The organism is Streptomyces sp. NPDC111802, from assembly GCF_055634335.1.
The window spans coordinates 1-55,900 of record NZ_JBVKCZ010000050.1; the positions used below are offsets into that span (position 1 = coordinate 1).

At 70.0% G+C, this 55,900-nt stretch carries 52 protein-coding genes and 1 tRNA gene; 30 read left to right on the top strand and 23 right to left on the bottom strand.

The genetic code is table 11. The annotated features are described in order from the left end of the window. Positions 1-132: 132 nt before the first annotated feature. A complete protein-coding gene (locus ACZ7NC_RS37670; RefSeq protein ID WP_471495337.1) occupies positions 133-1,794 on the bottom strand; it encodes a S1C family serine protease in 1,662 nt (553 codons plus the stop codon). 268 nt (positions 1,795-2,062) lie between these two features. Between ACZ7NC_RS37670 and ACZ7NC_RS37675 the strand changes: the two genes are divergently transcribed. From ACZ7NC_RS37675 to ACZ7NC_RS37685, 3 genes are all read left to right on the top strand, one after another. Beyond that, the gene (locus tag ACZ7NC_RS37675) at positions 2,063-2,890 is read left to right on the top strand and encodes a glycerophosphodiester phosphodiesterase (RefSeq protein WP_471495339.1); all 828 of its coding nucleotides are present in this window, start codon (positions 2,063-2,065) and stop codon (positions 2,888-2,890) included. 208 nt (positions 2,891-3,098) lie between these two features. Next, positions 3,099-3,737, top strand: a complete 639-nt coding sequence (locus ACZ7NC_RS37680; RefSeq protein ID WP_471495341.1) for an ATP-binding protein — start codon at positions 3,099-3,101, stop codon at positions 3,735-3,737. Between the two features lie 222 nt (positions 3,738-3,959). Beyond that, positions 3,960-4,925 carry a DUF5926 family protein gene (locus ACZ7NC_RS37685; protein ID WP_471495343.1) on the top strand — a complete coding sequence of 322 codons (966 nt, stop codon included), beginning with the start codon at positions 3,960-3,962 and terminating at the stop codon, positions 4,923-4,925. 243 nt (positions 4,926-5,168) lie between these two features. On the opposite strand, the gene ACZ7NC_RS37690 is transcribed toward ACZ7NC_RS37685, so the two are convergent. Further along, positions 5,169-5,825, bottom strand: coding sequence for a hypothetical protein (locus ACZ7NC_RS37690; RefSeq protein ID WP_471495345.1), 657 nt, complete (start codon positions 5,823-5,825; stop codon positions 5,169-5,171). 55 nt (positions 5,826-5,880) lie between these two features. Beyond that, positions 5,881-6,540 carry a bifunctional DNA primase/polymerase gene (locus ACZ7NC_RS37695; protein ID WP_471495347.1) on the bottom strand — a complete coding sequence of 220 codons (660 nt, stop codon included), beginning with the start codon at positions 6,538-6,540 and terminating at the stop codon, positions 5,881-5,883. Between the two features lie 503 nt (positions 6,541-7,043). Between ACZ7NC_RS37695 and ACZ7NC_RS37700 the strand changes: the two genes are divergently transcribed. The 4 genes from ACZ7NC_RS37700 to ACZ7NC_RS37715 all read left to right on the top strand — a co-directional run bounded on the left by ACZ7NC_RS37700 (position 7,044) and on the right by ACZ7NC_RS37715 (position 12,969). Then, complete coding sequence (locus tag ACZ7NC_RS37700; RefSeq protein ID WP_471495429.1) at positions 7,044-8,555, top strand: PP2C family protein-serine/threonine phosphatase; 1,512 nt, start codon at positions 7,044-7,046, stop codon at positions 8,553-8,555. 143 nt (positions 8,556-8,698) lie between these two features. Beyond that, positions 8,699-10,195, top strand: coding sequence for an aminopeptidase P family protein (locus ACZ7NC_RS37705; protein ID WP_471495349.1), 1,497 nt, complete (start codon positions 8,699-8,701; stop codon positions 10,193-10,195). Positions 10,196-10,291: 96 nt separating this feature from the next. Beyond that, complete coding sequence (gene pdxR / locus ACZ7NC_RS37710) at positions 10,292-11,671, top strand: MocR-like pyridoxine biosynthesis transcription factor PdxR (protein WP_471495351.1); 1,380 nt, start codon at positions 10,292-10,294, stop codon at positions 11,669-11,671. 68 nt (positions 11,672-11,739) lie between these two features. Next, positions 11,740-12,969 (top strand): MFS transporter, encoded by a 1,230-nt coding sequence (locus ACZ7NC_RS37715; RefSeq protein WP_471495353.1) that lies wholly within the window; start codon positions 11,740-11,742, stop codon positions 12,967-12,969. A 143-nt stretch (positions 12,970-13,112) separates the two neighbouring features. On the opposite strand, the gene ACZ7NC_RS37720 is transcribed toward ACZ7NC_RS37715, so the two are convergent. From ACZ7NC_RS37720 to ACZ7NC_RS37730, 3 genes are all read right to left on the bottom strand, one after another. After that, positions 13,113-13,946, bottom strand: a complete 834-nt coding sequence (locus ACZ7NC_RS37720) for a triphosphoribosyl-dephospho-CoA synthase (RefSeq protein ID WP_471495355.1) — start codon at positions 13,944-13,946, stop codon at positions 13,113-13,115. 11 nt (positions 13,947-13,957) lie between these two features. Next, positions 13,958-14,881 (bottom strand): intradiol ring-cleavage dioxygenase, encoded by a 924-nt coding sequence (locus ACZ7NC_RS37725; RefSeq protein WP_471495357.1) that lies wholly within the window; start codon positions 14,879-14,881, stop codon positions 13,958-13,960. Positions 14,882-14,987: 106 nt separating this feature from the next. Then, entirely contained in the window at positions 14,988-15,437 is a 450-nt protein-coding gene (locus ACZ7NC_RS37730; RefSeq protein WP_471495359.1) for an ATP-binding protein, read from the bottom strand. Positions 15,438-15,659: 222 nt separating this feature from the next. On the opposite strand from ACZ7NC_RS37730, the gene ACZ7NC_RS37735 reads away from it, so the two are divergent. The 9 genes from ACZ7NC_RS37735 to ACZ7NC_RS37775 all read left to right on the top strand — a co-directional run bounded on the left by ACZ7NC_RS37735 (position 15,660) and on the right by ACZ7NC_RS37775 (position 25,572). After that, entirely contained in the window at positions 15,660-16,499 is an 840-nt protein-coding gene (locus ACZ7NC_RS37735; RefSeq protein WP_471495361.1) for a hypothetical protein, read from the top strand. A 225-nt stretch (positions 16,500-16,724) separates the two neighbouring features. Next, positions 16,725-17,468 carry a YcnI family copper-binding membrane protein gene (locus ACZ7NC_RS37740; protein WP_471495363.1) on the top strand — a complete coding sequence of 248 codons (744 nt, stop codon included), beginning with the start codon at positions 16,725-16,727 and terminating at the stop codon, positions 17,466-17,468. Positions 17,469-17,543: 75 nt separating this feature from the next. Next, positions 17,544-18,209 carry an SCO family protein gene (locus ACZ7NC_RS37745; RefSeq protein WP_471495365.1) on the top strand — a complete coding sequence of 222 codons (666 nt, stop codon included), beginning with the start codon at positions 17,544-17,546 and terminating at the stop codon, positions 18,207-18,209. Next, a complete protein-coding gene (locus ACZ7NC_RS37750) occupies positions 18,206-18,661 on the top strand; it encodes a copper chaperone PCu(A)C (RefSeq protein WP_471495367.1) in 456 nt (151 codons plus the stop codon). Before ACZ7NC_RS37745 ends, ACZ7NC_RS37750 begins: the two co-directional genes overlap by 4 nt. Before the next feature lie 13 nt (positions 18,662-18,674). Next, positions 18,675-20,669 carry a copper resistance CopC/CopD family protein gene (locus tag ACZ7NC_RS37755; protein ID WP_471495369.1) on the top strand — a complete coding sequence of 665 codons (1,995 nt, stop codon included), beginning with the start codon at positions 18,675-18,677 and terminating at the stop codon, positions 20,667-20,669. Between the two features lie 8 nt (positions 20,670-20,677). Beyond that, entirely contained in the window at positions 20,678-21,973 is a 1,296-nt protein-coding gene (efeB, locus tag ACZ7NC_RS37760) for an iron uptake transporter deferrochelatase/peroxidase subunit (protein ID WP_471495371.1), read from the top strand. 51 nt (positions 21,974-22,024) lie between these two features. Next, complete coding sequence (pheA, locus tag ACZ7NC_RS37765; RefSeq protein ID WP_471495373.1) at positions 22,025-22,957, top strand: prephenate dehydratase; 933 nt, start codon at positions 22,025-22,027, stop codon at positions 22,955-22,957. Positions 22,958-23,479: 522 nt separating this feature from the next. Further along, on the top strand, positions 23,480-24,757 hold the full coding sequence (gene serS, locus ACZ7NC_RS37770; protein WP_471495375.1) for a serine--tRNA ligase: 1,278 nt from the start codon (positions 23,480-23,482) through the stop codon (positions 24,755-24,757). After that, complete coding sequence (locus tag ACZ7NC_RS37775; RefSeq protein ID WP_471495377.1) at positions 24,754-25,572, top strand: HAD family hydrolase; 819 nt, start codon at positions 24,754-24,756, stop codon at positions 25,570-25,572. The genes serS and ACZ7NC_RS37775 overlap by 4 nt, the downstream gene beginning before the upstream one ends. Positions 25,573-25,664: 92 nt before the next feature. Here ACZ7NC_RS37775 and ACZ7NC_RS37780 read toward each other — a convergent pair. The 6 genes from ACZ7NC_RS37780 to ACZ7NC_RS37805 all read right to left on the bottom strand — a co-directional run bounded on the left by ACZ7NC_RS37780 (position 25,665) and on the right by ACZ7NC_RS37805 (position 29,924). After that, a tRNA-OTHER gene (locus ACZ7NC_RS37780) sits at positions 25,665-25,766 on the bottom strand. Positions 25,767-26,031: 265 nt separating this feature from the next. After that, entirely contained in the window at positions 26,032-26,274 is a 243-nt protein-coding gene (locus tag ACZ7NC_RS37785) for an SGM_3592 family protein (protein WP_471495379.1), read from the bottom strand. A gap of 115 nt (positions 26,275-26,389) precedes the next feature. Continuing rightward, on the bottom strand, positions 26,390-27,109 hold the full coding sequence (locus ACZ7NC_RS37790) for an ABC transporter permease subunit (RefSeq protein ID WP_471495381.1): 720 nt from the start codon (positions 27,107-27,109) through the stop codon (positions 26,390-26,392). A gap of 10 nt (positions 27,110-27,119) precedes the next feature. Then, positions 27,120-28,031, bottom strand: a complete 912-nt coding sequence (locus tag ACZ7NC_RS37795) for an ABC transporter ATP-binding protein (RefSeq protein WP_471495383.1) — start codon at positions 28,029-28,031, stop codon at positions 27,120-27,122. Next, a complete protein-coding gene (locus tag ACZ7NC_RS37800; RefSeq protein ID WP_471495385.1) occupies positions 28,028-28,951 on the bottom strand; it encodes an ABC transporter permease subunit in 924 nt (307 codons plus the stop codon). The genes ACZ7NC_RS37795 and ACZ7NC_RS37800 overlap by 4 nt, the downstream gene beginning before the upstream one ends. Continuing rightward, complete coding sequence (locus tag ACZ7NC_RS37805; protein WP_471495431.1) at positions 28,941-29,924, bottom strand: ABC transporter ATP-binding protein; 984 nt, start codon at positions 29,922-29,924, stop codon at positions 28,941-28,943. Before ACZ7NC_RS37805 ends, ACZ7NC_RS37800 begins: the two co-directional genes overlap by 11 nt. A gap of 255 nt (positions 29,925-30,179) precedes the next feature. Here ACZ7NC_RS37805 and ACZ7NC_RS37810 point away from each other — a divergent pair, with 255 nt between their 5' ends. The 7 genes from ACZ7NC_RS37810 to ACZ7NC_RS37840 all read left to right on the top strand — a co-directional run bounded on the left by ACZ7NC_RS37810 (position 30,180) and on the right by ACZ7NC_RS37840 (position 36,908). Beyond that, a complete protein-coding gene (locus ACZ7NC_RS37810; protein WP_471495387.1) occupies positions 30,180-31,031 on the top strand; it encodes a M24 family metallopeptidase in 852 nt (283 codons plus the stop codon). An 8-nt stretch (positions 31,032-31,039) separates the two neighbouring features. Further along, positions 31,040-32,797 (top strand): SDR family oxidoreductase, encoded by a 1,758-nt coding sequence (locus ACZ7NC_RS37815; RefSeq protein WP_471495433.1) that lies wholly within the window; start codon positions 31,040-31,042, stop codon positions 32,795-32,797. Between the two features lie 54 nt (positions 32,798-32,851). Beyond that, a complete protein-coding gene (locus ACZ7NC_RS37820; protein ID WP_471495389.1) occupies positions 32,852-33,817 on the top strand; it encodes a MerR family transcriptional regulator in 966 nt (321 codons plus the stop codon). Positions 33,818-33,939: 122 nt separating this feature from the next. Next, complete coding sequence (locus ACZ7NC_RS37825; protein WP_471495391.1) at positions 33,940-34,488, top strand: RNA 2'-phosphotransferase; 549 nt, start codon at positions 33,940-33,942, stop codon at positions 34,486-34,488. Positions 34,489-34,513: 25 nt separating this feature from the next. Then, positions 34,514-34,960 carry a hypothetical protein gene (locus tag ACZ7NC_RS37830; protein ID WP_471495393.1) on the top strand — a complete coding sequence of 149 codons (447 nt, stop codon included), beginning with the start codon at positions 34,514-34,516 and terminating at the stop codon, positions 34,958-34,960. A gap of 41 nt (positions 34,961-35,001) precedes the next feature. Continuing rightward, positions 35,002-35,904 carry an LLM class flavin-dependent oxidoreductase gene (locus tag ACZ7NC_RS37835; RefSeq protein WP_471495395.1) on the top strand — a complete coding sequence of 301 codons (903 nt, stop codon included), beginning with the start codon at positions 35,002-35,004 and terminating at the stop codon, positions 35,902-35,904. A gap of 137 nt (positions 35,905-36,041) precedes the next feature. Further along, positions 36,042-36,908, top strand: coding sequence for a Cof-type HAD-IIB family hydrolase (locus tag ACZ7NC_RS37840; protein ID WP_471495397.1), 867 nt, complete (start codon positions 36,042-36,044; stop codon positions 36,906-36,908). 17 nt (positions 36,909-36,925) lie between these two features. Here ACZ7NC_RS37840 and ACZ7NC_RS37845 read toward each other — a convergent pair whose 3' ends face one another. From ACZ7NC_RS37845 to ACZ7NC_RS37860, 4 genes are all read right to left on the bottom strand, one after another. Next, the gene (locus ACZ7NC_RS37845; RefSeq protein WP_471495399.1) at positions 36,926-38,002 is read right to left on the bottom strand and encodes a M23 family metallopeptidase; all 1,077 of its coding nucleotides are present in this window, start codon (positions 38,000-38,002) and stop codon (positions 36,926-36,928) included. Between the two features lie 144 nt (positions 38,003-38,146). Then, positions 38,147-41,644: a thiol reductant ABC exporter subunit CydD gene (cydD, locus tag ACZ7NC_RS37850; RefSeq protein WP_471495401.1), complete on the bottom strand. Its 3,498-nt coding sequence runs from the start codon at positions 41,642-41,644 to the stop codon at positions 38,147-38,149. 72 nt (positions 41,645-41,716) lie between these two features. Then, entirely contained in the window at positions 41,717-42,736 is a 1,020-nt protein-coding gene (cydB, locus tag ACZ7NC_RS37855; protein WP_471495403.1) for a cytochrome d ubiquinol oxidase subunit II, read from the bottom strand. 20 nt (positions 42,737-42,756) lie between these two features. Continuing rightward, positions 42,757-44,265, bottom strand: a complete 1,509-nt coding sequence (locus ACZ7NC_RS37860) for a cytochrome ubiquinol oxidase subunit I (protein ID WP_471495405.1) — start codon at positions 44,263-44,265, stop codon at positions 42,757-42,759. Positions 44,266-44,409: 144 nt separating this feature from the next. Between ACZ7NC_RS37860 and ACZ7NC_RS37865 the strand changes: the two genes are divergently transcribed. Beyond that, a complete protein-coding gene (locus ACZ7NC_RS37865) occupies positions 44,410-44,811 on the top strand; it encodes a cyclophilin-like fold protein (protein ID WP_471495435.1) in 402 nt (133 codons plus the stop codon). Here ACZ7NC_RS37865 and hisC read toward each other — a convergent pair. Further along, positions 44,808-45,887: a histidinol-phosphate transaminase gene (gene hisC / locus ACZ7NC_RS37870; protein ID WP_471495407.1), complete on the bottom strand. Its 1,080-nt coding sequence runs from the start codon at positions 45,885-45,887 to the stop codon at positions 44,808-44,810. The genes ACZ7NC_RS37865 and hisC overlap by 4 nt on opposite strands. A 451-nt stretch (positions 45,888-46,338) precedes the next feature. Between hisC and ACZ7NC_RS37875 the strand changes: the two genes are divergently transcribed. The 3 genes from ACZ7NC_RS37875 to ACZ7NC_RS37885 all read left to right on the top strand — a co-directional run bounded on the left by ACZ7NC_RS37875 (position 46,339) and on the right by ACZ7NC_RS37885 (position 49,832). Further along, positions 46,339-47,451: a LacI family DNA-binding transcriptional regulator gene (locus tag ACZ7NC_RS37875; protein WP_471495409.1), complete on the top strand. Its 1,113-nt coding sequence runs from the start codon at positions 46,339-46,341 to the stop codon at positions 47,449-47,451. A 241-nt stretch (positions 47,452-47,692) separates the two neighbouring features. Next, positions 47,693-48,769: a metallophosphoesterase gene (locus ACZ7NC_RS37880; protein ID WP_471495411.1), complete on the top strand. Its 1,077-nt coding sequence runs from the start codon at positions 47,693-47,695 to the stop codon at positions 48,767-48,769. Positions 48,770-48,962: 193 nt separating this feature from the next. Beyond that, entirely contained in the window at positions 48,963-49,832 is an 870-nt protein-coding gene (locus tag ACZ7NC_RS37885; RefSeq protein ID WP_471495413.1) for a hypothetical protein, read from the top strand. Positions 49,833-49,959: 127 nt separating this feature from the next. Here ACZ7NC_RS37885 and ACZ7NC_RS37890 read toward each other — a convergent pair whose 3' ends face one another. Beyond that, positions 49,960-50,088, bottom strand: coding sequence for a hypothetical protein (locus ACZ7NC_RS37890; protein ID WP_471495437.1), 129 nt, complete (start codon positions 50,086-50,088; stop codon positions 49,960-49,962). A 653-nt stretch (positions 50,089-50,741) separates the two neighbouring features. Between ACZ7NC_RS37890 and ACZ7NC_RS37895 the strand changes: the two genes are divergently transcribed. The 3 genes from ACZ7NC_RS37895 (at position 50,742) to ACZ7NC_RS37905 (ending at position 52,343) form a co-directional block, all read left to right on the top strand. After that, positions 50,742-51,089: a hypothetical protein gene (locus ACZ7NC_RS37895; RefSeq protein ID WP_471495415.1), complete on the top strand. Its 348-nt coding sequence runs from the start codon at positions 50,742-50,744 to the stop codon at positions 51,087-51,089. A gap of 117 nt (positions 51,090-51,206) precedes the next feature. Continuing rightward, the gene (locus ACZ7NC_RS37900; protein ID WP_471495417.1) at positions 51,207-51,479 is read left to right on the top strand and encodes a hypothetical protein; all 273 of its coding nucleotides are present in this window, start codon (positions 51,207-51,209) and stop codon (positions 51,477-51,479) included. Between the two features lie 12 nt (positions 51,480-51,491). Further along, positions 51,492-52,343: an ABC transporter ATP-binding protein gene (locus ACZ7NC_RS37905; protein WP_471495419.1), complete on the top strand. Its 852-nt coding sequence runs from the start codon at positions 51,492-51,494 to the stop codon at positions 52,341-52,343. Between the two features lie 332 nt (positions 52,344-52,675). On the opposite strand, the gene ACZ7NC_RS37910 is transcribed toward ACZ7NC_RS37905, so the two are convergent. The 5 genes from ACZ7NC_RS37910 to ACZ7NC_RS37930 form a co-directional block, all read right to left on the bottom strand. Continuing rightward, entirely contained in the window at positions 52,676-52,864 is a 189-nt protein-coding gene (locus ACZ7NC_RS37910) for a hypothetical protein (RefSeq protein ID WP_471495421.1), read from the bottom strand. A gap of 518 nt (positions 52,865-53,382) precedes the next feature. Continuing rightward, on the bottom strand, positions 53,383-53,529 hold the full coding sequence (locus tag ACZ7NC_RS37915) for a hypothetical protein (RefSeq protein ID WP_471495439.1): 147 nt from the start codon (positions 53,527-53,529) through the stop codon (positions 53,383-53,385). A 107-nt stretch (positions 53,530-53,636) separates the two neighbouring features. Beyond that, on the bottom strand, positions 53,637-54,371 hold the full coding sequence (locus ACZ7NC_RS37920) for an ANTAR domain-containing protein (RefSeq protein WP_471495423.1): 735 nt from the start codon (positions 54,369-54,371) through the stop codon (positions 53,637-53,639). 12 nt (positions 54,372-54,383) lie between these two features. After that, the gene (locus ACZ7NC_RS37925) at positions 54,384-55,238 is read right to left on the bottom strand and encodes a GAF domain-containing protein (RefSeq protein ID WP_471495425.1); all 855 of its coding nucleotides are present in this window, start codon (positions 55,236-55,238) and stop codon (positions 54,384-54,386) included. 23 nt (positions 55,239-55,261) lie between these two features. Further along, on the bottom strand, positions 55,262-55,900 hold a 639-nt coding region (locus tag ACZ7NC_RS37930), incomplete at its 5' end, for a PAS domain-containing protein (RefSeq protein WP_471495427.1).

The window sequence follows — 55,900 nt, forward strand, 5'->3', positions numbered from 1 at the left end:
AAGTTGTGGCCTTCGGTGTGAGGACGGGGGGGGCGGCACTTCGCGTTCACCCGGGGAAGGGAGGGGGGGGGGGAAACGCTGGGGGAGACCTGGCCCGCGGGGAAGCCGGCCCCACGCGCGCGTGCCGTCGCGTCAGCTGTCGCCCGTGCGGGCACCCAGGGTGAGTTCGACGGTGCGGGACTTGCCGTCGCGCTCGTAGCTGATCGTGACCTTGTCGCCGGGCTGGTGGGTCCAGATCTCGCCGATCAGGGTCGGGCCGGAGTCGATCACCCTGTCGTCGAGCTTGGTGATGACGTCACCCGGCTTGAGGCCGGCCTTGGCGGCGGGGCCGCCCGCCTCGACCGCGTCGGAGCCGCTGGCGCCCTGCTCGGTGATCTTGGCGCCGTCGCTGGTGTCCTCCAGGGAGACGGAGGCGCCGATCTTGGCGTAGACCGGCTTGCCGGTCTTGATCAGCTGTTGGGCGACGTACTTGGCCTGGTTGATCGGGATGGCGAAGCCGAGGCCGATCGAACCGGACTGGCTGGTGCCGCCCAGGCCGTTGGCGGCGGACTGGATCGCGGAGTTGATGCCGATGACATTGCCCTGCGCGTCCAGCAGCGGGCCGCCGGAGTTGCCGGGGTTGATCGAGGCGTCCGTCTGGAGGGCGCTCATGTAGGAGGCGTTGCTGCCGGTGCCGTCGCTGGAGGCCACCGGGCGGTTCTTGGCGCTGATGATGCCCGTCGTGACCGTGTTGGACAGACCGAAGGGGGCGCCGATCGCGATCGTGGAGTCGCCGACGGCGACCTTGTCGGAGTCGCCCAGCGTGAGCGGATTGAGGTCGGACGGGGCGCTCTTGAGCTTGACGACCGCCACGTCGTAGCCCTGCGCGTGGCCGACGACCTCGGCGTCGTACTTCTTGCCGTTCGGGAACGTCGCCGTGAGCTTGCCGCCGTCGACCGCGTCGGCGACGACGTGGTTGTTGGTGACGATGTGGCCCTCGGTGTCGAAGACGAACCCGGTGCCGGTGCCGCCCTCGCCGCTGCTGCTCTCCGCCTGGATCGTGACGGTGCTGGGCAGCGCCTTGCCGGCCACTCCCGCCACGGTGCCCGGGTCGCGCTTGACGGAGCCGCCGCTGTCGGAGGCGGAGACGGTCGTCGAGGAGGTGTTGTCGTCGTTCTTGGCCAGGGTGTAGCCGAGGCCGCCGCCCAGGCCGCCCGCGACCAGCGCGGCGATCAGGACCGCGGCGAGCAGGCCACCGCGCCCACGGCCGGGCTTCGGCGCCGGCTGCTGGTACGTGGCACCCCACTCGGAGCCACCGCCCCCACCACCCATACCGGCACCCGCATCGCCTATCCCATGCCCGGCCATTCCGGCACCACCCGGGGCGGCGCCGCCGTCGGCGTACGGCCGAGTGGCGGGCGGCGGGGGCGGCCAGGAGGCGTCGGGTGCCGAACCCTGGGAGGCGGGCGGCTCGGCGCCGCTCGACGCCGGTGGCTGAACACCGTTCGAGGCGTACGGCTGCGACCCGTCGGCTTGCTGCTGCGACCCGTGCGTCGGCTGCTGTGGCCCGTGCGCCGGCTGCTGCGACCCGTCGGTCGGCTGCTGCGCGTCGGCTGCCGCCTGGGCTCCGTACGGCTGTGTGCCGTTCGAGGTCGACGGGGCGGCGTTCGGGACGGGCGGGAGCGGAGTGGTCGGGGCGGCGTCGGCCTGGGGAGCCGGGCGCTCCTGGGGGGCCGGAGCAGCAGGAGCATCCGCCGGCACGGGGGGTGCGGACGGGGCCGGGGGTACCGCGGCGCCCTCGTTCTCGGTGCTCACAGCTTCTCTCCTATAGATCCACGGCTGGGGTTGTCGGTCGCACTCGGTCACGCCCGTCCACGTTTGTTCATGGCCGGTGCGCTTCAGCTGTGCATGTCTTTTGTATGCCGTCAGCTTTTCCCACGGGCCGTCAGAGCACCATAAGCCGTTGCTGTGGGTCCGCGGCCACTCTTTATATAGGTCATGTATGACTAAACGGACGCAATCCCAACGCTCTGGTGACTGCTCCGGTCGCACGCCTACCCCGGTCCGGTGGCACCATGACGCGGTGACCCACGCACGGCAGCAGCAGATCCAAGTCGTCGCCCACCGCGGAGCCTCCGAAGACGCTCCAGAGCACACCCTGGCCGCGTACAAGAAGGCGATCGAGGACGGTGCGGACGCCCTCGAATGCGATGTACGCCTCACCGCGGACGGCCATCTCGTCTGCGTACACGACCGTCGCGTCAACCGTACGTCCAACGGCCGCGGCGCGGTCTCCGCCCTGGAGCTCGCCGAGCTCGCCGCGCTGGACTTCGGGTCCCGCAAGAACCGTGACTCGTGGAAGAACCGGACCGAGGAGCCCGACTGGGAGTTCCGGCCGGAGGACCCCGAGGACACCTCCGTACTGACCCTGGAGCGGCTGCTGGAGCTGGTCGCGGACGCAGGACGGAGGGTGGAGATGGCGATCGAGACCAAGCATCCGACGCGCTGGGCGGGACAGGTCGAGGAGCGGCTGCTGCTCCTGCTGAAGCGCTTCGGGCTCGACGCCCCCGCCTCGGCAGCCGAGTCCCCGGTGCGTGTGATGAGCTTCTCGGCCCGCTCGCTGCATCGCGTGCGCGCCGCCTCGCCGACGCTGCCGACGGTCTCCCTGATGCAGTTCGTCTCACCGCGGCTGCGGGACGGGCGGCTGCCGGCGGGCGTCGGTATCGCCGGTCCCTCGATCCGGATCGTACGCAATCACCCCGCGTACGTGGAGCGTCTGAAGGGGGCCGGTCACCAGGTGCACGTATGGACCGTGAACGAGCCCGAGGACGTCGACCTCTGCGTCGACCTGGGCGTCGACGCCATCATCACCAACCGCCCGCGCGCGGTGCTGCGTCAGCTCGGCCGCTGACACGCACGCGCGCGCGGCCGAGGCTGCACCCCGCCCCCGAGTAAGCGTCGTACAGGGAAACCCCTAAAACCGCTTGAATCCCTGCACAACCTCTTGACCCGGCAGTCCCTTCAGCCCCATCCTCCACTCTCGGCCACACCGAAGAATTCCAGCCATGTCGATTACGGGGAGTGCTCCGGCGCGTTCGGTCCGTATTCGATCGTGGCGAATGCGTCACCGGACAGTGATTGGCCGGTTTCCGGTACAGGCCAATGGGGCATCCACTCCGTGGCGTGGGGCAAAGGAGGTCTCGGGGGTGGCGTTGGTGGTGGCACAGGAGGTGCCCACGTCGTCGAGCATGGCCGTTCCCCATGGTCCTGCGGGCGTGGGGAAAGCGAGACACCGTATGCGTTCGCAGTTGCGCAGGGGTGGCGTGGCGGAATCGGTCATCGACGATGCCGTATTGATTCTTTCCGAACTCTTGAGCAACGCGTGCAAACACGGCAGGCCGCTGGGTGACGCGCTGTCCGGGGACGGCGACGTCCGCGCCGCGTGGCGCGTGGACACGGGCGGCAAGCTCATCGTGGAGGTGACGGACGGAGGCGGACCCACCCGCCCTGCTCCGGCCACGCCCTCGGTCACCGCACACGGCGGCCGTGGGCTGAACATCATCACCGCCCTCGCCGACGACTGGGGCGTACGGGACGACGCCCGGGGCGAGGTGACGGTCTGGGTCGTGGTCCACGACGACGTGCACGATCCGGATATCGGGCACCCTCGGGACGACTTCGCTACGCGCGTTGCGGCTCCGTCGGTGAGCGCGATATCCGGCCTCGACTTCGCGGACGCCTTCGACGACCTGGACTGAAGAGCGGACCCGGATCGAGGTATCGGTTCGACCGAGACACCGGTCCGGCCGAGGCCCCGGTTTCGGCGAAGACACCGGTTTCGGCGACGGCCGAGCACTCGCCCCGGGCCGCCCTTACTCCCGGCACGACCTGACGGGTTGTCCACAGCCTCCCGTCGGTCATGGCCTGAACGGCTAGGCTCGCGCCCGTACCAGACGAGCCGTAACCGGGAGACATCCACCATGGCCAAGAAGCGAGTCCAGACCAAGGCCAAGCGCCCGCAGATCGTGGACGGAGAGATCCCGGTTGTCGGCGCGCGCGAGCCCTGCCCGTGTGGCAGCGGCCGGCGCTACAAGGCCTGTCACGGCCGGGCCGCCGCGCAGGCGGTGACCGAGCTGGTGCAGCGCCCGTTCGAGGGACTGCCCGGTGAGTGCGACTGGGTGGCCCTGCGCGAGCTGGTGCCGGCCGCCACCGCCGAACTGCCCCTGAAGGGCGGCCTCCCCGAGGGCGTCCCGTCGGTCACGCTGGCCACGGTGCTGCCGATGGCCTGGCCCGCCCTGCGCCGCGACGACGGCTCGGTGCTGCTCGGCCTGCAGAACGACACGGCGTCGGGCGACATCAGCCGCGACCTCGCGGACACCCTCCAGCAGGCCCTCACCGCACGGCCCGGCACCCCGGTCCAGGGTCGCCGCGCTCCCGCCGACGGTCCGCGGCTGCAGGATCTGCTCGATCCCGAAGGCGCGTTCGAGCCAGTTGTTCACCCGGGCTTCGAGTTCTGGGTCCCGGACGCGGAGAACGCCACTCCGGAGGTGGCCGCATCCCTAGAGCGGGCCAACGCCGCGGCCATCCCGACCGTGAAGCTGACCGGCGTGGACGCCGCCTACTGGTGCGAGACGCCGGACAAGAACCACCTGCGCTGGGTCATGCCGCACCCCGAGGAGCAGCTTCTGGACGCCCTCGCGCGGCTGCACGCGGCGGGCCGGTCGAACCTCGGCGAGGGCACCCGCCTCGTGGGTTCCTTCCGCGCTCACGGCCTCACGGTGCCGGTCTGGGACCTGCCGAGCGGTGTCGGCGCGGAGGACGTGGAGAAGCCGGCGGCCGAGTTCGCCGAGCGCCTCGCCGCGGCCCTGGCCACGGACGCTCCGCTCACCCCCGACGAGCGTCGCGCGCGTGGCGGCCTGACCAACCGGCAGGTCACGCTCAGCTGACGCACAGCGCGGAGATCGGGTTCGGCTGAACGGCCGTTCAGCCGAACGGGCCCGCGCGGGAGAGGTGAATCCGATCACAACTCCCCTGCGGAGCAAGGGAATCCGTGACTTGAAAGCCCGGATCGAATTTGCGAACTGCCGATCTCTTGTTACCGTTCCATTAGCCCGGTTGCTGGTGCATCCCCCGTCGCCAGCAACCGGGTCTTTCCATGTGCGCGCTCCTTTACGGAATGACGTCGAACGTCAACTGCCCGAGGGCGCTTCCGAATTGTCCGGGGCGGCGTTGCTCGCAGAGCGCAGCAGCAGCGCCCCGCCCCCGGCCCGCTCCGCGATCTCCGTGACCGCCGTGTAGGCGTCCAGCCCCGCGCGCGTGCGCTCCCGGGGCGTCTCGCACGTCCCCGGCTCGTCCTCGGCCCCCACCGCACAGCGCATCTGCACCGTGCGTCCACCGGGCCCCATGAGGCTCAGTACGGAGTCCAGCGCACCACCGGTCGCATTGCGGAAGTAGGTGCGCGCCCAGGTGTCCTCACCCTGCGTGAGGACACAGGTCTGCGCCTCGACACCCTCGGGCGAGGTGAGTTCGGGACCGCAGCGCACGGCGGTGGCAAGGCCGAGGTCGAGCAGCGCCGCGGAGTCGCTGGGCGTGACCGAGGGCGCCTTGGCGTCGCCGCGCGGGGACGGACGTACGGCGGCGTCCTTCGGGGCGTGCGGGGTGGACCGTTCGGACGTCCGCACGGCGGCGCGGCCCGCCTCGACGACCTGGCCGGCGGCCGCCCAGGCCAATGGCAGGGCGACCGCGGCCGCCGCGACGGACGCGAGGGCGATCAGACGGACTCTTCGCTGGTTGGGCCCGCGGCGATGCGACGACGGTGCCCTTTTTCCCCTGGAATGACGCGGCATATCCGGAAGATAACGACCATGCGTGCGTGCGCCGTTCCGCGCGCGCCGGACACCCCTACAACTCGGGTGCGCTCACACCCGTACGAGTGAGGGCCTCGACCACTGCGTCGACCACGGCCTCCACATCGGGCACCCACGGCGAGGCCGAGCCGGGCAGCGGGGCGCGCTGCCAGCTGATCGCGCCCTGGCCCGTCTCGGACGGAGGCAGGGCGATGTAGCCGCCCTCGCCGTGGAAGCGGAGGGAGCCGGGGACGAAGTCCTTGGCGTACAGCAGTTCGCCCAGCTGTTCCATGGAGTACGGCTTCACCAGGATCGCCCAGCGGGCGGGCGAGGCGACGACCGGGCCGAGGCGCATACCCATGCGGTCGAGTGCGGTCAGGGCGTGCGCGGCCGGCAGGGCGGGCAGGCTGACCGCGCAGGGGGCCTTGCCGCCGGTGGCGAGGATGATCGGCGCCGCGGGGCGGTTGCCCCACCACCAGCGCACCATGCGCTCGTCGGTGGTGGCCGCGAGGAGGCCGGGGTCGAAGGGGTGGGCACCGGGAACCGTGCACTCCGGGTCGGGGCAGCCGCAGCGGGAGTGCCCCTGCGGGTGCGTCGTCACTCCCGGGAGTACTGGCCACTGCCATTCCGTCGCAAAGGTCAGGGCCGCGCTGATCAGCTCAGGCTTCCCGTCACCGCGCAGGAGCCTGCGTCGCCTTCCGAGGATCTCGCGCATGAGCGCTCGTTCCTTTCCGTTGCACCGCTGGCAACACCGTGGACCACATCACACCATGTGTCGATCACTTCACTGTGCGTACCTGTTGGCGCATCACACCCCTGCCTTGAGCAAGGGGAACCCCTATGGGCCGAGCGTTGGCTGCTTCCGCGGCAGCCTCGCCCATACCGCGTCTACCAAAAGCATGGGCGTGGCGTGGGGTGGCGAAGTCTGGCGTTTTGCCGTCGCGCGTATTTCTCTTCGCCTCCGCCACGGGAGGATGGGGCACGATCGTCAGTGGCTAAGACGCCCGGGTCCGTCACCAGGTTCCGGGTGGTTCTCAACCACCCCTGGCCTTCACCGAGTACGTACCCATCACGACCGCTGTGACGCTTCGTGGAGCGAAACCAGTCGACCGCAATACGCCGTTCCCTGAGGCAGTTTTAAGCCAACTTTGCCTTTGCGCAAGAGGTCTACGAGGAGTGCTCCGGTTGCCCATGGACACCAGGAATCCCAGCAGGACAATGCTGGACATCCCCTTACGAGTGCGTGTACATGTGGAGACACTGCTAGCGGCGCAGAATGACATGGGGGTTTGCGATGCTTTTGAGCAATACGCACCGGTCGGAAAGCCGGACGCCATGAACGCCCCTCACCCTCCGAAAGTGGCCGGAATCGATTCGACGGTTCCCTCGCCCGCACACACTGTCGCGCCCGCGCCCGTAACCTCCGGCAGTTCCACGGTCGCCCCGCCGAACGCACCGGGCGCGCTGCTTCAGGACCGTCTCGCCGGCTGGGTCTCGGACCTGACGACGCTCCACGAACTCACCGAGCGCCTGGCCCGTACGAGCGCACTCGCCGAGGCCCTGGAGGAACTGCTGCGCGCCGGATCCGCCCTGGTCGGCGCCCGCCGCGGCCTCGTCGTACTGGAGCCGGCGGACGGGCTCGGCCCCGACACGACCATCGGCCTCGGCCTGGCGCGCGCCGACCTCGGACACATCGAGACCGTCCCGCGCAGCGCGATGTCGTACGGCAGGATCCTGGACGGGCTGCCCGGCGGCGACGGCGAGATCGCCCAGCCCGACCTGCTCTCCGAGGACGGACTCGACCCCCGCCACCGCGAGGTCGCCGCCCGCCTCGGCTACGCCGCCAGCTACGCCTTCCCCCTGACCACCGAGGACGCCGGCCGCCTCGGCGCCGCCGTATGGCTGTACGACGAGCCCGCCGAACCGTCCGAGCGCCAGCGCCACCTCATCGGGCTGTACACCCGCTACGCCACCGAGCACCTGGCCCGGCTCCTCGAAGTCGAGCGCACGCGCGCGTGCATGCGGACGATGGCCGAGGAGCTGCTCCCCTCCCGACTGCCCCGCATGGCCGGCGTCCAGCTGGCCGTCCGGCATCGCACCGGCCCGCGCGGGGGCGGCGACTGGTACGACGCGCTGCCGCTGCCGGACGCCGCGCTCGGCCTCGCGGTCGGCTCGGTGACCGGGTCCGGGCCCAGCGCGGTCGCCGCGATGGGACGGCTCAGGGCGAGTCTGCGGGCGTACGCCGTCATGGAGGGCGAGGACCCGGTCGCGGTCCTGTCCGACCTGGAGCTGCTGCTCAGGCTCACCGAGCCCGCGCGCTCGGCCACCGCCCTGTTCGCCTACTGCGAGCCCGCCCTGCGCAAGATCACGCTGGCCGGCGCAGGGCACACCCCGCCGCTGCTGATCGGCGACCGGCGCACCGAGTTCGTGGAGACCTCCGTCTCCGCCCCGCTGGGCATGCTGGCGTGCTGGGAGGCGCCGAGCGTGGAGCTGACGGCAGAAGCCGGAGAGACGGTTCTGCTGTACACCGACGGGCTGCTGCACCGCACCGGCGACCCCACCGACCGCGCCTTCGCGCGGCTGCACGCCGCGGCGGCAGGGGTGCCCAGGGCGGTCCGGCACGACCCGGACGCCGTCGTCGACCACGTCCTGCGGACCGTGCTGCCGGGCGGGGTGGATCAGGCGGACAGCGACGAGGACGTCGTACTTCTGGCCGCTCGCTTCGAGTAGCGGCTCGTGGCCCTCGGTGACCACCCATAACAGGCGCGTTGCCTGCGGCATAGCAGAGGCGGCCGCTGGTCCTTCGCCCCTGGGCCCTCGCGTGCACGACCATACGATGGACGGGGTCGAATGCCGTATCGAGGAGGATGACCGTGGCCGACGAGCTCACCCCGGCTGTGCCAGATCTTGCTGCTGCCGCAGCGGGCCCGGAGACCCCGGAGACCGAGTCTGAAGAGCCGATCAAGCAGCGCAAGAACGGCCTGTACCCGGGCGTTTCCGACGAGCTCGCCGAGAACATGAAGTCCGGCTGGGCCGACACGGAGCTGCGTGACCTGGAGCCGATCCCCCAGGCCGCCGAGACCGCCGCGCGGCGCGCCGCGCTGTCGGCGCGGTTCCCCGGTGAGCGTCTGGTGATCCCCGCGGGCAACCTGAAGACCCGTTCGAACGACACCGAGTACCCCTTCCGGGCGTCGGTCGAGTACACGTACCTCACCGGCAACCAGACCGAGGACGGCGTGCTCGTCATGGAGCCCGTCGCCGACGGTCACAAGGCGACGATCTACCTCCTGCCGCGCTCCGACCGCGAGAACGGCGAGTTCTGGCTCTCCGGCCAGGGCGAGCTGTGGGTCGGCCGCCGGCACTCGCTCACCGAGGCGGGGAAGCTGTACGGCATCCCGGCCTCCGATGTGCGCGAGCTCACCGACAAGCTGCGCGAGGCCACCGGCCCGGTCCGGGTCGTCCGTGGCTTCGACGCCGGCATCGAGGCCGCGCTGACGGACAAGGTCACCGCCGAGCGGGACGATGAGCTGCGCGTCTTCCTCTCCGAGGCACGGCTGGTCAAGGACAAGTTCGAGATCGGCGAGCTGCAGAAGGCCGTCGACTCGACCGTGCGCGGCTTCGAGGACGTCGTGAAGGTCCTCGACAAGGCCGAGGCGACCTCCGAGCGCTACATCGAGGGCACGTTCTTCCTCCGCGCGCGCGTGGAGGGCAACGACGTCGGCTACGGCTCCATCTGCGCCGCCGGACCGCACGCGTGCACGCTGCACTGGGTGCGCAACGACGGGCCCGTGCGCTCCGGTGACCTGCTGCTGCTCGACGCGGGCGTCGAGACGCACACGTACTACACGGCCGACGTCACGCGCACGCTGCCGATCAACGGCCGCTACAGCGAGATCCAGAAGAAGATCTACGACGCCGTGTACGAGGCCCAGGAGGCCGGCATCGCGGCCGTGCAGCCGGGCGCGAAGTACCGGGACTTCCATGACGCCTCGCAGCGGGTGCTCGCCGAGAAGCTGGTCGAGTGGGGGCTCGTCGAAGGGCCGGTCGAGCGGGTGCTGGAGCTGGGCCTTCAGCGGCGGTGGACGCTGCACGGCACCGGGCACATGCTCGGCATGGACGTGCACGACTGCGCCGCCGCGCGCGTGGAGTCGTACGTCGACGGCACGCTGGAGGCGGGCATGGTGCTGACCGTCGAGCCGGGGCTGTACTTCCAGGCCGACGACCTGACCGTGCCGGAGGAGTACCGGGGTATCGGTGTGCGGATCGAGGACGACATTCTGGTGACGGCCGACGGCAACCGGAATCTGAGCGCCGCGCTGCCTCGGCGGTCGGACGAGGTCGAGAGCTGGATGGCATCTCTGAAGAGCTGACTTGGGGATTGATGGCCGGGTACCAACAGGGTGTCCGGCCATCTTTGCCGTCTGCGGGTCGTGGGGGCTGGTCGCGCCCACGCGGCGGAGCCGCATATGTCACAGCCCCGCGCCCCTGAGGGGGTTGGTGTGGACCTGCACATAGAGCTCGCCGCCGCCGACGGACGTCGTGCGGGGCTCGAGAGGGCCCTGCGTGATGCCGTACGGGACGGGCGGCTCGCTCCTGGGGCCCGGTTGCCCGCCACCCGGCGGCTCGCCGATGAGCTGGGGATCTCTCGGAACACCGTCAAGGCGGCCTACGACCAACTCGTCGCCGAGGGATATCTGACCGCTCGGCAGGGATCGGGAACCCAGGTCGCGGCGCTGCCACCGGTCGACGCCGAACCGCCGGAGGCCGCCGCACGCGCGCGTGCGCCGCGTTTCGATCTGCGGCCCGGGAGCCCGGACGTAGGGGCGTTTCCGGCGGCGGCCTGGTTGCGGGCGTTGCGCAGGGCGATCGCCACGGCGCCCTCGATGGCGTACGACTACGGCGATCCGCGCGGGCGGATCGAGCTGCGGACCGCGCTGTCGGGCTATCTGGGGCGGGCGCGTGGGGTGATCGCGCCGCCCGAGCGGATCGTGATCACCTCCGGGTATGTGCAGGGACTGGCGCTGCTCACGCGCGTGCTGGAGGGCGGCGTCGTCGCCATGGAGGATCCCGGGCTGCCGTTCCATCGGGACGTGGTGCGGCGGGGCGGGGGTGTCGTCGTGCCCGTGCGGGTGGACGAACGGGGTGCGTGCGCGGGGGAGTTGGGGGATTGGGACGCCGTTGTCGTCACGCCCGCGCATCAGTACCCGACCGGTGTGACCCTGCACCCGGAGCGAAGGCGGGCGCTCACCGACTGGGCACGCGCGCGTGGCGGGCTGATCGTCGAGGACGACTACGACGGGGAGTTCCGCTACGACCGCCAGCCCGTCGGCGCGCTGCAAGGGATGGCGCCGGGCCAGGTGGCGTACCTGGGCACCGCCTCGAAGACGCTCGGCCCCGCGCTGCGGCTCGGCTGGATGGTGTTGCCGCCGCATCTGGTGGACGCCGTCGCCGACGCCAAGCTGCACAGCGACCATCACACCGAGTCCATCGGTCAGTTGGCGCTCGCCGAGCTGATCGACAGCCATGCGTACGACCGTCATGTGCGGGCCTGCCGCCTGCGGTACCGCAGGCGCCGGGACCGGCTGCTGGAACGGCTCGGAGCGCATCGGCGCGTGCGGGGGATCGCGGCCGGGCTGCACGCGCTGGTGGAGGTCGACGACGAGGCACGGGTGCTGGCGCGTGCGGAGGCGGAGGGGCTCGCGGTGGGGCGGCTGGGTGAGCACTGGCATACGCCGGGCCGGGCCGAGGGGCGGCCGCAGGGGCTGGTCGTGGGGTACGGGACGCCTCGGGAGCGGGTGTATCCGGAGGCCTTGGAAGTGCTGGGAAAGGTGCTGGAAGGGGCCTGAATTGGGCCACTGAGACGCATCGGTATTGGGCCTGTCGATGGGTCCACCGGATCCTTAACGTCGTTGGCATGACCACCCGTCTCCTCCCGCCCGCGGGACCGCAACGCGTCCTGGCCTCGGCCCAGTTGGCCAACTCGATCGGCGACGGCGCCTACTACGTGACGTCGGCGCTGTACTTCACCCATGTCGTCGGCATCGCGCCCGCGCGCGTGGGGCTCGGACTGACCGTCGCCTGGGCCGTCGGCTCGCTGGCGGGGGTGCCGCTCGGGCGGCTCGCCGACCGGCGCGGGCCGCGGGGCACCGCGGTGCTGCTCGCGCTGGCGACGGCGCTGGCGGTGGCGTCCTTCCTGGTCGTCCGCGGCTTTGTGCCGTTCGTCGTGGCCGCGTGCGCGTACGCGACCGCCCAGTCGGGGCTGGCGGCGGCCCGGCAGGCGCTTCTGGCGGGGCTGGTGTCCGCCGGGGACCGGACGGGGCTGCTGGCGCATCTTCAGTCCACGCTCAACGCCGGGCTGGCGGTGGGGGCGGGGCTGGGTGGGCTGGCGCTGAGCGCCGGGACTCGGGAGGCGTATCTCGCGGTGTTCGCCTTGGACGCGGTGAGCTTCGTCGTGTGTGCGGGGGTGCTGGTGCGGCTGCCGACCGTGGAGCCCGTTCCCGGGCGCGGCCGGGATTCCCTCGGTGTGCTGCGGGACCGCCCGTACGCCCTGGTCACCTTCCTCAACACCGTCCTGCTGCTGCGGATGCCGCTGCTCAGTCTCGGGCTGCCGCTGTGGATCGCCGAGCGGACGGACGCGCCGGCCTGGCTGGTCTCCGCGCTGTTCGTGCTCAACACCGGGGCGGTGATGGCGTTCCAGGTGCGCATGGCGCGCGGCGTCACCGGGCTTGCGTCGGCCACGCGCGCGGTGCGGCGGTCGGGCTGGGTGATGCTGGCGGCGTGCGCGGTGTTCGCGCTGTCGGCGGGGGCCTCGCCGCGGGTGGCCGCCGGGGTGCTGGTCGCGGGGGCGGTGCTGCAGGTCGTCGCCGAGATGGGGCAGTCCGCGGGGTCCTGGCAGTTGTCGTTCGAGCTGGCGCCGGCGGATCGGGTGGGCGAGTACCAGGGGTTCTTCGGAACGGGCGTGACCGTGGCGCGCACACTGGGGCCGCTCGTCCTGACCTCGCTTCTGGTGGGGTGGGGGACGCCGGGGTGGCTGCTGCTGGGGGCGGTGACGCTGGCCGCGTCGTACGCCATGGGGCCGGCGGCGCGGTGGGCCGCCGGCACCCGTGTGCGCCGGGAGGTCAAGCGGCCCGCGCCCGTGGCCTGACGGGCAGGGCGTCCAGGAACAGCGCCCCCGCGAGCAGCCCGGCACTCCCCCGCGGACTCCACGCGCGCGCGTGCAGGTCGGCGTCGAGGGCCGCCAAGGCCTGCGGCGCGGGTGGGCCGCCGGCACCCGAGTGCGCCGGGAGGTCAAGCGGCCCGCGCCCGTGGCCTGACGGGCAGGGCATCCAGAAACAGCGCCCCCGCGAGCAGCCCGGCACTCCCCCGCGGACTCCACGCGCGCGCGTGCAGGTCGGCGTCGAGGGCCGCCAAGGCCTGCGCACCGGCCTCCGTGGCCGTGCCGCCCGCCTCCAGGACGCCGCGGGCGCCCGCCTGGACGTGCCGGAGGCCGATCGGGCCCGCGGTGTAGAGGAGTTCGGTGTCCTGAAGGGTGGACATCACGGTGAGCAGGGCGTCCAGGCGGGCCTGTTCCTCCGTGGCGCCGGCCGCGCGGGCCGTGGTGAGCGCGTCCAACGCCCGCCGGACGTGCGGGAATCCGGCCCGTGCCTCGCCGCGTGCCCCGGCGGCGCCGTACTTCGCGGACACCGACGAGCCCCGGGAGGGCCTGCGCGGGGCGCGTCTGTCGGTGTGGGCGGCGATGCGCCTGGCGGTCGCGGCGACGTCCCGCGCGTCGGCCCGGGGGTCCAGCGCGGCCGCGGCGACCAGCAGGCCGAGCGCCCACAGGGCGCCCCGGTGGCCGCCGCCCGCGAGATGTACCGAGTGCTCGGTGCATCTGCCGATCGCGCCGAGTTCCGTACGGAGCCCCGGGGTCGGCTCGCCCGTGCGCCGGGCGGCAGCGGCCATCGCCGCGAGGCCCGGTGCGAGCGACTTCGCCGACCAGCGCAGCATGCGGTGGTCCCGGCGGGTGACGCGGGCGCCCAGGTCGCGCGGGTCGGGCAGGCCCGGCTTGGGAGCCAGGGCCAGTTGCCCGGTCAGCGCGGTCACGGCGGCCCGCGCGAGCGCCTCGTCCTCGCGGCTGCTCATGGCCGTACCCCCTACGAGGAGGCGGAGGCCGACGGGGTGCCGCTGGGCGCGTCGCTCGGGGCGCCGCTCGGCGGGGCACCGCCCTCGCCGCCACCGCCACCGCTGCCCGCGCCGGTGTTCTCGGCGTCGGGGTCGACGGCGACGGTGAGGAAGCCCTTGTAGCCCTTGGCGGGGTCCTTCTTGTGCACGGCCTTCAGGGTCAGCAGGCCGCTGGAGGCGCCGCCGCCGTCGTAGACCATGTCGTTGTCGAGGGTGGTGTAGCTGCCGGAGTGCCGCGAGTAGGGCTCCAGCGTGAAGATCTCCTCGGCGATCCCGTCGTCGAAGAACAGCTGACCGGTGTAGTTGACCTTGCCGCCCTCGTAGGTGCCGTCCTCCTTCTGGCCGCCGGTGTGCACCTTCAGGTGGATATGGCAGGTGCGCGGGGTGTACCAGCCGGGGAAGATCGTCTCGAACTTGACGACCCCGCCCGCGTCGGCGATCTGGTAGCCGCGCAGATAGGTGTTGTCGTCGGCGGTCGAGCCGTCCTCGCTCTCGGCGGGCGCGGAGCCGCCGGGGTTGGCCGTGGTGTAGCCGGAGTAGTGGCCCCAGGCGTCGCAGTGCCAGATCTCGACGGCGGCACCCTTGACCGGGGTGCAGCCGTCGGTGGCGTCCACGACGGTGAGGCGCAGCGTCAGCGGGACGCCGCTCTTGCCCTCGGTGATGTCCTTTCTCACCAAGGCGCCGTCGAGGTAGTACGGGCCTTCGGTGACGCTCGACATCAGCGTCATGCAGCCGGAGCTCTCCGAGGCGCTCGCGGAGGCGGTCGCTGTGACGCCGGTGTCGGCGAAGGCCGCCTGGTAACCCGCGACGGCGAGCCCGCCGGCCGCCACGGTGCCTCCGGTCACCGCGATCGCGCGGCGCCGGGTGATCGACTTGTCCTTGTGGTTTCCCGTCATGGCCGGGAAATTAGGGACGCCACCCATCAGGGGGTTGGGGTGGCGCTGTGCGGCGGCTGTGAGTTGCTGAGGAAGCCGGAGCCGCCGGATTGCGTCGCGACGGTTCCTACACCGCCATCAACGGCGCGTCCTTGCGCCACTTCAGGATCTTGTCGAAGCTCACCACCGCACCGCCCAGGCCCGGCTTGTTGCCGATCTGGACGTGGTCGGCGAGTTCACTGATGAGGCACAGCCCCCGGCCGTTCTCGGCGTCGGAGGACGCCGGGCGCGGGGCGCGGTGGAGTGCGGTGAACCCCGGGCCCGAGTCGGCGACTTCGATGTGGCACTTCTCGCCGTCCAGATAGGCCGTGACGCGGTACGCCTGGGGCGAGCCGTCCGGAGTGGTGGCGCCGCCGTGCTCGACGGCGTTGGCGCAGGCCTCGCTGAGGGCGACGGAGAGGTCGTACGAGACGTCCGGGTCGACGCCCGCCGTCTCCATGGTGCCGAGCAACAGGCGCCGGGCCAGAGGAACGCTCGCGGCTTCACGGCGCAGATGGAGTGACCACCAGATGCTCATGCTCCAGCCTCCTGGCCGCGGCTCGACATACCGTTACGTATTGCCGCGAGTGCCCACCTGTAAGCACATCATTGACGTGATGCCGCCCATATGGTCGATGCGCCTACGCGGGAATCGGTGTATGTGGGGGCGGCCCACACCAGAAGGTGACCTTCCGCTCGTACCTCATCTTGTGGACCTGCCGTATGGCGGTCATAAGGCCAGTGCGATGATGAGCCCGCCATGACTGCCCCCCACCCGCGCACGGCGCGCTCCGGAAGCGATCTCCGGATACTGCGGGCCGCGGTGTTCGCCGCGGTCTGCGTCGTGCTGGCCGGGATCGGGCATGTGCTGGGCTCCTGCGCCACGATCCCGCTGTGGACGATGGGCGCGGGGTTCCTGGGGGTCCTTCTCGTCACCGTGCCGTTCACGGGGCGCGAGCGCTCACTGACCGGGATCGCGGCGCTGCTCGCGGTCGGACAGACCGTGCTGCACACGCTGTTCGGGCTGGGGCAGCACGGGGCGGCGACCGCCGGGGCGACGGCCTCGGCCTCCGCGTCCGACACCGCGCTCGTCCAACAGGCCGCGCGGCTCGTGTGCGGCACCGCGGCGGCGGCCATCAGCCCCGCACAGGCCCAGCGGATCCTCACCGAGGCGCGGATCGGCACCGGCACCGGCACGGGCACGGGGGCGCATGCCGCGCACCGGTCGGCGGACGCGATGTCCGCCGCCACCGACTCCTCCGCCGCGCTGCTGCCCTCCCTTCCCATGCTGCTGGCCCACCTGCTCGCGGCGGTCGTCGCGGGATGGCTGCTGCGGCGCGGGGACCTGGCCCTGCTGCGGATCGTCGAGATGTCCGCCCCGTCGGCGCATTCGGTCGCCGAGGGGGCTCTCGTACGATCCCTGCGCGGAGCGCTCGCGCTGGTGCGCGCCCTGCGTGCCGGGCTGCCGGGCGCACCTGAGAGGGGCCCGCGCTTCCTGCGCACCGAGTCACTCGCGCGTCCCGCACCGCGCACCGTAGCTCTGCAGCACACGGTGATCAGGCGCGGCCCGCCGGCCGCCGCGTTCGACCTCGCTGCCTGACACGACGCGACCGCCGCTCCACTGCCGTGGGACGCAACCCCCTTCCGTGGGTTGCCCTTCCACATCCGTGGGATGAGGGCCGCCGTCGTGCGGCACGCGCGCGTGCGCTGTTCCCGATCGAGGGACGCTCTTTCCCGCCGACCCCGCGTGATCGGGCACCGCTGCGCACGCGTACTCCTCTTCACCACAGAAATCCCGAATCTCACTCACAGTGGAGTGCTCCGTATGAAGGCCTCTCGTATCGCCGCCGCAGGCGTCCTCGCCGGCACGAGCGTGCTCGCCCTGTCCGTGCCCGCCTTCGCCCACGTCAGCGTGCAGCCGGAGGGCACCGCCGCCAAGGGCGGTTACGCGGTCGTCGACTTCAAGGTGCCCAACGAGCGCGACAAGGCCTCGACCACCAAGCTCGAAGTCACCTTCCCGACCGACCACCCGCTGGCCTCCGCGATGCCGGAGCCGATCAACGGCTGGGACGTCAAGGTCACCAAGTCCACGCTGGACAAGCCGATCGAGATGCACGGCGAGAAGATCTCCGAGGCCGTCTCCAAGATCACCTGGACCGCCACCGGCGACGGCGTCAAGCCGGGCTTCTTCCAGAAGTTCCCCGTCTCCGTCGGCCAGCTCCCCGAGGACACCGACGAACTCGTCTTCAAGGCGCTCCAGACGTACGACAACAAGGAGGTCGTGCGCTGGATCGAGGTCCCGCAGGAGGGCCAGGACGAGCCCGAGAACCCGGCGCCCGTGCTCGCGCTGTCCGCCGCCGAGGACGGTCATCACGGCTCGTCGTCCTCCGACAAGGCCTCCGACTCCGACTCCGACGACGCCGAGGCCGCCTCCGCGAAGACCGAGGCCGCCGAGCCCGCCGACAGCAGCGACACCACGGCCCGCGTCCTGGGCGTGGTCGGCATCGTCGTCGGCGCGCTGGGTGTGGCGTACGGCGTGCTCGCCGGCCGTCGTCGCGGCGACGCCTGACGACCCCTTCGGTTCACGGCGCGCGCCGGGCACACCCGGTGCGCGCCGGAGCTCTCACAACTGGGACATTTCTCCATGCACACGAAGACCCGTAAGACGACCTTCGCCGCGGCCGCCCTGCTCGCCGCCGCGACCCTGACCCTGACCGCCTGCGGCAACGGTGACGACGGCGCCTCGCCCGTGACCGTGGTCTCCGAGGAGGCCGGCTCGGACAAGGCGGCCATCGTGCTCGACAAGCCGTTCGAGAAGCCGGACATGGTCCTCACCGACACGAACGGCAAGAAGTACGACCTCCGCAAGGAGACCCAGGGCAGGCCGACGCTGATCTACTTCGGCTACACCAACTGCCCCGACGTCTGCCCGCTGACGATGAACAACATCGCCGTCGCCAAGAAGCAGCTGCCCAAGGCGCAGCAGGACGAGCTGAGCGTCGTGTTCGTCACCACCGACCCGCAGCGCGACACCGCGTCCGCGCTCGGCAAGTGGCTCAAGGGCATCGACTCGCAGGTCGTCGGCCTGACCGGCGACTTCGACACCATCCAGGCCGGCGCCCGCACCCTCGGCATCTCCATCGAGCCGCCGCACAAGGACAAGAACGGCAAGACGGTCTCCACGCACGGCACCCAGGTCATCGCGTTCTCGCCGAAGACCGACGCCGGGTACGTCCTCTACACCGAGGACGCCACCGTCGACGACTACACCAAGGACCTCCCCGAGCTGATCAAGGGGGAGAAGCCGTGAGGCGTGTCGTCGCGCCCGTCGCGGTACTGACCGGGGCCCTGGTCCTCGCGGGCTGCGGCTCCGAGGACGCACAGGACTCCAAGGCCGAGGTGTCGGTCAGCGGCGCCTACATGCCGCAGCCCGTCTCCGACTCCATGGCGGCCGGCTATCTGACGGTCACCAACAAGGGCGGAACGAAGGACGAGTTGACGTCCGTCACCAGCGATGTGGGTGAGGTGACCGCCCATGAGACCGCCGGCGGGTCGATGCAGCAGGTCGAGGACCTCGCCGTCCCCGCGCACGGTCAACTCGTGTTCAAAAGCGGCGGCAACCACCTGATGTTCGACAAGCTGCAGCGGAAGCCCGAGCAGGGCGAGACGGTGACCCTGAAGCTCCAGTTCGCCGAATCCGGCACGGTCACGGTCCAGATGCCGGTGAAGTCGGCGACGTACACCCCGAAGACCGGACACTGAGGGAGATATCGCCTTGACCCAGACCATCGCCCCCCGCGTCCGGACCCTGGTGCTGCTGCTCCTGGCCGCCACCGGTCTGCTCCTCGCCGGCGCCGGACCGGTCTCCGCGCACGCCGCGCTGACCGGCAGCGACCCCCAGCAGGGGGCGGTGGTGGACAAGGCCCCGACGCAGGTCTCGCTGACCTTCTCCGAGAAGGTCGCCCTGTCCGACGACTCCCTGCGTGTGCTCGACCCCAAGGGCAAGCGCATCGACCGGGGCGACCCGGCCAACCTCAGCGGCACGACATACGCCGTGAAACTCCGCGACGACCTGCCCGACGGCACGTACACCGTCACCTACCAGGTGGTGTCCGAGGACAGCCATCCCGTCGCCGGCGCCTACACCTTCTCCATCGGCGCCCCCTCCCAGACCACCGTCTCGGTCTCCGGCCAGACAGCGGGCGGCGGGGTCGTCGGCGCGCTCTACGGCTTCGGGCGGTATGTGTCGTACGCCGGTTTCATCGTCATGGTCGGCGGTGCCGCCTTCGTGCTCGCCTGCTGGCAGCGCGGGGCGGGTGTGCGGGCGTTGCAGCGGCTGACCGTCTCCGGCTGGCTGGCCCTGACCGCCGCCACGCTCGGCCTGCTGCTCCTGCGCGGCTCGTACACCGGTAGCGGGAAGGTCGGCGACATCTTCGACCTGGAGCTGCTCGGGCAGGTGCTCCAGACCAAGACCGGTGCGGCCCTGGTGTCCCGACTGCTGCTGCTCGCCGCGGCGGCACTGTTCATCGCGGTGCTGTTCGGGGCGTACGAGAAGCGGGAGGACGAGGAGAAGCGGGACCTGACCTTCGGACTCGCCATCGGCGGGACGGTCGTGGCGGCGGGGCTCGCGGCGAGCTGGGCGATGTCCGAGCACGCCTCGACCGGGCTGCAGGCCGGGATCGCGATGCCGGTCGACATCCTCCATCTGCTGGCCGTCGCGGGCTGGCTCGGCGGGCTGGCCGCGCTGCTCGTCGCCCTCTACCGAGCGCCCGCGGACTCACCGGTCGACGGGTCGGCGGTACGGCGGTTCTCGGGCGTCGCCTTCGGCAGTGTGCTGGCGCTGGTCGCGACCGGGATCTACCAGTCGTGGCGGCAGCTCGGCTCGTGGTCGGCGTTCACCGACACGCGATATGGGCAGTTGCTGCTGGTCAAGATCGGGCTCGTGGTGCTCCTGGTGGGCATCGCGTGGGTCTCGCGGCGGTGGACGGCACGGCTGGCGGAGACGGTCGTGGTGGAGCCGCGGGAGGACGAGGAGGAGAAGGAGCGCGCTGCCGCACGGGCCGGTTCGGCGTCCGGTTCGGCCGGCTCCGGCTCGGCCGGCTCCGGCTCGGCCGGCTCCGGCTCGGCTGACGGTTCGACTGCCATTTCGGCCGGCAAGGGCGACGCTACTTCCGGCACGAAGGCCGGCGGCTCCGAGCGCGCCGCGCAGCTCGCCCGGCAGCAGGCCGCGATCGACACCGCACGGCAGAAGCAGCGGCGGGACGCCGACCCGAACCGGTTCGGGCTGCGCCGCTCGGTGCTGGCCGAGGCGGGCGTCGCGGTCGTGCTGCTGGCCGTCACCACCATGCTGACGTCGACCGAACCGGGACGTACGGAGGAGCAGGCCAAGGCGGCCACGGCGGCTTCGTCCGCCGACGCGGGCGCCGCCGGGGCGCTGACCCTGGACATGTCCTTCGACACCGGCGGCGAGGACGGCAAGGGCGTCGTACGGGTCGACCTCGATCCCGCGCGCGTGGGCGGCAACGAGATGCATGTGTACGTGCAGCGGCCCAACGGCCGCGCCTTCGACATCCCCGAGGTGAAGGTCGCCTTCACCCTGGAGTCCGAGGACATCGGGCCGCTGCCCGTCGTCCCCGACCACATCGCCACCGGACACTGGTCGGCGAGCGGAGTGCAGATCCCCATGGCGGGCGACTGGGAGATCGCCGTGACCGTGCGGACCTCCGACATCGACCAGGCCACCGTCTCCAAGAACGCGCAGATCGGCTGAACCTCACCATGGCTGACCAGTCCATCAAGGCACCGAATGGTGAGAGCGCACTTAATGGCGACTCTCAGGAAAGCGCCTCCCCCAAGGAGGGCATCTCGCGACGGCTCCTGCTCGGGACCGCCGGTGCCACCGGGCTGGTGCTCGGCGCGGCCGGCGGGGCCGTGCGTTACGCCGCCCGGCCGGCCGAGGCGACGCCGCTGACCTCGCTGGGGGCCGATCAGGTGATGTTTCACGGGAAACATCAGCCCGGCATCCTCCAGGCACTCCAGGCGCGCGGGCACGTCGTCGCCTTCGACCTGGCGGCGGGCGCGGGCCGCAAGGAGGCGGCGGCGTTGCTGCGCCGCTGGTCGGAGACGGCTCGGCGGCTGATGGCGGGCGAGGCGGCGCAGCAGGACGACACGGATGTCGCCCGGGATGCCGGACCGTCGTCGCTGACGATCACCTTCGGCTTCGGGCACAGCTTCTTCGCCCGGACCGGCCTGGAGAAGCAACGCCCGGTCTCCCTGGACCCGCTGCCCGACTTCTCCTCCGATCAGCTGGACAAGGCGCGCAGCAACGGCGATCTGTGGGTGCAGATCGGTGCCGACGACGCGCTGGTCGCCTTCCACGCCCTGCGCGCGATCCAGAAGGACGCGGGCAGGGCCGCCAAGGTGCGCTGGCAGATGAACGGCTTCAACCGCTCGCCGGGTGCCACCGCGCACCCGATGACGGCCCGCAATCTGATGGGCCAGATGGACGGCACCCGCAATCCGAAGCAGACGGACGCCGACTTCGACCAGCGGATCTTCGTCCCGGCGTCCGGCTCGAAGGACCCGGCCTGGATGGCGAACGGCTCCTACGCCGTCGTACGCCGTATCCGCATGCTCCTCGACGACTGGGAGCAGCTCTCGGTCAAGGCGCAGGAGGACGTCATCGGGCGCCGCAAGTCCGACGGGGCGCCGCTGTCGGGGGGCACCGAGACGACCGAGATGGACCTGGAGAAGACGGACAAGGCCGGGAATCTGGTCGTCCCGATCAATGCCCACGCGCGCATCACCAGGCCCGACCAGAACGGCGGGGCGGCCATGCTGCGGCGTCCGTTCTCGTACCACGACGGCATCGACGCGGACGGGGTGCCCGACGCGGGCCTGCTCTTCATCTGCTGGCAGGCCGACCCGCTGCGTGGGTTCGTCACGATCCAGCGCAAGCTCGACCGGGGCGACGCCCTGTCGAAGTACATCCGGCACGAGGCGAGCGGACTGTTCGCGGTGCCGGGCGGGGCGGCCGAGGGGGAGTACGTGGGGCAGCGGTTGCTGGAGGCGTGACACGGCTGAGAGGCGTGCGCCGGGTTTCGCAAGGCCCATTAGGGTGAGGTCATGCCAGCGAGCTATGCCTATCTCGGCCCCGAGGGCACCTTCACCGAGGCCGCCCTGCGCACGCTTCCCGAGGCCGCGACCCGGGAGCTGATCCCCTACGTGTCCGTGCAGTCCGCGCTCGACGCGGTGCGCGTCGGCGAGGCCGAGGCCGCGTTCGTGCCGATCGAGAACTCCGTGGAGGGCGGTATCACGACCACGCTCGACGAGCTGGTCGCGGGCGCACCGCTCATGATCTACCGCGAAGTGCTGCTGTCGATCACCTTCGCGCTGCTGGTCAGGCCGGGCACGAAGCTGTCGGACATCAAGACGGTCTCGGCGCATCCGGCCGCCCAGCCGCAGGTGCGCAACTGGCTCAGGAACAACCTCCCCGACGCCCACTGGGAGTCGGCCGCCTCCAACGCTGACGCCGCTCGCCTGGTCCAGGAGGGCCAGTACGACGCGGCCTTCGCCGGTGAGTTCGCCGCCGCGCTGTACGGCCTGGAGGTCCTGGAGAGCGGGATCCACGACGCGGAGAACGCGCAGACACGCTTTGTGCTGGTGGGCCGGCCCGCGCGGCCGGCGGCGCCGTCCGGCGCGGACAAGACGTCCGTCGTGCTGTGGCAGCGCGACGACCATCCCGGTGGACTGCGCGACCTTCTGGGTGAGTTCGCCACGCGCGGCATCAACCTGATGCTGCTCCAGTCACGGCCGACCGGCGCGGGCATCGGCAACTACTGCTTCTGCATCGACGCCGAGGGCCATATCTCCGACCGCCGGGTGGCAGAGGCGCTGATGGGGCTCAAGCGGATCTGCCTGGAGGTGCGCTTCCTGGGCTCGTATCCGCGGGCGGACATCAAGCCGGGGGATGCGGAGCCGCCGCGGCTGGGGACGTCGGACGAGGAGTTCGTGTCGGCGGCGGACTGGGTGGCGCGATGCCAGGACGGGCGGTTCTGAGCGCCGGTCCTACCAGCCGATCGTCGTTATCCACAGGAGTTATCCACAGGTACTCATCTCGACCTGGGGACAAGTCGACAGGAGAAGGCGAGTCTGTCGACATATCGCCCCCCAGGCCGTCTCCGCGTCCACCGGCGCGCAAGTCACCCTTCGTCCACTCTTTTCCTTTGGGCAATCCTTTGGGGCGACCGGTTTCCACTCAAAAGTGCGGGTGGAGCGGGTTTGTCCTGGGAATCCTCAACTTGATCACCGCGTTACGGAGTGATCAATTCCGACGTCCACAGTCCATCCACACACCCTGTGGATAACTCTTCGGAGGTTGGGGATTCCTGTGGACAACCGAGGCCCAAGTCCCGTTCTCCACAAGGGATTCCGGTCAACCGGCCGCCTCGCGCTTGCCCCGTCCCAGGGAGTGAGACGCTTTTTATTGACACGTTTCGCAATTTGCCCATAACGCAACGTAAGCCGCAGTTCGGAATAGCGAGTCGTGGGCTGTCACCCCTCCCCGGTAGCCTTGAGCGCGTGATTGACCTTCGCCTGCTTCGTGAGGACCCCGACCGAGTGCGCGCCTCGCAGCGCGCCCGTGGAGAGGATGTCGCGCTCGTCGACGCCCTCCTGTCTGCCGACGAGCGGCGCAGGTCGTCCGGCGTCCGCTTCGACGAGCTGCGTTCCGAGCAGAAGCAGCTCGGCAAGCTCATCCCCAAGGCCTCCGCGGACGAGAAGGCCGAGCTGCTGAAGAAGGCGAGCCAGCTGGCCGCCGACGTCAAGGCGGCCGACGCCGAGCAGCACGAGGCCGACGAGGAGACCAAGCGCCTCGCCCTCCAGCTCGGCAACCTCGTCCACCCCGACGTCCCCGTGGGCGGCGAGGAGGACTTCGTCGTCCTGGAGACGCACGGCACCATCCGCGACTTCGCCGCCGAGGGCTTCGAGCCCAAGGACCACCTGGAGCTCGGCGAGGCGCTGGGCGCCATCGACGTCGAGCGCGGCGCCAAGGTCTCCGGCTCGCGCTTCTACTACCTCACCGGCGTCGGCGCCCTGCTGGAGCTGGCCCTGGTCAACGCGGCGATCGCCCAGGCCACCGAGGCCGGCTTCATCCCGATGCTGACCCCCGCGTTGGTCCGCCCGCGTGCCATGGAGGGCACCGGCTTCCTCGGCCAGGCCGCGGAGAACGTGTACCACCTGGAGAAGGACGACTACTACCTGGTCGGCACCTCCGAGGTCCCGCTCGCCGCGTACCACATGGACGAGATCCTGGAGGCCGACCAGCTGCCGCTGCGCTACGCCGGCTTCTCGCCGTGCTTCCGCCGCGAGGCCGGCACCTACGGCAAGGACACCCGGGGCATCTTCCGCGTGCACCAGTTCGACAAGGTCGAGATGTTCTCGTACGTCGCCCCCGAGGACGCCGAGAACGAGCACAAGCGGCTCCTGGAGTGGGAGAAGCAGTGGCTGACCGGTCTTGAGCTGCCCTTCCAGGTCATCGACGTGGCCTCGGGCGACCTGGGTGCCTCCGCCTCCCGCAAGTTCGACTGCGAGGCGTGGATCCCGACCCAGGGCAAGTACCGCGAGCTGACCTCGGCCTCCAACTGCGACAGCTTCCAGGCCCGCCGCCTCTCCGTCCGCCAGCGCGACGGCAAGAAGGTCCAGCCGCTGGCGACGCTGAACGGCACGCTGTGCGCCGTGCCGCGCACCATCGTGGCGATCCTGGAGAACCACCAGCAGGCCGACGGCTCCGTCCGGGTCCCCGAGGTGCTGCGCCCGTACCTCGGCGGCCGTGAGGTCCTGGAACCGGTCACGAAGTGAGCACTGCGTCTCCCTCCGGTGGGTTCCCCTACAGGCTGATCGCGACCGACCTCGACGGAACGCTCCTGCGCTCCGACGAGTCGGTCTCCCGACGCACCCGGGACGCCCTCGCCGCGGCCACCGAGGCGGGCGCCGCGCACATCGTCGTCACCGGCCGCGCGGTCCCCTGGACCCGGCACATCCTCGACGACCTCGGCTACCAGGGCCTCGCCGTGTGCGGCCAGGGCGCGCAGGTGTACGACGCCGGCGAGCACCGCCTGCTGACGTCGGTGACCCTGGACCGGCAACTGGCGGGCGTGGCACTGGCCAAGATCGAGGCCGAGGTCGGCCCGCTGTTCCTCGCGGCGAGCCGTGACGGTCTGGACGGCGAGGTCCTGGTGGGCCCCGGTTACGCGGTCACGGGCACGCTCCCGTCGACCCCGTTCACGGACGCGTCGGACCTGTGGACCGCCCCGCTGAACAAGATCTACATACAGCATCCGGACCTGACGGACGACGAGTTGGCCAAGGCCGCACACCGGGCCGCGGGCGGCTTCGTCACGGTGGCGATGGCGGGCGCGGGCATCGTGGAGCTGCTCCCCCTCGGCCTGTCCAAGGCGACCGGTCTGTCCCTGGCGGCCCGGCGTCTGGGCATGAAGGCGGCGGACACGATCGCCTTCGGCGACATGCCCAACGACCTCCCGATGTTCGCCTGGGCGGCCCACGGGGTGGCCATGGCCAACGCACATGAGGCGCTCAGGGCGGTGGCAGACGAGGTGACGGCCTCCAACGAGGAGGACGGGATCGCAGTGATGCTGGAGCGGTTGCTCGGCTGACGCCGGCGGCTGACTCTCAGCCGCAGCGCCGGGTACCTTCTCGACGCGGCCCAGCCCCTGCACATCGGCCAAGCCTCAGTGGCAACGTCTCGCGGAGGATGCACGGATCGAACGTGCGCGGGGTTTCCCCCGACCACGACTTGCTTTGATTGAGCACAGCGCAAGCCGGTGCCTTACCACTCGGCCAATCCTCCGGGTGGGCGACCCACGCGAGAGCGACATCGCGTGCTCGAAGCGGCCGCCCCGGACAGCTCCGTGTGCGGAGCGCGCTCGACGGTGGGGTAACTACACCGGAGCCCGCCGCGGGCTGCCCTGACGGGAGCTGGACGTACTGTCGTGCATGGACATCATCCAACTCCTCTCCCAGAACGCGGCGCCGGTCTCAACCAGCGACTTCGACACAACCATGGTGCCTGTACGCCGAGTTGGCCGCCACCGAATAAAACGGCCGTAGCGGGATCAACGGCGTCGCCACTTGCGCCGGCGCCCCTTGCTGAAGAACCATCCGGCGGGCGGTTCGTCGGAGCGCCACGGCTGCGGTTCGGGCTGCTCCCGGCGCCAGCGGGCGGCCAGCATCCGGGCCCGGGCGGAGGGTTCCGAGGTCTCGGCAGCGCGGATGAAGTCGTCGTCCAGGACCAGGTCGTCCCAGGTGTCGTCCCCGGATCGTTCGCGATCCTCGTGCTGTGACGTACCGCCTGCCATCCCCGTCCTCCAGTTCGTGCAGTGCACCCCCCTTTGCCCAGTGTGCCCGGACAGAGGTGAAGCCCCCGTCAAGAGCGGGCCCCGTCAGGGGCCCGGCTCCTTACTCCCCGCCTGCCTACTCCTCGCCCGCCAGCGTCAGCGACCGCAGCTTCTGGCCCGCGTACCAGGTGGCGAGGACGGTGACCACCGCCAGCAACACCGTCGCCGTGGGCAGTGCGACGTCCGACGTCACCATGTCCCCGCCGGCGACCTTCTGCGCGACCGCCAGCGACCACTGCTGGACGCTCAGCGTGCGCGCGCCGGACACCAGGGAGCCGAACAGGGCCTCCCAGACGAGCGCGTAGACGAGGCCGAAGACCACCGCGTGCCGGGACACCGTCCCGAGCAGCAGGAAGATCGCCGCGTACGCGATGGAGGCGACCAGCGCGGCGACCGTGTAGGCGACGGCGATCTGCTGGCCGTTGCCGTTCAGGATGAACCCGGCGATGAAGGTGGGCAGTGCCGAGAACACCATCGTCACGGCGATGGCCACGATCAGCTTGGTGAAGATGATCGTCGGCCGCTTCACCGGCTTGGACAGCAGGTACACCACCGAGCCGTCGTCGATCTCCGGCCCGATCGCGCCGGTGCCGGCGATGACGCCGATGATCGGCACCATGGTGGCCAGCGCCAGCCCGCCGAGCAGGTCCGACGCGGTCTGGTCGTCGGCGCCGGCGAGGGCGCGCACCACCACGGAAATGGCGATGAGCAGCAGGGGCAGGGCGCCCAGGATGAGGGCCCGGCGACGGCCGAGCAGGGCCCGGTAAGTGAGTCGGGCGACTGTGGGGTCGTACATCTTCGGCCTCCTACGCCGCGACAAGATACGAGAAGACGGACTCGAGCGACTCGTCGGACGGCGAGACCGTGAGCAGGCGGATGCCGTGGTCGCGCGCCACCCTCGGCAGCAGGGTGGTGAAGCGGCCGAAGTCGACGGCCTGGATGTGCAGCGCGCCCTCGGCCAGGTCGACCTCGATGCCGGACGTCGACGGGTCGGCGATCAGCGCGGCCGCGAGGGTACGGTCGTCGCTGGAGCGCACCAGGTAGCGGTGCGGGCGGTCGGTCATCAGGCGGCGGATCTTGCGGAAGTCACCGCTGGCCGCGTGCCGCCCGGCGACGACGACCTCGATGTGCCAGGCGAGTTGCTCGACCTCTTCGAGGATGTGGGACGAGAAGAGCACCGTGCGGCCCTCGTCGCCCATCTTCCGCAGCAGGTCCATCAACTGCATCCGCTGACGCGGGTCCATGCCGTTGAAGGGCTCGTCGAGCAGCAGCAGCGAGGGGTTGTGGACGAGGGCGCTCGCCATCTTCACGCGCTGGCGCATGCCCTTGGAGTACGTGGAGATCTTCCGGTCCTGGGCGTACTCCATCTCGACCGTGGCCAGTGCCTTCTGGGCGGCCTTGGCGCCCAGGCCGTGCAACTCGGCGTTGGCGGCTACGAATTCGCGGCCGGTGAGGAAGTCGTACATCGCCTCGCGCTCGGGGACGATGCCGATGTGCTTGTAGATCGACTCGTTGCGCCAGACCTGCTGTCCGTCGAGGGTGACGGTGCCGGTGGAGGGGGCCAGGAAGCCGCCCATCATGTTGATGAGGGTGGACTTACCGGCGCCGTTGGGGCCGAGGAGGCCGGTGACGCCGGGGCCGATCGTCATGGTGATGTCGTTGACGGCGACCACATTGCCGAACCAGCGGGAGACGTGGTCGATCGAGAGCGTGGTCACAGTCCGACCTTTCGGTAGCGGCGCATCAGGAGGCCGTAACTGGCGGCGATCAGGCCCAGGCTGACGAGGACGTAGACGACGCCTTCGCCGTTGCTCGGGCCCACCCCGCCGGGGAAGGCGGAGCTCGCGCCCAGGAAGGCGGACTGGACCCCGTCGATGAGCGTGACGGGCGAGAAGAGGCCGATCCAGGCGATGGCGTCGGCGCTGCCCCCGCCGTTGATGGACTGGGCGTCGGCGATGGCCTGGAGCGTGGAGACCGCGCCGTACGAGATGGTCAGCACGGCGATCACGGCCGCGATGCCGAAGCCGCGGCGCGGGGTGACCGAAGCGATGACCAGGCCGATGCCGGCGAACAGCAGCGAGAGCAGTGCGACGGACACGAGTCCCTGTGCGAATCCCTTGGTCTGGTCGGCGAAGTCGAGCTTGGCCAGCAGCGCGCCCACATAGAGCACCAGCAGCGGGGCCGCGGTGAGGATGAACAGCGCGGAGGCCAGCGCGGCGAACTTCGCGCGGACGTAGTCGGCGGTCTCGATGGGCCGCGAGAAGTACAGCGGTACGGTCTTGAAGCGCAGGTCGCGGGAGACGGACTGGGGTGCCTGCGAGGCGACGTACAGGCTGATCACGGCCTGCATGATGATCGCGTAGCGCGTGTAGTCGACGGGCAGGTCGTTGGCCTTGGTGGCGACAGCGACGGCGACCATGATGGCCGCGGGCACGCACATCACCACGAACAGCAGCATCGGCAGCACCTTGGACTTCACCGAGCGGCCGAGGCCGTAGGAGCCGCGCAGGGACTGCGAGTAGAGCGAGCGGGTCGCGTAGGAGCGGCCGAGTCGGGGGCCGTCGTAGTTGCGGTAGCCGATGTTGTGGATCCGGGTCTGGTCACCCGACTGCGTGGCTACAGGGTGCTCAACCGCCATGGCCGACCGCCTCCTTCCGCTGTTCGCCGGTGCCGGTGCTCTGCTCGCCGTCGGTGAAGACCTCCGAGATGTGGTGCCGGCGCTGTTCCATCCGCACCAGGCCGAGGCCGAGGTCGGCGACCACGTCGCGCACCAGGTCGTAGGTCTCGTCGCCCTGCGCGGTGAGCAGCAGGATGTGGCCGGCGCCGGGGAGGCCGCCGCTGCCGTCGAGGACGTCGACCCCGCGCGCGTGGAGCGCGTCGCGCACCGCGCGGGTGCCGTCCGGGTGGTCGTCGGTGTCGGTGACCTCGATGGCGAGGGTCGTCGTGGTCTGGGTGAAGTCCGTGGTGGAGCTGGAGCGCAGGAGCTTGCCGCCGTCGATGACGACGACGTGGTCGCAGGTGCGCTCCAACTCGCCCAGCAGGTGCGAGGTGACCAGGACCGAGATGCCGAAGTCGGTGTGGATACGGCGGATGAGGCCGAGCATCTCGTCGCGGCCAACCGGGTCGAGGCCGTTGGTCGGCTCGTCCAGGAAGACCAGGTCCGGGTCGTGCACCAGGGCCTGCGCCAGCTTCACGCGCTGCTTCATGCCGGTCGAGTAGCCGCCGATGGGGCGGTAGCGCTCCTCGTACAGACCGACATGGCGCAGGGTGTCCGCGGTGCGCTCGCGCGCGGCGGTGGGCGGCAGGCCGGACATGCGGGCCATGTGCACGACGAACTCGGTGGCCGAGACGTCGGGCGGCAGACAGTCGTGCTCCGGCATGTACCCGACGCGCTCGCGGATGGCGCCGCCCTTGGTGGCGACGTCGAGTCCGAGCACTTCGGCGCGGCCCTCGGTGGCGGGGGACAGACCCAGCAGGATCTTGATCATGGTGGACTTGCCGGCTCCATTGGCTCCGACGAGTCCGGTCACCCCGGGCCCGATGTCCATGGTCAGCCGGTCAAGCGCGGTCACCCTGGGGAACCGCTTGCTCAGGCTTTCGGTCGCGATCACAGTCACGCTTCGAAGGTAGTGACGCCGGCCACGCCGGTCGTCACCCCGTAGAGCTGTCTTGGGGTCAGACTCCAGACGTACGGGGCCCTAGGGGTCACCCTGAGGTCGAACAACGACGCCCTGGTTTTCCACATCATGAGGGTTTTCCACAGCCTTGGGCAGCCCTATTGACGCAGCCTCTAACAACTGTCACATTCACCAGTGTCAAGTTACGGGCACGTACCGCAGTCAGCGTGGACAAAGTGGGGCGGTGGCATGACTACGGCGGCGACAGGCGAACTCCGTGCGGAATCCACGGAATTGCGCGGGTTCAGACGGGTCCAGCGGCTGGCGTACGAGTGCGCGGAGGCCGTCGCGGCGCAGCTGGAGCCCGGCATCACCGAGCGCGAGGCGGCGCGCATGCAGCGCGAATGGCTGCGTGAGCGCGGGGTGCGGGACTGGTTCCATCTGCCCTTCGCCTGGTTCGGGGACCGCACGGCGTTCGTGAACTTCCGCATCCCCCTGCAGTTCTTCCCGACCAACCGCCGCCTTGAGCCCGGGATGCCGTTCATCCTGGACATGGCCCCGGTGTACGAGGGCTGCACGGCCGACATCGGCTACTCCGGCTCGCTCGGCATCAACCCGGTGCAGGACAAGCTGATGGCCGACCTGGAGGCACACCGGGAGCTGATCCTGCGCGAGGTGCGCGAGCGGCGGCCGCTGCGGGAGATCTACGAGGACGTGGACCGGCTCATGGTCCGCCAGGGCTACGCCAACCGGCACCGCGCCTACCCCTTCGGCGTGATCGCGCACAAGGTCGACCGGGTCGAGGAGCGCCGCTGGTCACCGCATGTGTTCGGGTTCGGCACCCAGTCCCTGAAGGGCCTGGCGAGCGACGCGTTGCACGGTCACCGCGAGGGCTGGTCCCCGCTGTGGTCGCCGTACCGCTTCTCCGACCACCCGCCGCGGCCTGGCCTGTGGGCGGTCGAACCGCACCTCGGTTTCCGGGGTACCGGCGCGAAGTTCGAGGAGATCCTGGTCGTCACCGACTCCGCGGATCCCGAGGAGAGCGCCTTCTGGCTGGACGACGATCTGCCGCATGTGCGGCGCTGGGCGGAGGAGAAGTGACGGTGCCGGTGACTCTTCAGGGCGCACGCGAGCGCCGGGTGCGGACCGGCGGGGTCGAGCTGTGCGTCGCCGAGCTGGGCGATCCGGGGCAGCCGACGGTGATCCTCGTGCACGGCTATCCGGACAGCAAGGAGGTGTGGTCCGAGGTCGCGCCGCGGCTGGCCGACCGCTTCCATGTCGTGCTGTACGACGTCCGGGGCCACGGCCGGTCGACGCCGCCCAAGCCGCTGCGGGGCGGGTTCACGCTGGAGAAGCTGACGGACGACTTCCTCGCCGTCGCGGACGCGGTCAGTCCGGACCGGCCCGTGCATGTCGTGGGCCACGACTGGGGCTCGGTGCAGGCCTGGGAGTTCGCCACCGTCCAGCGCACCGAGGGCCGGATCGCGTCCTTCACCTCGATGTCCGGGCCGTCCCTCGACCACTTCGGCCACTGGATCAACAAGCGCCTGAAGCGCCCCACCCCGCGCCGGGTCGGGCAGCTCCTCGGCCAGGGCGCCAAGTCCTGGTACGTCTACGCGCTGCACACGCCCGTTCTGCCCGAGCTGGCCTGGCGCGGCCCCCTCGGCAAGCGCTGGCCGCGCATCCTGGAGCGGGTGGAGAAGGTGCCCGGCGACGGCTACCCGACCTCGTCGCTGCCGACGGACGCGGCGCATGGGGCGTGGCTGTACCGGGACAACGTACGGCCCCGGCTGGCCCGCCCGCGCGCCGACGCATACGCACACGCGCCCGTGCAGCTCATCACGCCCCTACAGGACGCCTTCCTGTCGGAGCGGCTCCACGACGAACTGGAGCTGTGGGTTCCGCAGTTGACCCGGCGCACCCTCCAGGCCAAGCACTGGATCCCGCGCAGCCGGCCCGACCAGCTGGCCGCCTGGATCACTGAGTTCGTGACCTCCGTGGAAGGCGGGCGGCCCAAGGCGGTGAAGGCGACCGGGAAGTACGCCGACCGCTTCGGCGGGCAGCTCGTCCTGGTCACCGGCGCGGGCAGCGGCATCGGACGGGCCACGGCGTACGCGTTCGCGGAGGCCGGCGCGCGTGTGGTGGCCGTCGACCGGGACGCGGAGGCCGCGGCCCGCACCGCCGAGATGTCCCGGCTGATCGGCGCACCACAGGCCTGGGCGGAGACGGTCGACGTCTCCGACGAGCAGGCCATGGAGAAGCTCGCCGCGCGCGTCGCCTCCGAGTACGGCGTGGTGGACGTCCTGGTGAACAACGCCGGGATCGGGCTGTCGGGCTCCTTCTTCGACACCACACCGGAGGACTGGAAGAAGGTCCTCGACGTCAATCTGTGGGGCGTCATCCACGGCTGCCGGCTCTTCGGCAGGCAGATGGCCGAGCGCGGGCAGGGCGGCCACATCGTCAACACCGCGTCGGCGGCGGCGTACCAGCCCTCCAAGGCGTTGCCCGCCTACAGCACCTCCAAGGCCGCCGTACTGATGCTGAGCGAGTGCCTGCGCGCTGAGCTGGCGGGGCAGGACATCGGCGTCACCGCGATATGCCCGGGCTTCGTCAACACCAACATCACCTCGACCGCACGCTTCGCCGGGGTGGACACCGAGGAGGAGAAGCGGCGCCAGAAGAAGTCAGCGCGGCTGTACGGACTGCGGAACTACCCGCCGGAGAAGGTCGCCGACGCGATCCTGCGGGCGGTCGTGCGCGGTGAGGCGGTCGTCCCGGTGACGCCGGAGGCGCGGGGGGCGTATCTGATGTCGAGGTTCACGCCGAAGGCGCTGCGCAGGATCGCACGGCTGGAGCCACCGCTGTGAGCGTGGACCGCCGCCGGCGGCCTGGACCACCGCCATGAGTACGGAGCCGCTGCCATGAGTGAGGTCGGCCGCACGGCCGACGGCCCGGCGCCGTCGGCGTACCGGATCGAGGACCTCGCGCACCTCAGCGGTGCCACCGTCCGCACCATCCGCGCCTACCAGGACCGGGGCCTGCTTCCCCGCCCCGAGCGCCGTGGCCGCGCCAACGTCTACTCGGACGCCCATCTCGACCGCCTGCGCCAGATCGCCGACCTCCTCGACCGCGGCTACACCCTGGCCTCCATCAAGGAGCTCCTGGAGGCCTGGGACGCCGGTCGCGGCCTGGGCGGGGTGCTCGGGCTGGCGGCGGAGGTGGACGGGCCGTGGAGCGACGAGGAGGCGGTACGGATCTCCCGCGCCGAGTTGGACGAGCGCTTCGGCGGCGCCCCGGACGACGCGGCGGTGACCGAGGCCGTGGAGCTCGGCGTGCTGGAGCCGGTCCCGGGGGACGAGGACTCCTTCGTGGTGCCGAGCCCCCAAGAGCTGGCCGTGGCAGTGGAGTTGCACGCGGCCGGGGTGCCGCTGTCCGCGATCTCCGGCCACCTAAGGGAGTTGAGGGGGCAGGTCGAGCACATCGCGGCCCGTTTCCTGGAGTTCACCACCGAGCACGTCTTCGCCCGCTACCTCGAAGGGCCGCACCGTCCGACGGACGCAGAGGCGGCCGAAGCGGCCTCTCTCGTACGGCGTCTGCGCCCGCTCGCCCAGCACACGGTGGACGCGGAACTCGCCCGTGCGATGCGGCTGTTGGCGGTTCAGCATCTGCGCCGGAAGCTGGGCACGGGCGAGGATCCGGATGCGCACAAAATCACCCGAAATGTGGCCATACCGACGGAGACAATGCGAGCCGTCGAGGCCTTGGTTGGCCCGGAGCAGTCTGCGGAGTTCATCCGGCTGGCCGCCGAACGGGAGGTGCGCGCCCGGGCCTTGGACCGGATCGCCGGAAACCACCACTCGTCAACCGATCTTGACGAAACCCCTTGAAACTACGGCTCGTTGTCCACAGAAGCGCCAATTCCCCTGTGGATAACCGCACTTGGCTGTGGATCAAACATTGAGGGCGAAATCATTCGCGTGATTCGTGTCGCCCGCGGCAGGCTGGTGACATGGACGAAAGACGCACCGTGAAGGTGTCGAAGTACCTCTCGAAGCACCTGCGCCACCAGCCCGAGCGGATCGGGCTGATCCTCGACGAGGGCGGCTGGATCGAGATCGACGCGCTGATCGCCGCCGCGACCGCGCACGGATTCCGGTTCACCCGCGAAGAGCTGGACCACGTGGTCGCCCACAACGACAAGAAGCGCTTCGCGATCGAAGGCACCCGGATCCGCGCCAGCCAGGGCCACAGCATCGACGTCGAGCTCGGGCTGCCCCCGGCGACCCCGCCGCCGTACCTCTACCACGGCACCGTGGCGCCCAACCTGGACGCGATCCGCAGCACGGGCCTCAGGCCCATGAACAGGCATGACGTGCATCTCTCGGCCGACCGAGAGACCGCGACCCGGGTCGGCGCCCGACGCGGCCGCCCGGTGGTGCTCTCCGTGGACGCCGGCGCCATGCACCGCGACGGCCATGTCTTCCACGTCAGCGCGAACGGGGTGTGGCTGACGAAGGCCGTACCGCCGGAGTATCTGAGCTTTCCCGAGTCGCACTGATCTGCCTTCCGGCATGATCGGTGGTATGGACCAATTCCCCACCACCGAGGCCACCCTCTCCGCATTGCGCGACATCGCCGCCGAGTACGGCCGCGAGATCGAGGTGAGCCATGACATCGGCGCCGACCGGACCTCCCGCCGCAGCGCCGCCGGCGTCGGCGTCACCACGGACCCGGACGGCTCGCTGCCCCATGAGGCATACGTCGAGCTGGGAGGCTCGCCCAGGGTGAGCGTGCGGCTCTACCCGGAGGACGACACGCTGATCACCGTCGAGGGCGTCGAGTGCCCCGACGTCCCGCGCGACGATGTGCCCGCCTTCCTCCGCTCCGTCTTCGACGGCCTCGCCCACGTCAAGGCGCGCCGCTTCCCGCCGGGCTACTTCCTGATCGTGCCGCTGCCGGGGGACCGGACTCACAAGGAGTTCATGCCGATGATCGGCCTCACTCCGTGGCTGAGCAGCCGCGTGCAGTGACGGTTTCACGTGAAACCCATGCGGCCGCATACGCTCGATGCATGAGTCTGCGCCTGAGCACCGTGATCCTCCCGTATCGCCGCTGGTCCGAGGGGGGCCGCGCGGCATGGCAGCGTGCGGAGCAGCTCGGCTTCCACACCGCCTACACCTACGACCACCTGTCCTGGCGCAGCTTCCGGGACGGCCCGTGGTTCGGTGCCGTGCCGACGCTCACCGCCGCGGCGGCCGTCACCGACCGACTGCGGCTGGGCACCCTCGTGACCTCGCCGAACTTCCGGCAGCCGGTGACGCTGGCCAAGGAGCTGATCTCCCTCGACGACATCTCGGGCGGGCGGGTCACCCTGGGCATCGGCGCCGGCGGCACCGGCTTCGACGCCACCGCGCTCGGCCAGGAGCCCTGGACCCCGCGTGAGCGTGCCGACCGGTTCGGGGAGTTCGTCGCACTGCTGGACCGGCTGCTGACCGAGGACTCGGTGTCGTACGAGGGCGACTTCTACTCGGCGCACGAGGCACGCAACATCCCGGGCTGTGTGCAGCGTCCCCGACTGCCCTTCGCGGTCGCCGCGACCGGACCGCGCGGGCTGCGGCTGGCGGCGCAGTACGGGCAGGCCTGGGTGACCACGGGAGACCCCAAGCTGTACGAGAACGGCACCCCTGAACAGTCGGTTCAAGCCATTCGCGGACAGGTCGAGAAGCTGGCCGACGCGTGCGCTGCCATCGGACGGGACGTGGCCGGCATCGACAAGGTTCTGCTCACCGGGTTCACCCCGGACCGCGGCCGTCCTCTGGAGTCCCTCGACGCGTTCGTGGACTTCGCGGGCCGCCATCAGGAGCTCGGATTCACCGAGATCGTGGTCCACTGGCCGATCCCCGACTCGGATTTCGCGGCCGACGAGAAGGTCTTCGAGCAGATCGCCATGGAGGCGGTGGCACAGCTGCGCTGAGCCCGGGCAGCCGGCGCAAGCCCGACGGAGGTGGCAGGGCTGGTCAGGGCGCTGTCAGGGGCGGTATCTCCTCAGGTGCCGCATCAGATGTGCGGACCGCCGCACGGTCGTGCAGGCATATGCGGGAGAATGACCCGGTGACCTCAGCGACTCGACAGCCCCAGAACCCGGCCGCCGCTGTGCGCCCCCGACTCATCGCCACCGACCTGGACGGCACCCTGCTGCGGGACGACAAGTCCGTCTCGCCCCGCACGGTCGCCGCGCTGGCCGCCGCCGAGGAGGCGGGCATCGAGGTGTTCTTCGTCACCGGCCGCCCGGCGCGCTGGATGGATGTCGTCAGCGACCACGTCCATGGTCACGGCCTCGCGATCTGCGGCAACGGCGCCGCGGTGGTCGACCTGCACGGCGGCCCCGGCACCCACCGCTTCGTGAAGGTGCGGGAGCTGGCCCGGGAGAACGCGCTGGACGCCGTGCGGCTGCTGCGTGAGGCGGCGCCCGGCACGGTGTACGCGGTGGAGCAGACGTACGGCTTCTACCAGGAGCCGGACTATCCCAAGCTGCACATGGAGATACCGGACGAGCTCGCGCCGGCCGAGGACCTCCTGGCGCCGGATGCGCCCGGCGCCGGTGAGCCCGTGCTCAAGATCCTCGCCTATCACCCCACCGTCGACCCCGACGCCTTCCTCACCCTGGCCCGCCTCGCCATCGGTGATCGCGCCAATGTCACCCGCTCCAGCCCCAGCGCCCTGCTGGAGATCAGCGGCCCCGGCGTCTCCAAGGCCAGCACGCTCGCCCTGTGCTGTGCCGAGCGCGGTATCTCGCACGAGGAGGTCGTGGCCTTCGGGGACATGCCGAACGACGTCGAGATGCTGACGTGGGCGGGCCAGTCGTACGCGATGGGCAACGCCCACCCGGATGTGATCGCCGCCGCGTCGGGCCGGACGGTCGCCAACAATGAGGACGGGGTCGCGGTCGTGATCGAGCGGTTGCTGAAGCGCCCCTAGGCCGGGTCGGGCCAGGGCTACCCGAGCTTTACTCCCCGCTCCGTCAGCCACGGCACCGGATCCACCCCCGAACCCAACTCCGCCGTGATCCGTACCTCGAAGTGCAGATGCGGTCCGGTGGAGTTGCCGGTCGTGCCCGACTGGCCGATCCACTGCCCGGTGTCGACCTGCTCGCCCTGATCGACGGCGACGGACGCCAGGTGGGCGTACTGCGTGTAGTAGCCGTCCGCGTGCCGGACGACGACCTCCATGCCGAAGGCCCCGCCGCACGCCACCTTGACCACACGCCCGTCCCCGACCGCCCGCACCGGCGTGCCGATCGGCACCGCGAAGTCCTGCCCGGTGTGCCGGTTCGCCCACCGCAGCCCTCCGCTGCCGAACCCGGCGGACAGCTCGTACGACTCCACCGGCGGGACCCACGCGCTGGTGAACTCCTTCTGCTTCTGGTCCAGCCGGACAGCACCGGGGCAGGAGCCGGCGGCCACGGAGGCGTCGGCCTGCCCCTGCAACTCCCACCGCGCCTCTTCGAGCTTCTGCTCCACACCCCTCTTCAGCTCGGCGAGCTCGGCATTGCGCTTCTCCAGGGTCCGCCAGGCCGCCTCGGCCCTGGCCTCGTCCTTGGCGAGCTTCGTCTCGGCGCGGCGGCTCTTCTCGATGGCGTTGTTGACGGCCAGGTTCGTCTGCGAGAACACGTGCTGACCGCGCATCAGCTGCTCCGGGCTCGACGCGAGGATGATCTGCGCGGTCAGCGGCATCCCGCCGCTCGTGCGGTACTGAGCGCGTGCGATCCGGCCCAGGTCCTCGTGCAGCACACCGATCTCCCGCCGCTCGCGGTCGAGCAGCACCTCGATCCGCTGCGCCTGCGCCCGCTGCACCTCGGCCACCCGCCGCCCCGTCTCGTACCGCTCGGTCGCCTTGGCCGCGTCCTCGTACAGCTGCGCCACCTGCGCGCTGAGGCCCAGATCACCACCGGTTCCGGTGCCGTTGCGGCCCGGGGTGCCCTGGCCGACGGCTTCGACGGGCCGGGCCACGAGCAGGACGAGCGCACACAGCAGCGCCGGAACAACCAGACGGCGACGGCGATATGAGCGCATATCAGCGATCCTGGCCCCTGAGTGGGGCCAGGTCCTGTTCAGGTCGTACGCCTGGGGGACGCGTTGCTGCGGACGGGTCAGTACGGAGGTTGACGCGAGCGGCGGCAGGGATGCACCGGTCGTACGGGTCCGGAACCCCGAGCGCTAAGGCGCCCCCACGAGCAGATCCGCCGCCTCCTCCCGCTCCACCATCCTGCGCAGCGGACCGTCCACGGCGGCCAGCTCCGTGAAGGTCCCCCGCTGCACCACCCGCCCCTCGTCCAGGACGACCACCTCGTCCACGGCCTCAAGGCCGGCCAGTCGGTGCGTGATGAGCAGTGTCGTACGGCCCTCCGTGGCGGCCAGCAGGTCGGCGGTGAGGGCGTCGGCGGTGGGCAGGTCGAGGTGCTCGGCGGGTTCGTCGAGCACGAGGACCGGGAAGTCGGCGAGCAGTGCGCGGGCCAGCGCGAGCCGCTGCCGCTGGCCGCCCGACAGCCGCGCCCCGTGCTCGCCCACGAGCGTGTCCAGCCCGTCGGGCAGGCCATCGGCCCAGTCGAGCAGCCGGGCGCGCCCCAGGGCGTCACGCAGTTCGTCCTCGGTCGCGTCCTTCTTGGCGAGGAGCAGGTTCTCGCGCACGGAACTGTCGAAGAGATGCGCGTCCTGCGCGCACAGCCCGACGAGCCGTCGTACGTCGTCGCCGTCCAGCGCGTACGCGTCCACGCCGCCCAGCGTGTACGAACCCCCGTCCGCGTCCAGGAACCGCAGCAGCACCTGCGCCAGCGTCGTCTTGCCGGATCCGGACGGTCCCACGACGGCGATCCGGCGCCCCTCCGTCAAGGTCAGGTCCAAGCCGGCGAGCGCGTCCCGGCCCTGGCCGGCGTGACGGGCGGTCAGGCCCCTGACGGCCACCGGGAAGGGCGACGCGGGCGCCTGGCGGGGCCGCTCCGGCTCCCGTACGGGCTCGGGCGCGTCCAGCACCTCATGGACGCGCTCGGCGCTCCTGCGCACGCGCTGGCGGTACTGCACGGCGAGCGGCAGCCCCAGCACGGCCTCGAAGGCGGCCAGCGGGGTGAGGACGACGACGGCCATCGTCACGCCGGCCAGGCGTCCGTCGGCGACCGCCTGAGCGCCCACGAGGGCGGTGGCGGCGACCGTGAGCCCGGAGATCAGCGCGGTGAGTCCGGCACCGAGGGCGGTCGCGGTGGCGGCCCGCGAGGCGATCCGGGTCAGCGCCCCGTCGGCCCGCCGCGCCTCGGCCGTACGGCTGGGCAGGGCACCGGCGACCGTCAACTCGGCGGTGCCGGTGAGCAGATCCGTCACGCGCGTCGCCAGTACCCCGCGGGCGGGGGCCAGCCTGCGCTCGGCGCGGCGGGCTACGGCTCCGGTGACGAGCGGGACTCCGATGCCGGCCGCGAGCAGCCCGACCGCGAGCGCCGCACCGGCCTCGGGCAGCAGCCAGGCGGTGAAGCCGACGGCTCCCGCGGAGACGACGGTCGCGGCGGCCGCGGGCAGCAGCCACCGCAGCCAGTAGTCCTGAAGGGCGTCCACATCGGCGACCAGCCGCGACAGCAGATCGCCTCGACGCGTACGGCGCAGCCCGGCGGGCGCCAGCCGTTCCAGTCGCCGGTACACGGCGACCCGGGTGTCGGCCAGCATCCGCAGCACCGCGTCGTGCGACACCAGCCGCTCGGCGTACCGGAACACCGCCCGCCCGATGCCGAAGGCCCGCGTCGCCGTCACGGCCACCATCAGATACAGCACGGGCGGCTGCTGCGAGGCCCTCGAGATGAGCCACCCGGAGGTGGCCATGAGCCCGACGGCACTGGCGAGCGCGAGGCTCGCGAGCAGCAGGGCAAGGGCGAGGCGGCCACGCCGCGGACCGGACATGGCACGGACGCGAGCGAGAACGCCCCGCGCGTCCGACCCGAGCAGTACGGCCTCGGCGTCGTCCGAGGCGGAACCGTCGCGTGCTTCGCTCTCGGTCGGGCGCTCGACTGAGGCCCTGGTCAGGACCTCCGCCGCCACAGGTGCAGCGACCTCAGCGAGCCGCACCACCCGGTCCGCCACGCCCAGCAGCGCCGGCCGATGCACGACCAGCACCACCGTCCGCCCCACCGCCAGCCTCCGCACGGCCTCCACGACCTCGGCCTCGGTGGCCCCGTCGAGCGCGGCCGTCGGCTCGTCGAGCAGCAGGACGGGCCGGTCCGCGAGAAACGCCCGGGCGAGCGCGAGCCGCTGCCGCTGCCCCGCGGACAGCCCCGCTCCGTCCTCTCCCAGCACGGTGTCGACGCCCTCGGACAGTGCGTCCACGAACTCCAGCGCTCCGGCATCCGCCAGCGCCCGCCGTACGTCGGCGTCTTCCGCGTCGGGACGCGCCAGCCTTACGTTCTCGGCGATCGTCCCCGCGTACAGATGTGGCCGTTGCGGTACCCAGGCGATACGTGAGCGCCACTCCGTCAGGTCGAGTCCGGCGAGTTCGGCTCCCCCGACCAGGACTTGTCCCTCGGTCGGCCGCACAAAGCCCAACAGCACGTTCAGCAGCGTGGACTTGCCCGCACCGCTCGGCCCGACGAGAGCGACCGTCTCACCGGGTTCGACGATGAAGGACGCGTCCGCGACGGCGTCGGCGGTCCGGCCGGGATAGCGAACCGAGACCGCTTCGAAGGTCACGGGGCCCGTCGGAACCGCCGCCGTGCCGGATGCCGGCACGGGAGTCTCCAGAATCTCGAAGATCTCCTCAGCGGCGGACAGCCCCTCGGCCGCCGCGTGGTACTGCGCTCCCACCTGCCGCAGCGGGAGATAGGCCTCGGGTGCCAGGACGAGGATGACCAGGCCGTCGTACAGATGCATCTCGCCGTGGACGAGCCGCATGCCGATCGTCACGGCGACCAGCGCCACCGAGAGTGTCGAGAGCAGCTCCAGCGCGAAGGAGGAGATGAAGGCGATCCGCAGGGTCCGCATGGTGGCCCGGCGGTACTCACCGGTGATCCGCCGGATCGACTCGGCCTGCGCCTTGGCCCGTCCGAACACCTTCAGGGTCGGCAGCCCGGCGACCACGTCCAGGAAGTGCCCGGACAGCCGGGACAGCAGCTGCCACTGACGGTCCATCCGTGATTGCGTGGCCCAGCCGATCAGCATCATGAAGATCGGGATGAGCGGCAGGGTGCCGACGATGATGGCCGCGGAGACCCAGTCCTCGGTCATGATCCGCGCCAGCACCGCCACGGGCACGACCACCGCGAGCCCCAACTGCGGGAGATTGCGCGAGAAGTAGTCATCGAGGGCGTCGACCCCTCGCGTGGCAAGGGCGACCAGCGATCCAGTCCGCTGTCCGCTCAGCCAGCCGGGCCCCAGCTCAGCCGACCGTTCCAGCAGCCGACCCCGCAGCTCGGACTTCACCGCCGCGCTCGCGCGGTGAGCGGCAAGTTCGGTGAGCCAGGCAACCACCGCGCGGCCGACCGCGACAGCGGCCAACAGCAGCAGGGGAGTGCGTAGTTCAGCGGCGGACATCCCGTGCTGGAACGCACCCACCACCGCCTCGGCGATGAGCATCGCCTGGGCGATGACCAGCCCCGCACCGACGGCACCCAGGCCGACGACCGAGATCAGGAAAAGGCGAGTGGCACGGGCATATCGGAGAAGACGGGGATCGATCGGTTTCACGTGAAACAGGCCCTTCGGTCCAGTGCGGGGTGTTTCACGTGAAACATCGTGAACCACCCCGCCCCTGCGGACTCAGTGCGCGGATCCCGCGGCGGCGTCCGCGGCGATGTGCTGCGTGCCGATCCGCTTACGGAAGACCCAGTAGGTCCATCCCTGGTAGAGCATGACAACCGGCGTGGCGATCACCGCGCACCAGGTCATGATCTTCAGGGTGTAGGGGCTCGACGAGGCGTTGGTGACCGTGAGGCTCCACTCGTCATTGAGCGAGGACGGCATGACGTTCGGGAAGAGCGTCAGGAAGAGCATGGCCACGGCGGCCACGATGGTGACGCCGGAGAAGGCGAACGACCATCCCTCGCGCCCGGTCTGATTGGCCACGAGCGCCGCGACCAGCGCCGCGACGGCCACGACCAGCGCGACCAGGCTCTCGCCGTCGCCGTTCTCGACCTGCGTCCACAGCAGGAAGATCAGCGCCAGCACCGCCGTCGCGAGGCCGACCCACAGCGCCAGCTTCCGCGCCCGCTCCCGGATCTCCCCGACGGTCTTGAGCGCGGTGAACACCGCACCGTGGAAGGTGAACAGCGTCAGCGTCACCAGACCACCGAGGAGCGCATACGGGTTGAGCAGGTCCAGGACGTCACCGACGTACTCATGGCTCTCATCGAGCTTCACGCCCCGCACGATGTTGCCGAAGGCCACGCCCCACAGGAACGCCGGGAGCAGCGAGCACCAGAAGATGGCCTGCTCCCAGTTGCGCTGCCAGTCCTCCTCGGGCCGCTTCGCCCGGTACTCGAAGGCGACACCGCGGACGATCAGGCAGACCAGGATGAGCAGCAGCGGCAGATAGAAGCCGGAGAAGAGCGTGGCGTACCACTCGGGGAAGGCGGCGAAGGTGGCACCACCCGCCGACAGCAGCCACACCTCGTTGCCGTCCCAGACGGGACCGATCGTGTTGATCAGCACCCGCCGCTCGGGCCGGTTGCGGGCGAGCAGCTTGGTGAGGACGCCGACCCCGAAGTCGAAGCCCTCCAGGAAGAAGTAGCCGGTCCACAGGACGGCGATCAGTACGAACCAGACGTCGTGAAGTTCCATGACTGTGCAGCTCCCTCGGCCTAGTACGAGAAGGCCATCGGCTTGTCGGCGTCACGGGAGTCGCCGCCGATCTTCGTGGGCGGGTTCAGGTCGGCCTCCGTCAGCTCGGGCGGGCCGGCCTTGACGTACTTCGCGAGGAGCTTGACCTCGACGACGGCGAGGATGGCGTACAGCGTGGTGAAGACGATCATCGAGGTGAGGACCTCGCCCTGGGAGACACCGGGGGAGACCGCGTCACGGGTGCGCAGGACGCCGTAGACGACCCAGGGCTGACGGCCCATCTCGGTGAAGATCCAGCCCCAGGAGTTGGCGATCAGCGGGAAGGCCAGGGTCCAGATCGCGATGCGCCAGTACCACTTGGTCAGCTTCGGGCCGAGCGCCTTCTTCGGGAGGAGCACCAGATGCGGCACCTCGTCGTCAGCGACCCTCAGGTGCTGCGGCAGCATGAACTTCTTGCGAGTCAGCCAGAGCCCGACCAGGCCGATGGCGAACGACGTCATACCGAAGCCGATCATCCAGCGGAAGCCCCAGTAGGCGACCGGGATGTTGGGCCGGTAGTCGCCCGGGCCGTACTTCTCCTGCTCGGCCTTGTTCACGTCGTTGATGCCGGGCACGTACGAGGTGAAGTCGTCCTTGGCCAGGAAGGACAACAGGCCCGGAATCTCTATCGCGACCTTGTTGTGGCCCTTGTCCACATCGCCGACGGCGAAGACCGAGAAGGGTGCCGGCTCCTCGCCGTCCCACAGCGCCTCGGCCGCGGCCATCTTCATCGGCTGCTGCTCGTACATGATCTTGCCGAGCGTGTCACCGCTGACTGCGGTGAGCAGGCCGCCGATGGCGACGGTGACCAGGCCGAGCCGCAGCGAGGTCTTCATCTCACGGATGTGCTTCTTGCGCAGCAGGTGGAAGGCGGAGATGCCGACCATGAAGGCGCCGCCGGTGAGGAATGCCGCCGAGAGGGTGTGGAAGGCCTGGGCGAGTGCGGTGTTCTGGGTGAGCACGAGCCAGAAGTCGGTGAGCTCGGCTCGGCCCTTGGCCTCGTTGATCTTGTAGCCGACGGGGTGCTGCATCCAGGAGTTGGCCGCCAGGATGAAGTACGCCGACAGGATCGTGCCGATGGAGACCATCCACATACAGGCCAGATGGATCTTCTTCGGCAGCTTGTCCCAGCCGAAGATCCACAGACCGATGAAGGTGGACTCGAAGAAGAAGGCGATCAGCGCCTCGAAGGCGAGCGGAGCACCGAAGACGTCACCGACGAAGCGGGAGTAGTCGGACCAGTTCATGCCGAACTGGAACTCCTGCACGATGCCGGTGACGACACCCATTGCGATGTTGATCAGGAAGAGCTTGCCCCAGAACTTCGTCGCCCTGAGGTACTTCTCCTTCTCCGTGCGTACCCAGGCGGTCTGCAACCCGGCCGTGAGGGCGGCCAGCGAGATCGTCAGGGGGACGAACAGGAAGTGGTAGACGGTGGTGATGCCGAACTGCCATCGCGCCAAGGTCTCCGGCGCCAAAGCCAGGTCCACGTCGCCGCTCCTTACATACGCTTGTGAAAGCGTTCACATTCACAAGCAATTATGCAGCACGAACTCTGTCGACCTCGAAGGGGGGTCCCTTCCTTCGGACCAACCCCTTGGCGCGAGCTTCAACATATTGTTGAATCGATGCTCATGCAGACACAGCCATCGCTACGGATACGGATCTCCTGGCCTGCAGGGCACGTCACTGCAGCCTTGGACGACACCCCGACCGCGCAGGCCCTGGCCAAGGTCCTGCCCCTCGTCTCCACCGCTCGTACATGGGGTGAGGAGGTCTACTTCGACACGGGCGTCGCCGTTCCACGTGAAACCAGCGCCCGGCAGGTCGTCGACCCGGGCACCGTCGCCTTCTGGACGGACGGCGACGCGCTGGCTCTCCCCTACGGACCCACGCCGATCTCGCGAGGCGACGAGTGCCGCCTCGCGAGCCCTTGCAACGTCCTGGGCCGCATCGACGGCGACCCTCGCCTGTTGGCGACGGTACGCGACGGTGACCCCGTGCGCGTGGAGCTGGTTGAGCCGGCGGACGCCTAGAAGTCCTTGCGGAACCCTTCCGCCGCCTTCAGGAAGATGTCGTTCGCCTCGGCCTCCCCGACCGTGACCCGCACACCCTCGCCCGGGAACGGCCGGATCACCACGCCCGCCTGCTCACACGCCTCCGCGAAGGCGGCAGTGCGCTCCCCCAGTCGCAGCCACACGAAGTTGGCCTGGGTCTCGGGCACGGTCCAGCCCTGTGCGCGCAACCCGTCGACCACGCGGTTGCGCTCACACACCAACGACCCGACCCGGCCGAGCAGTTCGTCCTCGGCACGCAGCGAGACGATGGCCGCCTCCTGCGCGAGCTGGCTCACCCCGAAGGGCACGGCCGTCTTACGCAGGGCCGCCGCCACCGGCTCATGGGCGATCGCAAAGCCGACGCGGAGACCGGCAAGGCCATACGCCTTGGAGAACGTCCGCAGGACACAGACGTTCGGCCGCTCACGGTAGAACTCCACCCCGTCCGGCACCTCGGGGTCGCGGATGAATTCGCGGTACGCCTCATCGAGCACCACCAGGACATCGCTGGGCACCCGGTCGAGGAACCGCTCCAGCTCGGCCCGCCTCACGACCGTACCCGTCGGGTTGTTGGGGTTGCAGACGAAGATCAGCCTGGTGCGGTCGGTGATGGCGGCGGCCATCGCGTCCAGGTCGTGCACCTCGCCCGGCGTCAGCGGCACCTTCACCGACGTAGCGCCGCTGATCTGCGTGATGATCGGGTACGCCTCGAAGGACCGCCAGGCGTAGATGACCTCGTCGCCGGGTCCGGCGGTGGCCTGGATCAGCTGCTGGGCGACACCGACCGAGCCGGTGCCGGTGGCCAGGTGGGACAGCGGGACGCCGAAGCGCTCGGACAGCTCGTTCATCAGCCCGGTGCACATCATGTCCGGGTAGCGGTTGAAGGACGATGCGGTGGCCATCACCGTCTCCATCACGCCGGGCAGCGGCGGATACGGGTTCTCGTTGGAGGACAGCTTGTAGGCCACAGGGCCACCGGCCGCGGCGGGCTTGCCCGGCTTGTAGGTGGGGATACCCTCCAGCTCGGCGCGCAGCTTGGGGCTCGTCTCACTCACCGCAGTCCTCCTCGCGACCACCGGCGGCCATCACCACCGCCGGCTCCAATACTTCTCACCTTATGAGGATTCGGCGCCGATGCGTACAGGTGAGGAAGCGCCGATACGCGCGGGCGACGCGCGCTCGTCTGCTGATCCCATCTGTCACACCTGCATCAGGGGCATCGCCGCACGAAGGCGTACGAACTGGGGGGCGCGCCATACATATATCTACGCGCCGGTGGCTTACGCCGTGGCGCGCATCACCCGTGAAGGTGAGTTGAGACCTCTTCGAAACATCGGACACTTGGCAGGCTCATGCGCGCCGACAAGTCACGTCCTACTATTGGATCGTTCAACTCCCTTGGTTTCCAAGGAATTTGACTCCCAATGACCTTGCAGAAACGTGCCTGTCAACGACTGCATATGCGTCCGCACTACCCCACCGCATGAGCCCTACTATCGGCTCGCCATGACAGCAGCAGGGAAGCACCAGGTGAGCCGCGCGGAAACCTCACGTCGAGGCAGTCGGCCCGGTCGGGCGGGCATCAGAGACGTGGCGGCCGCCGCCGGAGTCTCCATCACGACCGTCTCCGACGCCCTCAACGGCAAGGGCCGACTCCCCGACGCCACCCGACGCCATGTCCGCGAAGTGGCCGACCGGCTGGGCTACCGGCCCTCGGCCGCCGCCCGCACACTCCGAACCGGCAAGTCAGGACTCATCGGCCTGACCGTGACGACATACGGGGATGAACCTTTCACCTTCACCGAGTTCGCGTACTTCGCCGAGATGGCCCGCGCCGCCACCTCGGCCGCACTCGCCCGCGGCTACGCCCTCGTGATCCTCCCCGCGACCTCGCGCCACGACGTCTGGTCCAACGTCGCCCTCGACGGCACGGTCGTCATCGACCCGTCCGACCAGGACCCGGTCGTCAGCGAACTGGTCAGACAGGGGCTCCCGGTCGTCTCCGACGGCCGCCCCGCCGGTTCGCTCCCGGTCACCGCCTGGGTCGACAACGACCACGAGGCCGCCGTAATGGGCATCCTCGACCACCTGGCCGACGCGGGCGCCCGCCGGATCGGCCTGCTGACGGGCACCACGACGGACACGTACACCCATCTGTCCACCACCGCGTACCTGCGCTGGTGCGAACGCGTCGGACAGGACCCGGTGTACGAGTCCTACCCGGCGCACGACCCGTGCGCGGGCGCCGTCGCCGCCGACCGGCTGCTCGCTCGACCCGACCGCCCCGACGCGGTCTACGGCCTGTTCGACCCGAACGGCACCGACCTGCTCGCCGCCGCCCGCCGCTACGGCATGCGCGTACCGGACGACCTGCTGCTGGTGTGCTGCAGCGAGTCCACGGTGTACGCCAACACCGAGCCGCCCGTCACCACGCTCTCCCTGAAGCCGCGCCGGATCGGTACGGCAGTGGTCCAACTGCTCATCGACGCCATCGAGGGGGTCGAGTCGGACCAGCCCGTCGAGCAGGTGATACCGACCGAGTTGATCGTGCGTACCTCGTCCCAGCGACGTCCGCCGCGTACGACCGTCAGCCCGCCGCGGTCCCCCGAGGAGCGGTAGAAGCGCGCCGAAGCACGGGAACGGCTGGTCGGAAGGCCGGCCGAGCCCAGTCGTCGAGTGGTCGAAGCCCTGCCCAATCGGGGCGAAAGCCGCGGTGAACAGCAGTCCTGCTCCGATTCACCACCCCTGGGTCATCACATGGCGCGATCGGCATTCCTATGATGGGCCCACGACACCCGCGGGCCGCTGCGACCAGGCAGTCCGATGCGGTGCAGATGCGGCGCGATGGTGGAGGGGTCTGATGACTCAGGGGGCCGGTCAGGGACCCGAGGTGGAGCGCACGGCGACGTTGCGCGACTTCCGGGTGCCCGCATACGTCCATGAGACCGGTCCGTACGCCCACAGCACGCACCCGGGCGAGGTCACCCCGCTCCTCGACGAGGCCTATCCCGAGGGGTACACGCCGACGCAACGCGACCTGCCGGTGATCAATCGCGGTGACACGGTCCAGGTGCACGTCGACCCCGCCTCCCTGCCGGCCCAGCAGTCCACGCAGGGCGCCGGTCCGCTGTTCGTCGTCGGCGATGTGCACGGCTACCTCGACGAGCTGATGGCAGCCCTCCAGGAGCGGGGCCTCATCGACTCGTCGGGGAACTGGTGCGCGGGCACCGCCCGGCTGTGGTTCCTCGGCGACTTCACCGACCGCGGCCCGGACGGCATCGGCGTCATCGACCTGGTGATGCGGCTGTCCGCCGAGGCCGCAGCGGCCGGCGGCTACTGCAAGGCCCTGATGGGCAACCACGAGCTGCTGCTGATCGGCGCCAAGCGGTTCGGCGACACCCCCGTCAACTCCGGTGCCGGCACCGCCACCTTCCAGGCGGCCTGGCTGCTCAACGGCGGCCAGAAGACCGACATGGACCGCCTCCAGGACCACCACCTTCAGTGGATGTCCCGGCTGGACGCCATGGAGGAGGTCGACGGCCATCTGCTCGTGCACTCGGACACCACCGCCTATCTCGACTACGGCGACTCGATCGAGGCGGTCAACGACACCGTCCGTGAGACGCTCACGCGCAACGACGCCGACGAGTGCTGGGATCTCTTCCGCAAGTTCACGCGGCGTTTCTCCTTCCGCGACGAGGGCGGCCCCGACCATGTGCGCTCCCTGCTCGATACGTACGGCGGCACCCGCATCGTTCACGGCCACAGCCCCATTCCGTATCTGCTGGGCGAGGTCGGCTCCGAGGACGGGGAGGACAGCACCGGGCCGCTGATCGAGGGGCCGCACCTCTACGCGGACGGCCTCGCCATCGCGATGGACGGCGGCGTGACCATGGCCGGAAAGCTGCTGGTGCAGCAACTTCCGCTGGATATCTGAACGTTCACCGGGCAGGCGTCCCCCCATCCCGCAGGGACGGAGGACGGCGCAGGCCAGGGCCCAATTTTGGCAAACCCCCTGTCACCGTGTGCCGTCACCGCTCTACCATCGGCTTATCCGTAGCAGGCTCCCCTCCGTTTCTGCCCGACGGCTCGTTGGCATGCGAGCCCCAAGCCCTACGGAGCATCGGGGGATGCACATGAACAGCGTTCCGCAGCACCTGCACAGCGAGGACCGCCAGGAGTACGAGCGGATCCTCGACGAGGCGCTGCGCTCCGCACCACACCGCCCGGAACTGGCCGCTGTGGGACAGCGGCTCAACTCCGAACAGCTGCGCACCATGGCGCTGAACGCCGCCGCACTCATCACGGCGGCCGCGGCGACCGAGTACCAGCACTACGTGAAGGTCCGCGAGGAACTGCGCCAGCCGGCGCCGTCCACCCCGTCGTCCGCCCGCGAGTCCGGCTCCACCGAGTCGGGCACGGGCGCGATGGGGCTCGCCACCACCATGGGAGAAGTCGCCGAGACGGTCGGCCCCGGCATCGTCGCCGTGGTCGCCGTCCTGGCGCCCGTCCTCGCCGGCACCGCCGCGGCGATCTTCCTGCTCGTCGGTTACATCCTGAAGATGTTCGACCCCGAGCCGGCGTTCGCCCAGACGATGCTCACCACCGGATGGGTGTTCGGCGCCATCGCCGCGGCCGCGATCCTGGTCGCCGCGGTCGGACTTCTGCTCACCGCCCTGCGCAACCGTCCGGCCTTCGACTCCGGGCCGCACGGCGAACTGAGCGAAGAGGTGGCCCGGGCCAAGGAAGCCTGGCGCGAAGCCCTGCTGGAGCGCGGCGTCCTGCCCTTCCTACGGGAGGCGCTCGCCGACCCCGGCACGACGGCGGCCCTGCATCGCACGCCACCGTCGACACCGGCCGGCCGTATCCCGAACCTCGGCTACGACCGCCCCGGTTTCAGCAGCCCGGGCGACGGCTCCTCCTCGGGCCCGCGTCCGAGCTTCAGCAGCCCGGACTACTCCAGCCCGGACTTCGGAGGGCCGGAACACCAGCCGGAGTAGCCCCTCGGCTTGCGCCCCCGCCGTGAGCAGGCCCCCAGCGGGGGACCTCCGCCTCGACGGAACCCCGAGGAGACCTCCTCGGGGAGGCGCAAGCCGAACAGGCGAACAGCCGGCCAGGACGTCGACGTCAGTCCGCGATCGGCAGGTACACCCGGTTGCCCGACGCGGCGAACTCCTTCGACTTCTGAGCCATACCCTCCTCGATCTCCTGCGGGGAACCGCCGTGTTGGCGGCGGATGTCCTGGGAGATCTTCATCGAGCAGCCACCCCGAACACGGCCGACGCCCACCACGGACCCTGGACAAGTGGCGGCGGTCGGCCTCAGCCACGAACCAAAGGCAGCGAGGATCCCCGACGCAAACAGGCAGTAGCGCCCGCAACCGCCTCTCCAGGCGCAGCGGCTGGCTCCGTTGACCCGTTTGGTGAGACTCGGGTTCTTTTGGTTATCGGCCAATCTCCCAACGTTGGAACCGGGGGGACTCAGTCCGCTTCTCATAATGGGAAATTGGCTCCCACTAGCCCGCTCAGCCGGAGACCAGGGCCCATACGCAGTGGTCTACCCCTAGGTACACAGCCTTTACGTACCCCACACGTGCAAACACACTTTCTAGCGAAGCGGTCTACGGCTGTGTTAAGTTCTACCCGCGTCGAACTCCCGGACAGACCAACCGGATTGAGACGCAAGGACCCCACATTCAGTACCCGCGTGCATGATCTGATCAACCGCCGATGGGTCTTTGGTTGGTGCGTCCGGAGAGAAGTAATCGGGGGAAGAAGTCCGGGGGAACCTTTCGGTTTCCACGCCTGTCCAGGTCGCCCGTAGGGACTTCCTCCGCTTGCGATTGAACGCAAGGGAGATTCTACGACCCGTAACACATTACGTATGGCCGCCATCTCGGGTCGGCCGCCGTGACTCTGTCTGCCGACCACGCCCGTACGCTCCTCGCCAACCCGGCTGTCAAGGCCGAACTGAGCACGCAGGAAGCGCAGTCGGTTCGTGCCGTCGCCGACGGCACGGCCACCAAGGCCCAGACCCGTGGCGCTGCCAGCAGTGCCGTCAAGGCCCTGTACTACCTGCTGAAGCGGCACGGCGGCAAGGTCTGCGACGACGCGATCAAGGCCGCCAAGCAGGGCTGGGGGAAGTTCCGTTCGTACATGAACGGCCTGCCCTGGTACCTCCCGGTCCGGATCGCCTGGGTCGCGGCCGGCGGTGAGGTGCAGTACGCGCTGTTCAGCTACATCAACAGCCTGTTCTAAGTAGATGAGGTGGGTGCCCAGGAACCGGCCGAAAAACGGCCCGGTACCTGGTCACTTCCGCTGCCGCGCATCCCGGCGGTGCTTCGTACGGTCCTGCTCGTCGCGAGGAAGAATTCCATGGCCTCCACCACCGAAATGCCCTCCGCTCTGAAGAACCTGTGGGCCTCTCCCTTCTGCTTCATCACGGCGGCGTTTGTCGCATTCCACATAGTCGGAAACAAAGGCGCGGGCTGGGCCCTGATGGCCGCCGGGCTAATAGGACCGCTTATCGCCCTCGCCTGGGGCGCGATCCGACGCGAACGGCCTGACTCGTTCGTGATCGTTCCGCTGGGAGCAATGGCGCTCTTCACCGTGCTCTTCGGCATCAACAACGGCCTCCCCTGGTCCTGACGCTCCGTCGGGATGGGTTCATCCGGAGAGGAACAGGCTGTGGCGACGGGCGAGGTACTGGCTGAAGCACAGGCTCTGAGACGCTCGTTCGGCAACAGGACGGTTCTCGACGACGTGTCACTGACGCTGCACGCGGGTGAGGTGACCGGCTTCGTCGGTGCCAACGACGCCGGAAAGACCACCACCATCCGGCTGATGCTGGGCCTCACCCGCGGCGAGGGCACGACGCTCTTCCTGGGCCGCCCCCTGCACGCCTGGAGCTCCCCGGGGAGCGTCGTGGGTGCGGTCCTCGGCGGCATCGCCGGCCACCCCAAGCACCGGGTGCGCTCGCATCTGCGGATGGTGGCCGCCGGGTGCGGCGCGTCCGACCAGCGCGTCGACGACATGCTGGAGTTGGTGGGTCTCACGCAGGCGGCTCGGTTGAAGCTGTCCCAGCTCTCTCTGGGCATGGCCCAGCGCGTGGGGATCGCGCAGGCGCTGCTCGATGATCCGCCCGTGCTCATTCTCGACGAGCCTGCCAACGGACTTGATCCGCATGCGATCCGCTGGCTGCGGGAGTTCCTGCGGGACCAGGCGGCGGGGGGCCGCGCGGTCATGGTGGCCAGCCACCTGCTGAGCGAGATGGAACAGCTCGCGGACCGCGTGCTGTCGCGCGGCCGCGTCGTTGCCGCGTCGCCGATCGCCGAGCTGCTGTCCCGGGCGGGCAGCCGGAGCGTGGTGACCGTGCAGACGCCGGATCTGCCGAAGCTCGCGTGCCTGGTGGAGAAGCAGGGTGGTCAACTGCAGCAGGCCGACGGGCTGAACGGGCACATCACGGGCCTGGAGCGGTCCGGGTCAGCGCCCTCGCGGCGGAGGCCGGCGTGACACTGCACTGGCTGTCCGAGGACATGCCGTCGCTGGAGGACTTCTACTGTCCATCGCGGAAGAGGAGTTCAGGATCTCGTGACCGCCCCTGACGCGCATCCCGTCGGCTGCCGGTGCGCCGACGTCCCCGTCCCCCACCCTGTGGGTCGTCCCGGTCGGCGAGGCATTTCGCAACGCGTGCCGGTACGAATGGCATCACCTCGCAGCGCTGCGCTCCACGTGGGTCCTCCTCGGCGTGGTGGCCGCGCTGAGCCTGCTCACCGGGCCCGGCCTCCTCCTCGACCTGGACAGGACGCGGGCGATCAGTGCGGTGTCGATGGCCGCCGGACGGCCTACGCGGCGAAGTGCGCGGTCGGGTTCCTGGTGGGCGCCGGTGTGGCGGCTACGAGCGCGCTCGTGGGCGCGATCTCGGCGGCGGTCGTCCTGGCCACGGTGAGTGCGCCGCAGCCGACATGGGGTACGGTGCTGCTGCCGGTACTGCGTTTCGTGCCGTGGATGGGCTGCTGGGCGCTGCTGTGCATGGCGCTGGTGGCGCTGTTGCGGAACAGGATCGTGCCGGTGGTGGTGCTGTGCCTGTGGCCCCTTCTAGGCGAGCGGCTCGCCGGTCTCCTGCTGGGCTACGTCCCCGGACTGGACGGCGTGGGCGACTGGCTGCCATTCGCGGCGGGCCGGGCGACGCTCACCGATGTATCAGCATTTGCAGGCCAGGAGCGATCGTTCGCAGAAGCAATGGTCGGGTCGGATCTGTCGACCCCGGGTAGCCCTGGTGGTCTACCTGCTCTACACGGCGGCGCTGACGGCGGCTGGCTACTGGGCGTACTACCGCCGAGAGGCCCCGACAGACTGAAGCACGCGCCAACTACTGATCCCTATCCCTCCCTTCCACACCTCATCCGGCCGAATCCCAATGCTGCCACCACTCGGCGCCCCGCTACTCCGTCTGCGACCGGAAGGCAGGGTACTGCCTCTACCCGGAGCCAAATGTGATAAGTCGGACAAACCGTTGCCTCCGGCGGTTCAGCCAACCATGCGGCGGTATTCAGTCCGCGATCGGCAAGTACACCTGGTTCCCGCTGGCCGCGAACTCCTTCGACTTCTGCAGCATCCCTTCGGCGATCTCCTCCGGCGACGCCCCCTCAGCCGCATCACCGCCGAACCGCTCTGGGATGCTTTTACTAATCTTCATCGAAGACAACCACACCCTGGAGAATGCCCACCGGCTGATAGTCCTTCGTGATCCGGCTCGGAACGGAACAGCGAGGCCATCTAACAAATCGAAGCGGTCCCCAGATTTCATAAGGAGGGATCGGCTGCACCGGGATACTCATGGCCATCGACCACCTCGCGGGCCACGTCCCTAACTGATCGCCTATGTGAACGGGCGTGTTTACGCAGAAGGTCGAAGGCTTCGTCCAGGGATACCGCTCTGTGGGTTGCGAGTATGCCCTTGGCCTGTTCGATGATCACGCGGCTGTTCAGGGCTGTTTCCAGTTGGGCGGCGAGAGTTCGGCAGCGGTGGGCTTCGCGGGCGCGTTCCAGGATGACGGCGGTGAAGTCCGCCATGGACTGGCCGAGCGTGAGTGCCTCCAAGGTGAAGGCGTGCTGTTCGCGGGACAGCAGGACGAGGGCCCCGCTGGTCCCGGCGGGCTCGCGCAGGGGGAGGGCTGCCACGCGGGTGTAGCCGAGTCGCAGGGCACGTGGGGCGTAGTGCGGCCAACGGTGCCTGGCAAGGCGGCCCTCGAATACCGACTGGGCCCAGAGCCCGTCGGCGTGGTGGCAGTCATGGCCGGGGCCTTCGCGCCAACCGACGGCTTCGTGTTCCAGACGGGACAGTTCGGGCTCTGAGCCAGTTACCTGCGCTGTCTTGTAGCCGTCGGGGGCGAACACCACGGTCGCGGCTGGGGTGTCGAGCAGGGAAGGGGCACACGTGGCCAAAGCGGAAAGGGTTGCGGGCACGTCAAGCGGGCCGTCCGCCGTGCTGCCGACCAAGGCTGTGAATACGTCGGCCAGCCGCTGCTCGGATATCATGGTGCCTCTTCGTCAGCTGAGTCTCAGGTCTCCGTGCACGATCTGCCGGGAGACTGTCTCGATCGATATTCCCTCGGCGAAGGCCCGGGCTTTGATGAGTGCCAGCGCGTCGGCGGTGGGGCGGCCAATTTCCTCGGAAAGCATGCCCGTGGCTTGCAGAACGGTTGCGCGTATGTCGATTTCGCCATAGAGGCCCGCGTCGGCGTCAGGGCCCAGGAGCACGATGGGGATGAGGGCTGCGGCGACTTCGGCAAGATCGGCGGGCCCGCCGGGCCCAGGCTGTGGATCGAAGACCGTCAGCACGCCCATGCAGCTGTCCTGCGACGGGAGCGGTAGGGCGGCCACCGAGGCGATGCCCAGCGAGGCGAGGCCAGTCCCGTAGCCGGGCCAGCGTGCCTCCATTGCCCGCCCGGAGACATGGAGCGGACGGCGTGCCGAGGCCGCATCTCGGGTGGGCCCGTTGCCGAGGATGAATTCCAGTTCTTGGGCTGCCCGAGATTGTTCGTCGGACACGGCGATCGCGAGCTGGTTCTGGCCGGCGTCGACCAGCGTGACCGCTGCGCTGCCCGTGCCGCACGCCTCGGCGACCCCGGTCATGAACCGCGGCCTGGTGCCATGGTTCTGGTCCCATTGCGCCGCACGCCAGGCGAAGTCTTCCTGGAGCCGGGCTGAAGCGCGGTGGCAGGCGGCTGTTTTGCGATGGGTCTCTGCGATGTGGGCGTGGAAGCCACGTCCGGGTTGTTTCGCCAGGAGTTCGTGCCGCTCTGCGACCGCCTCCGCCCGGTCCGCGCGCTCGCGGGCCAGCGCAGCCCGACGCTGCGCCACGGCTGCCAGGCTGAGATTCTCCTCACGCCTCTGCGGGTCCATGCACCCAAGAGTACGCCGCGCTGTCAGTCGGGGGCGTCACTTCGGCTTTCTTCCATCATCAGGACGACACCGCCGTTGTGCCCTCCGAACGGGGAGAAGAACACATCACAGGTGATGGACCGGCCGATACGGCTCAGCGCCTCCACCGCGACCGGGCCCGAACGCCTACGAGTCTGAAGGCACCGCTGCACAACAGGCCGCAGGACCTCGGTGGGCAGCCCGAAGTCCAGCTCGAAGAAGGGCTCTTCCAACACCTCGTCGGCACGCAGTCCCCACAGGTCGACTGCACCCCGGTTCCAGCTCCTGACCTTCAGATCCTTGTCCAGGACCACCACACCCGCAGCAATGCTCGTCAGAACCGCGTCCAAAAACGCCCGAGCCTCGTCCAGTTCATCAGTGCGGATACGCATCTCCTCATTCATCGTCTCCAGTTCCTCGTTGCCCGACTGGAGCTCTTCGTTGGTCGTTTCCAACTCCTCGTTGGTGGACTGCAGTTCCTCATTGGTCGTCTCCAGTTCCTCGATGCTGGACTGGAGTTCCTCGTTGGTGGTCTCCAACTCCTCGTTGGTGGACTGCAGTTCCTCGTACGCCGTTTCCAGGTCCTCCCGGATCCTCTTGACCTCCGCCTTCAGCTGCGTGGCGACAGTGACGTCGGTGAAGGA

Bases quoted from the DNA above. Each gene is read 5' to 3' on its own strand.
- ACZ7NC_RS37680 (WP_471495341.1), top strand. From the start codon at position 3,099: ATGCGTCACCGGACAGTGATTGGCCGGTTTCCGGTACAGGCCAATGGG.
- ACZ7NC_RS37685 (WP_471495343.1), top strand. From the start codon at position 3,960: ATGGCCAAGAAGCGAGTCCAGACCAAGGCCAAGCGCCCGCAGATCGTG.
- ACZ7NC_RS37690 (WP_471495345.1), bottom strand. From the start codon at position 5,825: ATGCCGCGTCATTCCAGGGGAAAAAGGGCACCGTCGTCGCATCGCCGC.
- ACZ7NC_RS37695 (WP_471495347.1), bottom strand. From the start codon at position 6,540: ATGCGCGAGATCCTCGGAAGGCGACGCAGGCTCCTGCGCGGTGACGGG.
- ACZ7NC_RS37700 (WP_471495429.1), top strand. From the start codon at position 7,044: ATGCTGGACATCCCCTTACGAGTGCGTGTACATGTGGAGACACTGCTA.
- pdxR (WP_471495351.1), top strand. From the start codon at position 10,292: ATGTCACAGCCCCGCGCCCCTGAGGGGGTTGGTGTGGACCTGCACATA.
- ACZ7NC_RS37715 (WP_471495353.1), top strand. From the start codon at position 11,740: ATGACCACCCGTCTCCTCCCGCCCGCGGGACCGCAACGCGTCCTGGCC.
- ACZ7NC_RS37720 (WP_471495355.1), bottom strand. From the start codon at position 13,946: ATGAGCAGCCGCGAGGACGAGGCGCTCGCGCGGGCCGCCGTGACCGCG.
- ACZ7NC_RS37725 (WP_471495357.1), bottom strand. From the start codon at position 14,881: ATGACGGGAAACCACAAGGACAAGTCGATCACCCGGCGCCGCGCGATC.
- ACZ7NC_RS37730 (WP_471495359.1), bottom strand. From the start codon at position 15,437: ATGAGCATCTGGTGGTCACTCCATCTGCGCCGTGAAGCCGCGAGCGTT.
- ACZ7NC_RS37735 (WP_471495361.1), top strand. From the start codon at position 15,660: ATGACTGCCCCCCACCCGCGCACGGCGCGCTCCGGAAGCGATCTCCGG.
- ACZ7NC_RS37740 (WP_471495363.1), top strand. From the start codon at position 16,725: ATGAAGGCCTCTCGTATCGCCGCCGCAGGCGTCCTCGCCGGCACGAGC.
- ACZ7NC_RS37745 (WP_471495365.1), top strand. From the start codon at position 17,544: ATGCACACGAAGACCCGTAAGACGACCTTCGCCGCGGCCGCCCTGCTC.
- efeB (WP_471495371.1), top strand. From the start codon at position 20,678: ATGGCTGACCAGTCCATCAAGGCACCGAATGGTGAGAGCGCACTTAAT.
- pheA (WP_471495373.1), top strand. From the start codon at position 22,025: ATGCCAGCGAGCTATGCCTATCTCGGCCCCGAGGGCACCTTCACCGAG.
- ACZ7NC_RS37785 (WP_471495379.1), bottom strand. From the start codon at position 26,274: ATGGCAGGCGGTACGTCACAGCACGAGGATCGCGAACGATCCGGGGAC.
- ACZ7NC_RS37790 (WP_471495381.1), bottom strand. From the start codon at position 27,109: ATGTACGACCCCACAGTCGCCCGACTCACTTACCGGGCCCTGCTCGGC.
- ACZ7NC_RS37800 (WP_471495385.1), bottom strand. From the start codon at position 28,951: ATGGCGGTTGAGCACCCTGTAGCCACGCAGTCGGGTGACCAGACCCGG.
- ACZ7NC_RS37810 (WP_471495387.1), top strand. From the start codon at position 30,180: ATGACTACGGCGGCGACAGGCGAACTCCGTGCGGAATCCACGGAATTG.
- ACZ7NC_RS37820 (WP_471495389.1), top strand. From the start codon at position 32,852: ATGAGTGAGGTCGGCCGCACGGCCGACGGCCCGGCGCCGTCGGCGTAC.
- ACZ7NC_RS37825 (WP_471495391.1), top strand. From the start codon at position 33,940: ATGGACGAAAGACGCACCGTGAAGGTGTCGAAGTACCTCTCGAAGCAC.
- ACZ7NC_RS37830 (WP_471495393.1), top strand. From the start codon at position 34,514: ATGGACCAATTCCCCACCACCGAGGCCACCCTCTCCGCATTGCGCGAC.
- ACZ7NC_RS37835 (WP_471495395.1), top strand. From the start codon at position 35,002: ATGAGTCTGCGCCTGAGCACCGTGATCCTCCCGTATCGCCGCTGGTCC.
- ACZ7NC_RS37845 (WP_471495399.1), bottom strand. From the start codon at position 38,002: ATGCGCTCATATCGCCGTCGCCGTCTGGTTGTTCCGGCGCTGCTGTGT.
- cydB (WP_471495403.1), bottom strand. From the start codon at position 42,736: ATGGAACTTCACGACGTCTGGTTCGTACTGATCGCCGTCCTGTGGACC.
- ACZ7NC_RS37865 (WP_471495435.1), top strand. From the start codon at position 44,410: ATGCAGACACAGCCATCGCTACGGATACGGATCTCCTGGCCTGCAGGG.
- ACZ7NC_RS37875 (WP_471495409.1), top strand. From the start codon at position 46,339: ATGACAGCAGCAGGGAAGCACCAGGTGAGCCGCGCGGAAACCTCACGT.
- ACZ7NC_RS37880 (WP_471495411.1), top strand. From the start codon at position 47,693: ATGACTCAGGGGGCCGGTCAGGGACCCGAGGTGGAGCGCACGGCGACG.
- ACZ7NC_RS37885 (WP_471495413.1), top strand. From the start codon at position 48,963: ATGCACATGAACAGCGTTCCGCAGCACCTGCACAGCGAGGACCGCCAG.
- ACZ7NC_RS37890 (WP_471495437.1), bottom strand. From the start codon at position 50,088: ATGAAGATCTCCCAGGACATCCGCCGCCAACACGGCGGTTCCCCGCAG.
- ACZ7NC_RS37900 (WP_471495417.1), top strand. From the start codon at position 51,207: ATGGCCTCCACCACCGAAATGCCCTCCGCTCTGAAGAACCTGTGGGCC.
- ACZ7NC_RS37905 (WP_471495419.1), top strand. From the start codon at position 51,492: ATGGGTTCATCCGGAGAGGAACAGGCTGTGGCGACGGGCGAGGTACTG.
- ACZ7NC_RS37910 (WP_471495421.1), bottom strand. From the start codon at position 52,864: ATGCACAGCAGCGCCCAGCAGCCCATCCACGGCACGAAACGCAGTACC.
- ACZ7NC_RS37915 (WP_471495439.1), bottom strand. From the start codon at position 53,529: ATGAAGATTAGTAAAAGCATCCCAGAGCGGTTCGGCGGTGATGCGGCT.
- ACZ7NC_RS37920 (WP_471495423.1), bottom strand. From the start codon at position 54,371: ATGATATCCGAGCAGCGGCTGGCCGACGTATTCACAGCCTTGGTCGGC.
- ACZ7NC_RS37925 (WP_471495425.1), bottom strand. From the start codon at position 55,238: ATGGACCCGCAGAGGCGTGAGGAGAATCTCAGCCTGGCAGCCGTGGCG.